Source organism: Cytobacillus sp. FSL R7-0680 (assembly GCF_038009245.1).
Taxonomy (GTDB): domain Bacteria; phylum Bacillota; class Bacilli; order Bacillales; family Cytobacillaceae; genus Cytobacillus; species Cytobacillus kochii.
Genome location: NZ_JBBPAO010000001.1, coordinates 3,804,060 through 3,861,730 on the forward strand (window position 1 = coordinate 3,804,060; position 57,671 = coordinate 3,861,730).

General features: G+C 37.4%; 57 protein-coding genes, 1 pseudogene and 3 riboswitches (1 of these 61 only partly in view). Of the genes and pseudogenes, 40 read left to right on the forward strand and 18 right to left on the reverse strand.

All coding sequences use genetic code 11. The features are described 5' to 3' along the window. Nucleotides 1-971: 971 nt before the first annotated feature. The 14 genes from MKY26_RS19075 (at nt 972) to MKY26_RS19140 (ending at nt 15,562) form a co-directional block, all read left to right on the forward strand. Nucleotides 972-2,150, forward strand: coding sequence for an acyl-CoA dehydrogenase family protein (locus MKY26_RS19075; protein WP_251163015.1), 1,179 nt, complete (start codon nt 972-974; stop codon nt 2,148-2,150). 17 nt (nt 2,151-2,167) lie between these two features. Beyond that, nucleotides 2,168-2,647, forward strand: coding sequence for a flavin reductase family protein (locus MKY26_RS19080; RefSeq protein ID WP_095370951.1), 480 nt, complete (start codon nt 2,168-2,170; stop codon nt 2,645-2,647). Between the two features lie 20 nt (nt 2,648-2,667). After that, nucleotides 2,668-3,456 carry an FAD synthetase family protein gene (locus MKY26_RS19085; protein ID WP_322910277.1) on the forward strand — a complete coding sequence of 263 codons (789 nt, stop codon included), beginning with the start codon at nt 2,668-2,670 and terminating at the stop codon, nt 3,454-3,456. Nucleotides 3,457-3,490: 34 nt separating this feature from the next. After that, on the forward strand, nt 3,491-4,447 hold the full coding sequence (gene hpaD / locus MKY26_RS19090; protein WP_322910278.1) for a 3,4-dihydroxyphenylacetate 2,3-dioxygenase: 957 nt from the start codon (nt 3,491-3,493) through the stop codon (nt 4,445-4,447). Between the two features lie 20 nt (nt 4,448-4,467). Beyond that, on the forward strand, nt 4,468-5,325 hold the full coding sequence (locus tag MKY26_RS19095; protein WP_095370948.1) for an alpha/beta fold hydrolase: 858 nt from the start codon (nt 4,468-4,470) through the stop codon (nt 5,323-5,325). Between the two features lie 60 nt (nt 5,326-5,385). Further along, nucleotides 5,386-6,180 carry a 2-keto-4-pentenoate hydratase gene (locus tag MKY26_RS19100; protein WP_095370947.1) on the forward strand — a complete coding sequence of 265 codons (795 nt, stop codon included), beginning with the start codon at nt 5,386-5,388 and terminating at the stop codon, nt 6,178-6,180. Between the two features lie 65 nt (nt 6,181-6,245). Then, complete coding sequence (locus MKY26_RS19105; protein WP_095370946.1) at nt 6,246-7,535, forward strand: MFS transporter; 1,290 nt, start codon at nt 6,246-6,248, stop codon at nt 7,533-7,535. A 142-nt stretch (nt 7,536-7,677) separates the two neighbouring features. Then, nucleotides 7,678-8,427: an IclR family transcriptional regulator gene (locus tag MKY26_RS19110; RefSeq protein ID WP_322910280.1), complete on the forward strand. Its 750-nt coding sequence runs from the start codon at nt 7,678-7,680 to the stop codon at nt 8,425-8,427. Nucleotides 8,428-8,453: 26 nt separating this feature from the next. Further along, nucleotides 8,454-9,329, forward strand: a complete 876-nt coding sequence (locus MKY26_RS19115) for an acetaldehyde dehydrogenase (acetylating) (protein WP_322910281.1) — start codon at nt 8,454-8,456, stop codon at nt 9,327-9,329. A gap of 16 nt (nt 9,330-9,345) precedes the next feature. Continuing rightward, nucleotides 9,346-10,365 (forward strand): 4-hydroxy-2-oxovalerate aldolase, encoded by a 1,020-nt coding sequence (gene dmpG / locus MKY26_RS19120; RefSeq protein ID WP_307315616.1) that lies wholly within the window; start codon nt 9,346-9,348, stop codon nt 10,363-10,365. A gap of 143 nt (nt 10,366-10,508) precedes the next feature. Continuing rightward, nucleotides 10,509-12,389: a helix-turn-helix domain-containing protein gene (locus tag MKY26_RS19125; protein WP_095370942.1), complete on the forward strand. Its 1,881-nt coding sequence runs from the start codon at nt 10,509-10,511 to the stop codon at nt 12,387-12,389. Between the two features lie 292 nt (nt 12,390-12,681). Next, a complete protein-coding gene (locus MKY26_RS19130) occupies nt 12,682-14,094 on the forward strand; it encodes a catalase (protein ID WP_328198932.1) in 1,413 nt (470 codons plus the stop codon). A 75-nt stretch (nt 14,095-14,169) separates the two neighbouring features. Further along, a complete protein-coding gene (locus MKY26_RS19135; protein ID WP_095370940.1) occupies nt 14,170-14,439 on the forward strand; it encodes a hypothetical protein in 270 nt (89 codons plus the stop codon). 154 nt (nt 14,440-14,593) lie between these two features. Continuing rightward, on the forward strand, nt 14,594-15,562 hold the full coding sequence (locus tag MKY26_RS19140; RefSeq protein ID WP_341098359.1) for an LLM class flavin-dependent oxidoreductase: 969 nt from the start codon (nt 14,594-14,596) through the stop codon (nt 15,560-15,562). Nucleotides 15,563-15,920: 358 nt separating this feature from the next. Here MKY26_RS19140 and MKY26_RS19145 read toward each other — a convergent pair whose 3' ends face one another. Continuing rightward, the gene (locus MKY26_RS19145; protein ID WP_341098361.1) at nt 15,921-16,820 is read right to left on the reverse strand and encodes a 3-hydroxyacyl-CoA dehydrogenase; all 900 of its coding nucleotides are present in this window, start codon (nt 16,818-16,820) and stop codon (nt 15,921-15,923) included. Nucleotides 16,821-17,046: 226 nt separating this feature from the next. Continuing rightward, a riboswitch (cyclic di-AMP (ydaO/yuaA leader) is annotated at nt 17,047-17,198 on the forward strand. Between the two features lie 736 nt (nt 17,199-17,934). Here MKY26_RS19145 and MKY26_RS19150 point away from each other — a divergent pair. Then, entirely contained in the window at nt 17,935-19,257 is a 1,323-nt protein-coding gene (locus MKY26_RS19150; RefSeq protein ID WP_322910287.1) for a TrkH family potassium uptake protein, read from the forward strand. A gap of 11 nt (nt 19,258-19,268) precedes the next feature. Here the strand turns inward: MKY26_RS19150 and MKY26_RS19155 are convergent, their stop codons facing one another. Beyond that, the gene (locus MKY26_RS19155) at nt 19,269-19,982 is read right to left on the reverse strand and encodes a MerR family transcriptional regulator (protein ID WP_307315604.1); all 714 of its coding nucleotides are present in this window, start codon (nt 19,980-19,982) and stop codon (nt 19,269-19,271) included. Between the two features lie 80 nt (nt 19,983-20,062). Between MKY26_RS19155 and MKY26_RS19160 the strand changes: the two genes are divergently transcribed. The 9 genes from MKY26_RS19160 (at nt 20,063) to MKY26_RS19200 (ending at nt 28,202) form a co-directional block, all read left to right on the forward strand. Continuing rightward, complete coding sequence (locus MKY26_RS19160; RefSeq protein ID WP_307315603.1) at nt 20,063-20,758, forward strand: CPBP family intramembrane glutamic endopeptidase; 696 nt, start codon at nt 20,063-20,065, stop codon at nt 20,756-20,758. A 71-nt stretch (nt 20,759-20,829) separates the two neighbouring features. Next, entirely contained in the window at nt 20,830-21,402 is a 573-nt protein-coding gene (locus MKY26_RS19165) for a hypothetical protein (RefSeq protein ID WP_307315601.1), read from the forward strand. 18 nt (nt 21,403-21,420) lie between these two features. Beyond that, on the forward strand, nt 21,421-21,891 hold the full coding sequence (locus MKY26_RS19170) for a nucleoside deaminase (protein ID WP_341098362.1): 471 nt from the start codon (nt 21,421-21,423) through the stop codon (nt 21,889-21,891). A 77-nt stretch (nt 21,892-21,968) separates the two neighbouring features. Continuing rightward, entirely contained in the window at nt 21,969-22,655 is a 687-nt protein-coding gene (locus MKY26_RS19175) for a DsbA family protein (RefSeq protein WP_307315597.1), read from the forward strand. Nucleotides 22,656-22,657: 2 nt separating this feature from the next. Further along, nucleotides 22,658-23,077 (forward strand): disulfide oxidoreductase, encoded by a 420-nt coding sequence (locus MKY26_RS19180; RefSeq protein WP_095370930.1) that lies wholly within the window; start codon nt 22,658-22,660, stop codon nt 23,075-23,077. A 440-nt stretch (nt 23,078-23,517) separates the two neighbouring features. Continuing rightward, nucleotides 23,518-23,820 carry a phasin family protein gene (locus MKY26_RS19185; RefSeq protein ID WP_095370929.1) on the forward strand — a complete coding sequence of 101 codons (303 nt, stop codon included), beginning with the start codon at nt 23,518-23,520 and terminating at the stop codon, nt 23,818-23,820. 29 nt (nt 23,821-23,849) lie between these two features. After that, nucleotides 23,850-25,514, forward strand: coding sequence for an ABC1 kinase family protein (locus MKY26_RS19190; protein ID WP_307315593.1), 1,665 nt, complete (start codon nt 23,850-23,852; stop codon nt 25,512-25,514). Nucleotides 25,515-25,631: 117 nt separating this feature from the next. Further along, entirely contained in the window at nt 25,632-27,167 is a 1,536-nt protein-coding gene (locus MKY26_RS19195) for a glycosyltransferase (RefSeq protein ID WP_322910291.1), read from the forward strand. Nucleotides 27,168-27,252: 85 nt separating this feature from the next. After that, nucleotides 27,253-27,354: riboswitch (TPP riboswitch) on the forward strand. A 92-nt stretch (nt 27,355-27,446) separates the two neighbouring features. After that, the gene (locus MKY26_RS19200; protein ID WP_095370927.1) at nt 27,447-28,202 is read left to right on the forward strand and encodes a 3-oxoacyl-ACP reductase; all 756 of its coding nucleotides are present in this window, start codon (nt 27,447-27,449) and stop codon (nt 28,200-28,202) included. Between the two features lie 223 nt (nt 28,203-28,425). Here MKY26_RS19200 and MKY26_RS19205 read toward each other — a convergent pair whose 3' ends face one another. The 3 genes from MKY26_RS19205 to MKY26_RS19215 form a co-directional block, all read right to left on the reverse strand. Next, a complete protein-coding gene (locus MKY26_RS19205) occupies nt 28,426-29,187 on the reverse strand; it encodes an IclR family transcriptional regulator (protein WP_095370926.1) in 762 nt (253 codons plus the stop codon). Between the two features lie 197 nt (nt 29,188-29,384). Further along, nucleotides 29,385-30,380, reverse strand: coding sequence for a polysaccharide biosynthesis protein (locus tag MKY26_RS19210; RefSeq protein WP_095370925.1), 996 nt, complete (start codon nt 30,378-30,380; stop codon nt 29,385-29,387). Between the two features lie 40 nt (nt 30,381-30,420). Then, nucleotides 30,421-31,020, reverse strand: a complete 600-nt coding sequence (locus tag MKY26_RS19215) for a glycosyltransferase family 2 protein (RefSeq protein WP_095370924.1) — start codon at nt 31,018-31,020, stop codon at nt 30,421-30,423. A 154-nt stretch (nt 31,021-31,174) separates the two neighbouring features. On the opposite strand from MKY26_RS19215, the gene MKY26_RS19220 reads away from it, so the two are divergent. Further along, nucleotides 31,175-31,495, forward strand: coding sequence for a hypothetical protein (locus tag MKY26_RS19220; protein WP_095370923.1), 321 nt, complete (start codon nt 31,175-31,177; stop codon nt 31,493-31,495). 336 nt (nt 31,496-31,831) lie between these two features. Here MKY26_RS19220 and MKY26_RS19225 read toward each other — a convergent pair whose 3' ends face one another. Continuing rightward, on the reverse strand, nt 31,832-32,176 hold the full coding sequence (locus MKY26_RS19225; RefSeq protein ID WP_095370921.1) for a DUF6176 family protein: 345 nt from the start codon (nt 32,174-32,176) through the stop codon (nt 31,832-31,834). Between the two features lie 112 nt (nt 32,177-32,288). Here MKY26_RS19225 and phaZ point away from each other — a divergent pair, with 112 nt between their 5' ends. Next, nucleotides 32,289-33,152 (forward strand): intracellular short-chain-length polyhydroxyalkanoate depolymerase, encoded by an 864-nt coding sequence (gene phaZ / locus MKY26_RS19230; RefSeq protein ID WP_095370920.1) that lies wholly within the window; start codon nt 32,289-32,291, stop codon nt 33,150-33,152. 51 nt (nt 33,153-33,203) lie between these two features. Here the strand turns inward: phaZ and MKY26_RS19235 are convergent, their stop codons facing one another. The 5 genes from MKY26_RS19235 to MKY26_RS19255 form a co-directional block, all read right to left on the reverse strand. After that, nucleotides 33,204-34,556 (reverse strand): MFS transporter, encoded by a 1,353-nt coding sequence (locus MKY26_RS19235; protein ID WP_095370919.1) that lies wholly within the window; start codon nt 34,554-34,556, stop codon nt 33,204-33,206. Nucleotides 34,557-34,674: 118 nt separating this feature from the next. Further along, on the reverse strand, nt 34,675-35,886 hold the full coding sequence (locus tag MKY26_RS19240) for an FAD-dependent monooxygenase (RefSeq protein WP_328198939.1): 1,212 nt from the start codon (nt 35,884-35,886) through the stop codon (nt 34,675-34,677). 123 nt (nt 35,887-36,009) lie between these two features. Next, the gene (locus MKY26_RS19245; protein WP_095370917.1) at nt 36,010-37,119 is read right to left on the reverse strand and encodes a cupin domain-containing protein; all 1,110 of its coding nucleotides are present in this window, start codon (nt 37,117-37,119) and stop codon (nt 36,010-36,012) included. Nucleotides 37,120-37,139: 20 nt separating this feature from the next. Then, a complete protein-coding gene (locus tag MKY26_RS19250; RefSeq protein WP_328198940.1) occupies nt 37,140-37,637 on the reverse strand; it encodes a DinB family protein in 498 nt (165 codons plus the stop codon). Nucleotides 37,638-37,639: 2 nt separating this feature from the next. Beyond that, entirely contained in the window at nt 37,640-38,581 is a 942-nt protein-coding gene (locus MKY26_RS19255; protein WP_095370915.1) for a fumarylacetoacetate hydrolase family protein, read from the reverse strand. Between the two features lie 341 nt (nt 38,582-38,922). Here MKY26_RS19255 and MKY26_RS19260 point away from each other — a divergent pair, with 341 nt between their 5' ends. The 12 genes and pseudogenes from MKY26_RS19260 to MKY26_RS19315 all read left to right on the forward strand — a co-directional run bounded on the left by MKY26_RS19260 (nt 38,923) and on the right by MKY26_RS19315 (nt 48,390). After that, nucleotides 38,923-39,675 (forward strand): IclR family transcriptional regulator, encoded by a 753-nt coding sequence (locus MKY26_RS19260; protein ID WP_095370914.1) that lies wholly within the window; start codon nt 38,923-38,925, stop codon nt 39,673-39,675. Between the two features lie 4 nt (nt 39,676-39,679). Next, nucleotides 39,680-39,805 (forward strand): hypothetical protein, encoded by a 126-nt coding sequence (locus MKY26_RS19265; protein WP_328198942.1) that lies wholly within the window; start codon nt 39,680-39,682, stop codon nt 39,803-39,805. 315 nt (nt 39,806-40,120) lie between these two features. Next, a complete protein-coding gene (locus tag MKY26_RS19270; RefSeq protein ID WP_095370913.1) occupies nt 40,121-40,519 on the forward strand; it encodes a hypothetical protein in 399 nt (132 codons plus the stop codon). 86 nt (nt 40,520-40,605) lie between these two features. Continuing rightward, nucleotides 40,606-40,697: riboswitch (SAM riboswitch) on the forward strand. A 287-nt stretch (nt 40,698-40,984) separates the two neighbouring features. Then, nucleotides 40,985-42,262 carry an O-acetylhomoserine aminocarboxypropyltransferase/cysteine synthase family protein gene (locus MKY26_RS19275; protein ID WP_341098366.1) on the forward strand — a complete coding sequence of 426 codons (1,278 nt, stop codon included), beginning with the start codon at nt 40,985-40,987 and terminating at the stop codon, nt 42,260-42,262. A gap of 334 nt (nt 42,263-42,596) precedes the next feature. Then, nucleotides 42,597-43,091, forward strand: a complete 495-nt coding sequence (locus MKY26_RS19280; RefSeq protein ID WP_341098367.1) for a DUF1648 domain-containing protein — start codon at nt 42,597-42,599, stop codon at nt 43,089-43,091. Nucleotides 43,092-43,249: 158 nt separating this feature from the next. After that, entirely contained in the window at nt 43,250-43,516 is a 267-nt protein-coding gene (locus tag MKY26_RS19285) for a Parvovirus coat protein VP1-like protein (protein WP_095370909.1), read from the forward strand. Between the two features lie 129 nt (nt 43,517-43,645). Continuing rightward, nucleotides 43,646-44,305 (forward strand): DUF3231 family protein, encoded by a 660-nt coding sequence (locus MKY26_RS19290; RefSeq protein ID WP_341098370.1) that lies wholly within the window; start codon nt 43,646-43,648, stop codon nt 44,303-44,305. A gap of 12 nt (nt 44,306-44,317) precedes the next feature. Then, nucleotides 44,318-44,644 (forward strand): annotated as a pseudogene (locus MKY26_RS19295) (DUF3231 family protein); the annotation flags it as partial. 132 nt (nt 44,645-44,776) lie between these two features. Continuing rightward, on the forward strand, nt 44,777-45,982 hold the full coding sequence (locus tag MKY26_RS19300) for an MFS transporter (protein ID WP_341053845.1): 1,206 nt from the start codon (nt 44,777-44,779) through the stop codon (nt 45,980-45,982). A 53-nt stretch (nt 45,983-46,035) separates the two neighbouring features. Then, nucleotides 46,036-46,974 (forward strand): glucosaminidase domain-containing protein, encoded by a 939-nt coding sequence (locus MKY26_RS19305; protein ID WP_341053847.1) that lies wholly within the window; start codon nt 46,036-46,038, stop codon nt 46,972-46,974. Nucleotides 46,975-46,993: 19 nt separating this feature from the next. Further along, nucleotides 46,994-47,677, forward strand: a complete 684-nt coding sequence (locus MKY26_RS19310) for an HAD family hydrolase (protein WP_307315569.1) — start codon at nt 46,994-46,996, stop codon at nt 47,675-47,677. Between the two features lie 152 nt (nt 47,678-47,829). Continuing rightward, complete coding sequence (locus MKY26_RS19315) at nt 47,830-48,390, forward strand: GNAT family N-acetyltransferase (RefSeq protein ID WP_445293130.1); 561 nt, start codon at nt 47,830-47,832, stop codon at nt 48,388-48,390. Between the two features lie 266 nt (nt 48,391-48,656). Here the strand turns inward: MKY26_RS19315 and ade are convergent, their stop codons facing one another. Next, nucleotides 48,657-50,426: an adenine deaminase gene (gene ade / locus MKY26_RS19320; protein ID WP_328198983.1), complete on the reverse strand. Its 1,770-nt coding sequence runs from the start codon at nt 50,424-50,426 to the stop codon at nt 48,657-48,659. Between the two features lie 258 nt (nt 50,427-50,684). Here ade and MKY26_RS19325 point away from each other — a divergent pair, with 258 nt between their 5' ends. Beyond that, the gene (locus tag MKY26_RS19325; RefSeq protein ID WP_322910302.1) at nt 50,685-51,254 is read left to right on the forward strand and encodes a nucleotidyltransferase family protein; all 570 of its coding nucleotides are present in this window, start codon (nt 50,685-50,687) and stop codon (nt 51,252-51,254) included. 35 nt (nt 51,255-51,289) lie between these two features. On the opposite strand, the gene MKY26_RS19330 is transcribed toward MKY26_RS19325, so the two are convergent. The 4 genes from MKY26_RS19330 to MKY26_RS19345 form a co-directional block, all read right to left on the reverse strand. Next, nucleotides 51,290-51,997: an ABC transporter permease gene (locus MKY26_RS19330; protein ID WP_307315563.1), complete on the reverse strand. Its 708-nt coding sequence runs from the start codon at nt 51,995-51,997 to the stop codon at nt 51,290-51,292. Further along, nucleotides 51,994-52,842: an ABC transporter ATP-binding protein gene (locus tag MKY26_RS19335; protein ID WP_341053849.1), complete on the reverse strand. Its 849-nt coding sequence runs from the start codon at nt 52,840-52,842 to the stop codon at nt 51,994-51,996. Before MKY26_RS19335 ends, MKY26_RS19330 begins: the two co-directional genes overlap by 4 nt. 188 nt (nt 52,843-53,030) lie before the next feature. Then, complete coding sequence (locus MKY26_RS19340) at nt 53,031-54,125, reverse strand: LytTR family transcriptional regulator DNA-binding domain-containing protein (RefSeq protein ID WP_341098373.1); 1,095 nt, start codon at nt 54,123-54,125, stop codon at nt 53,031-53,033. 242 nt (nt 54,126-54,367) lie between these two features. Beyond that, on the reverse strand, nt 54,368-55,930 hold the full coding sequence (locus MKY26_RS19345; protein ID WP_341098376.1) for a Vga family ABC-F type ribosomal protection protein: 1,563 nt from the start codon (nt 55,928-55,930) through the stop codon (nt 54,368-54,370). A gap of 498 nt (nt 55,931-56,428) precedes the next feature. On the opposite strand from MKY26_RS19345, the gene MKY26_RS19350 reads away from it, so the two are divergent. Continuing rightward, nucleotides 56,429-56,887, forward strand: a complete 459-nt coding sequence (locus MKY26_RS19350) for a chemotaxis protein CheX (RefSeq protein ID WP_095370897.1) — start codon at nt 56,429-56,431, stop codon at nt 56,885-56,887. Here MKY26_RS19350 and MKY26_RS19355 read toward each other — a convergent pair whose 3' ends face one another. Next, nucleotides 56,888-57,238, reverse strand: a complete 351-nt coding sequence (locus tag MKY26_RS19355; RefSeq protein WP_341098377.1) for a hypothetical protein — start codon at nt 57,236-57,238, stop codon at nt 56,888-56,890. Nucleotides 57,239-57,403: 165 nt separating this feature from the next. Further along, nucleotides 57,404-57,671: the 3' portion of a lactonase family protein gene (locus MKY26_RS19360; protein ID WP_095370895.1), read on the reverse strand. 785 nt of this gene lie beyond the right edge of the window; the window shows 268 of its 1,053 coding nt (coding positions 786-1,053); its start codon lies off the right edge, out of view; its stop codon occupies nt 57,404-57,406.

Consider the following 57,671-nt stretch of genomic DNA (forward strand, 5'->3'; position numbering starts at 1 on the left):
TGAGCAAAAGTCATCCAGAAAATCAAAGATAAGTAGGGTAAAAGGAGGAGTCGCGACTAATCAGAGTGGAAACTGAAAGATTAGTAGAGAAAAAGAGGAAATCGCGACTGATCTGAGCAAAAACTTAAAGATAAGTAGCATAAAAGAGGAAATCGCGACTGATCTGAGCAAAAACACAAAGATAAGTAGAGAAAAAGAGGAAATCGCGACTGATCAGAGCAAAAACACAAAGATAAGTAGCGAAAAAGGAGAAATCGCGACTAATCAGAGCAAAAAAACAAAGATAAGTAGCATAAAAGAGGAAATCGCGACTGATCTGAACAAGAACTAAAAGATAAGTAGAGAGAAAGAGGAAACCGCGACTGATCTGAACAAGAACTAAAAGATAAGTAGTGAAAAAGAGGAGATCGCGACTGATCTGAACAAAAACACAAAGATAAGTAGCATAAAAGGGAAAACCTCGACTGATATGGAGGTAAAAGGTAAAGAACTGCGTGCATGTTGTGTTTACGCGCAAAATGGTACAAGAAAAGCAAGTGAAATTGTGAGTTAAAATTTATTAGCAGATATTTTTTTTGTACATTGATTGCTGCTGCCAGGAAAGGTTCCAGAGTCGAGAGCATCACAAACAAGAATCCTCTACTATGGTGCCCAATGGAAATTAATAGTTGATTTTCACAGCAACTCCTCTCTGTATTATTAGACGATATTTTCATAAAATCACAAAAAAGAAGCGTTCTTCATTTGAACGCTTCTTTTTAATTTTACGCCAGTTATTTTGTAAAAAAGTTTTCCGGCATGAACAAATAAAGACGAAAAAATCAAAAATCATGAACAGTTTTTGTTCTAGTTTGAATTTTCATTTTTCACTACACTAACAGTAGAAACTTAATTAAAAGAAAATTTCGAATCAACAATGTAAGCGATATCAAATTAATTGTTTTTATATTTCATAAACGGGGTGAGTAACAATGAATGTTAATACGGTGGATAATATAACGGAAGAAGCGCTATTACAGGGAGCCGAAAAGATTGGTATGCTCGCTGAAGAAGAAGCACATGAGGCTGATAAGAATGCCACGGTTTCAGCAAATGTTGTGAATTTGATAAAAGAAACACAAATCTCAAGGATGATGTTACCGAGGGAATATGGTGGGCCACAAGCGAGTTTATCTACTTTTGCAAAAGTGATTCAAAAGGTGGCAAATTATAATCTTTCTGCTGCTTGGTTAACCTTCCTTTACCCTTTACACAATTCATTACCATCTTATTTACCGAAAGCAGGAAGAGATGAAGTAGTCAATCAAGGTGGATTGATTGCAGATATCTTTGCAGCATTAGGTACAGCAGAACCTGATGGAGATGGATTAAGAATTAGTGGGAAATGGAATTTTGTCAGTGGCATTCTTCATAGTGATTGGGTTGGCGTAGGGGTGAAAGTTCAATTACCAGGACGTGATAAACCAGTAGTCTGCCTACCCATTTTGAAAACATCTGAGGTTGAAATCGTTAAAAATTGGGATACTTTTGGATTAAGAGGGACGGGAAGTAACCAAATCATTGCAGATAATGTGTACGTACCGAAAGAGCGTATTCTCGATTTAGAAAAAGCGGAATCAACAAGAAGGCCACCAGAAGAAGATTATGATAAAAGTTATCCGTTTTATCATGTGCCATTTTATCCGGCATTTTATATTGGATTCCCAGCGATTGCTATCGGTGGTGCGGAAAGAGTGATTGAAGAGTTTAAAGTGTTAACGGAAAAGCGTGTTCGTTTGATGGATGGGATGAGAGAAAGTGAGTCCCCTCGAAGTCAACGTGTAATAGCAGAAATTTCTACTGATTTGCATGCAGCAAAAGGGTTGATGGCTCAATACATTTCTTTATTAGAAAATTACGAAAAGGATGGCGAAATGACACCGCTCGGGGAGTTTTTTGCCATTAGAACTAAAATTATAAAGCTTTGTACAGATATCGCTGTTCGTGCCATGTTAACACTTGGTGGTGCTGCACTGTATAAAGGTGGAACTTTAGAAATGTTTATCCGTGATATTTTATCCGTGGCTACACATAAAACATCACTTTATGAAGATTCTGTTGCTGCTTACGGGCAAGACTTATTTGGATTTGAGAGTGGCGTCAGAGGTTAATGAAAGGAGAGGTAAAGATGGATGATCGTTTATTTAGAAATGCAATGAGTAAATTTGCCACCGGTGTAACGGTGATTGCAACCGAAACAAATGGGAATGTTCATGGGATGACGGCTAATGCCTTTATGTCGGTATCACTTGATCCTAAATTAGTCGTTATCTCTATTGGGGAGAGAGCGAATATCCTTTCGAAAATTAAAGATAGTGGGATATTCACCGTCAATATTTTGGCTGATGATCAAAAAGAGCTGTCTATGAATTTTGCTGGACAGTTAAAGGAAACAAAGGAAGTGTCATTCGCTAGATTAAATGACATGCCGGTCATTGACGGGGCAGTGGCACAAATGGCATGTGAAGTATCGGCCACACATGTAGAAGGTGACCATACGTTATTTATTGGTCGCGTGAAGGATGTGTATTTAGAAGAAAAAGATCCGTTATTATTCTTTAACGGCAAATACCGTTCAATGATAGCAGTAGAAGAGCCAATTTCTTAACAATAAAGGAGGGAAGTCAGATGAAAACCATCGTCTTAAATGAGGAAGAGCTCCATGGCGTATTAGGTAAAAACATAGAATCATGTGTGATGGCGCTCGGATTTTTCGATGGCCTTCACCTTGGTCATCAAGAAGTCATTCGCCAAGCAAAGGTGGAAGCAAATAAACGCAACCTGCCACTAGCAATCATGAGTTTCTTTCCTCATCCGAAAACGGTGTTAATGAAGCGATCTGACTTTCCTTATTTGATGCCATTAGAGGAAAAGAAAAAGAGAATGAGTTCTCTTGGTGTCGATCTTTTCTATATCGTTCCATTTAATCATGCATTTGCTAGCCTTTCCCCAGAAGCATTTGTTGAGCAATATTTACTCACTCTCGGCGTTAAACATGCAGTTGCTGGTTTCGACTTTCATTATGGTAACAAGGGAGTCGGACATATGGCCAGATTAGCAACTGATTCAGGCTATCAAATAACGACAACATCTGTTTCAAAATTGAGCAGAAATGGGTTGAAAATTAGTTCCTCTTATATCCGCAGCTGTTTACAGCAGGGGGAAGTAGATTTAGCAAATGCGCTTCTTGGTAGGCCGTATCAAGTGAAGTTGCAAAGGAACGGTAGCACGTACTGGGTTAAACCTTTTTATACTCTACCTGCACTTGGTGAATATGAAGTGAATTGCCAAGGGGATATGCATACAGTCAAAGTCCTTAGCAAAGAAGAAGTAGAATGGCAATCGAACAAGACCTTACCAAAAGAATTAAGCATTCATTGGTTGAAAAAAACAGATGCAAAAGAACAAATTAGTTAAATCAATATATTGATAAATAGGAGAGTGAAGAGTAATGATTCTTCGTTTAGGGCAAATCGAGCTGTTTGTAACAGATTTAAATAAGTCTAAAGACTTTTATGTAGATGTACTAGGGTTTATTGAAGTGGAAAGAACAGAGTCAAGTCTATATTTGCGTGCTATTGATGAATTTGATCGTTATTCTTTAATTTTAACGCAAAAGCCAAAAGCAGCTCTTGGTAGTTTTAGTCTACGTGTATCTAGTCCTGAGTATTTAAGAGAGTTAGAGAAGCAACATCAAGAAATGGGAGTTGCCACTCAATATGTCGAGAATAGTATCCACCCAGGAAAAGGGCCGGTACTTAAAGTAGCTGAGCCAAATGGTCATCCGGTTGAATTCTATCATGCAATGGAAGAGATTAATGTAGGGAACAAAAGTGGCGGAGTAGATGCCTTGCCAATGAGGTACTCCCATTTACATCGTGGTATACCGCCAGTAGCAATCGATCATATGAACCTGCGTGTAACAAATGTAGATAAAGCATTAGAATACTGGCAAGCAATTGGCTTTAGCATTTCAGAATATGTTCAAGGAGATGAGGGGAAATTTGCTGCATGGACAAGAGCGAAAACATCTACACATGACGTAGCCCTTGTCCAACATAAAGAAACATCTCTGCATCATATTGCTTATATTGTAGACGGTATTTCTTCCGTTGTGAAAACGGCTGACTTACTTGCAGACGCAGGCTACCGCGCAAATATCGATTATGGACCAGGTCGTCATGGGGTAACAAATGCCTTCTTCTTATATGTAAGAGACCCAGACGGTCATCGTATTGAGATTTATTCTGGTGATTATAAACGTGATACTGATTTACCACCAATTGGCTGGACCAAGGAAGAATATGATACAAAGGGTCGTTTATGGTGGGGACCATCAGTGCCGGATTCTTTCTTTGAAACAACACCAGTGAATGATGAGTGGATGAAAGAGAAAGTGACAAAATAAAGAGAATAGGAGAGGATTATATGTCTATTTGGAACGATTTAGCAGATATCGAATTTAAACTTCATTTTGTCGATGCAGATGGGGTGAAAACGAGAGTACTAGAATCGGGAACAGGAGAGCCTCTTTTACTTTTACATGGTACAGGGGGGCACATCGAGGCTTACGCAAGAAATATCAAAGGATTGGCTGAGCATTTCCGCGTGATATGTATCGATATGTTAGGTCATGGATATACAGAAAAGCCAGACTATCCGTACGGCATTGATAGTTACAGTGACCATTTATTAGCTGTAATCAAAGCGCTTGATTTAGAAAAAGTATATTTATCTGGCGAGTCTCTTGGTGGATGGGTGGCTGCCTGGTTTGCTGCTCACCATCCGTCCTATGTGGAATCCATGGTGCTCAATACTCCTGGTAATGTGAATAACAAACCTGAAGTTATGGCAGGGCTAAAAGCGTCAACATTAAAAGCTGTACTTGAAGCAAACTATGAAAATGTGAAAACGAGATTAGAATGGTTAATGTATGATAAATCACAAGTAACAGATGAGTTAATTGAATCTCGGTACAATATTTATACTCAACCTGCTTATCAGGAAGCTGTCCATCATATTGTCCATTTGCAAAACATCGAAGCAAGAAAACAATTTAGTTGGGACCCATCATGGTGTGGCAAAATCAATGTACCAACATTACTTGCTTGGACTGACCATGATCCAACTTCAACAGTAGAAGAAGCAGAACCGATCAAAGAGATGATTCCAGGGAGTGAACTGACAGTAATCAATGAGGCTGGCCACTGGCCACAATGGGAAAAACCGGAAGAATTCAATCAGGTGACTATTGATTTTTTAAAAAAACAAGTGGTATCTAAATAAATATTTATACACCCGTCTCTTAACAAAGTGGCGGGGTCTTTCCATATAGAAGGAGGTTCAATGATGACACTACAGTTAAATGATCAACTAAAAGAAGCTGCTCAAGCGCTTTTAGAAGCGGAGGAAACAAAGAAATCCCTCCAGCCATTAACAGATGAAATCGAGCAACTATCAGTTGATGAGGCGTATCAGATTCAGATGGAAAATATTGATGTGAAGTTGGCTCAAGGAGAAAAGATAGTTGGGAAGAAAATCGGTTTAACCTCTCTAGCTATGCAAAAGGCCTTAGGGGTTGATCAGCCAGACTATGGCCATTTATTAAGTAGCATGGATGTCACCATGCAAAAATCGGCCATTCCTATGGATAAATTATTTGAGCCGAAAATTGAGGGAGAAATTGCGTTTGTATTGAAGCATGATTTGCGGGGGCCCAACATAACAGAGGCCGATGTTGTAGCAGCCACTGATTATATTATCCCTGCTTTAGAAATTGTGGATAGTCGAATCGAAAATTGGCGAATTAAACTGGAAGATACTATTGCTGACAATGCCTCAAGTGCCCAATTTGTTTTAGGTGAAGAACGATATGCTGTTGATAGTGTGAAGCTAAAAGAAATGGAAATGAAGTTATACAAAAATAACAAATTGATTAATAAAGGCTATGGTGCGGATGTATTAGGTAATCCGATAACTTGTGTTGCTTGGTTAGCTAATAAGCTGTCTGACTATGGTGTTCACTTGAAGGCAGGAGAAGTCATTTTATCAGGTGCATTATCTGCAGCGATTCCTGTGGAGAGAGGCGATTCATTTAAAGCAGAATTTAGTGGACTTGTGAGTGTAGAAGTGAGTTTTTAAAAACATAGCGGAGCATAGTCCTTCGCTTACTTTATCTTAAAAATCTTGAGAGTGAGGTCATCTAAATGGCGAAAAATCCTCGTACGAAAGAAGGTAAAATCTCGCGTCAGGCTATTCTAATTATTATTTTATTATTTTTACTGACAGTGATTAGTAATGCAGATAAAGCGATTATTGGATTTGCATCTGTTCCTCTGATGGAAGAATTAGGGTTGAATGCTGAACAGTGGGGGATCATTGGAAGTGCCTTTTTCTTTTTATATTCTATTTTTGCTATTATCGGGGGAACGTTAGCTGACAGATTCGGTGCAAAAATTGTTATTGCTGGTATGGCAATTGTTTGGGCCACAGTGCAGTTTTCTACCCTATTTGTATCAAGCTTTACCTTTTTATTGATAACACGCATTATACTAGGCGCAGGGGAGGGACCATCTTATTCACTCGCTATGACTGCTGCAACAAAATATCTACCAAAAGAGAAGCTTGGGATAGGTTTAACACTTGTTTCTGTAGGTGGTCCTTTAGGGGTAGCTATGTCGGCACCTATACTTATTTCATTAATCACTCAATTTGGTTGGCGTTCGGCATTTCTAGCAACTTGTATTGTCGGTTTGATTTGGGTTGTATTTTGGCTAATGATTGCAGAAAATGATCGCAAAGAAGCAATAGCAAAATACAAGGCTAATCGCCAACAAGGCCAACAAACAGCAGTAAGTAAATTTGGACCAGTGCTAAGGTCAAAAAACTTTATTCTTATTGCCATTTGTGGTTTTGCAACGTATTGGTCTTTTACCATTGGTTTAAATTGGCTTCCTAATTACTTGGAAAATGTCCGTCAATTGAGTGCAGAAACCTTATCTATAGTAGCAGCACTCCCATGGATAATGATTACCATTTCTCAAATCACCTTCTCTACTGTCTCAGATCGATTATTTAAGAAAACGAAAAGTATCGTGAAGGGTCGAGTGTTTGTACTGGGTCCGGTGATGCTAGCGGGAGCAGTTAGTTACTTTATAGGAACATTACTAAATGCGAATATGTTGGTGATTGCCTTTCTTTCTTTAGGGCTTACTTTCGGTTGTATCACACTTGTGCTTGGTCCGACTATTCTTTCGAGTATGGTCTCAAAAGAGCATATAGGTAAAGTGCAAGGGTGGTTTATGGCGTTTACCTCTTTAGGAGGAATCGTTGGTCCTTATATTACTGGTCTTCTTATTGAAAGATCTGCAACACAAGCAGCGGGCTTTCATATGGCATTTCAATTATGCGGTATAATCCTCCTTATTTGCGGTGGACTTGTCTGGTTATTTGTCCGGCCAAATAAAGATGAGAATATTCAATCAAACGTAGCATAAAGAAAATGAATGCGGTTACAATTAGTTTTTGAAAAAAATAAAAAATCAGAATAATTATATTGACAAACAAAAGGAAAACATCCTACAATTTTAATATGATATTAATGAATACCATTCGATATTATCGAACGTTGGAGGATGTATGACGATACAATCAGTTTTGCGTGCAACAGACATTTTAGAATTATTCCTTAATGGTCAAAAAGAGTTAAGTGTAAAAGAAATAGCGGAAGCCATGGAACTCTCTAAAAGCACGGTACATGGTTTAATAAAAACTTTGGCCTCGAAAGGTTATCTTTATCAAAATGAGGAAAGTGGTAAGTATCGTTTAGGTATGAAGCTTTTTCAACTAGGTCATATTGTTGAGAACCAACTCGATTACGCTGAAGTTTCGAGGCCAATCATCAATAAGCTTGTTACTACTCTAAAAGAAACGGTGCATTTAGTATCTTTTGAGCAAGGTGAAGCGATTTACATTGAAAAGAAGGAAGGTACTCATTCTTTACGAATCTATTCGCAGATTGGTAGGAGGGCACCCTTTCACTGTACGGGAGTAGGGAAAGCGATATTGGCTTTTTTACCAAAAAAAGAACAAGAAGAAATCATCGAAACCCTTACTTTAGAGTCGTTCACTGAGAATACCATTGTTACTAAGCAAGCATTAGTAAAGGAATTAGCTGTAGTGAAAGAGCAGGGATTCGCTGTTGATAACGAGGAGATTGAAATCGGTCTTATATGTACAGCAAGCCCGATCTTTAATTATCAAGGAAGGGTAGTTGGTTCCATTAGTTGTGCGGTACCAACAGTACGATTAAATGAGGGACATCAACAAGAGGTTATTACTGGAATTAAAACTGCTGCCAATGAAATTTCAACTACACTTGGATATTAGAAGGAAATTAAGGAGGGAACTGAGGTTTGAGTAAAGTAAAAGTAGCGATTTTAGGATCAGGTAATATTGGAACAGATTTGATGATTAAATTAGGTCGATCAGACATTTTAGAACTTACAACGGTGATAGGTATTGATGCAAATTCTGATGGCTTAAGACGTGCGAAGGAATTAGGGTATGTCGCCATTGATACTGGGATTGATGGGTTTTTAGAACAGCCGGAACTTGCAGATATTGTTTTTGATGCGACATCAGCAAAAGCGCATATTCGTCATGCAAAAGCTTTAAAAGCAGCAGGTAAGAAGGTCATTGATATGACACCAGCAGCTGTAGGTAAGTTGATTGTTCCCCCGGTTAATTCAAAGGAACATTTAGATGCTGCGAATATCAATTTAATTACATGTGGCGGTCAGGCAACTATACCAATGGTACATGCGGTGAACCGAGTGAGTCCAGTTGCCTATGCTGAAATCGTTGCGACAATCTCAAGTAAAAGTGCCGGACCTGGTACGAGGGCTAATATCGACGAATTTACTGAAACAACTTCAAGGGCGATTCAAGAAGTGGGTGGAGCGAAAAAAGGGAAAGCTATTATTATATTAAACCCAGCAGAACCGCCAATACTCATGAGAGACACCGTCTACACGTTAGTGGAAGAGGGGACGATGAAGGAAGAAGAGATTAAGGCATCAATTGCTGATATGGAAAAAACTGTGCAGAGCTATGTGCCAGGCTACCGATTACGGACGGAGCCAATTATTGACGGTAATCAAGTAACTATCTTTATAGAAGTGGAAGGAGCCGGCGATTATTTACCTAAATATTCAGGAAATCTAGATATTATGACAGCAGCTGGCGTAAAGGTAGCTGAAGAGTTTGCAAAGAATTTAATTACACAGTAAAAGGAGAGAGATTCATATGACCGAACGTCAAAAGGTATTATTAACGGAAGTGGCATTGCGAGATGGGAGTCATGCGCTTTCACATCAATATACTGTTCAGCAAGTAGAGAAGATTGCCAAAGGATTGAATGAGGCTAAGGTGCCTTATATTGAAGTAGCTCATGGAGACGGCCTAGCGGGATCTTCTTTGCAATATGGCAGGTCAAAAACAAATGAGTTTGAATTAATAGAAGCAGCTGTTGCTGTAACTGACTTTTCAAAGGTTGCTGTGTTGTTAATTCCTGGTATAGGGACAGTTAAAGAATTGAAACAAGCCCAGCAACTAGGGGCGAAGATGGCGCGTATCGCTACACATGTGACAGAAGCAGATGTGTCTGCCCAACATATTTACGCTGCCAAAGAGCTTGGAATGGAAACGGTTGGATTCTTAATGATGTCTCATATGGCAGAACCGGAGAAAATCGTGGAACAAGCAAAACTAATGGAAAGTTACGGTGCCGATATTGTTTATGTCGTTGATTCAGCTGGAGCTTTATTACCAAATCAAGTAACAACAAGAATCAAAGCAATGAAAGAAACCATTGGTGTGGAAATTGGTTTCCATGCTCATAATAATCTTTCATTAGCAATGGCAAATACGTTAGCTGCCATTGAAGCAGGCGCAACAAGAATCGATGGAAGTGTACGTTGTCTCGGAGCAGGTGCGGGTAATACACAAACAGAAGTGTTAGTAGGTGTATTAGATCGGATGGGCATTGAAACAGGTGTGGACTTTTATAAAATGATGGATCTAGCAGAAGATGTTGTGGCACCGATCTTACCTGTTCCTCAAGAAATTACTAAAAATAGTTTAGTTCTTGGATATGCAGGCGTTTATTCTAGTTTTGCTTTACATGCCCAGCGTGCAGCAGAAAAGTTCAATTTAGATGCACGAGATATTTTAATTGAACTAGGTAACCGAAAAGTTGTCGGCGGGCAAGAAGATATGATTGTTGATGTGGCGGCAGAATTAGCAAAAGTAAAAACATTCGTCTAAAGTTCAAAGCAGCGAACCTTCGTTTCAAAACTCGCGAATGTTTCAATTTTCTAATAAAATAGACTGGAAGGGGCGAAATTCCCCCTTTTTTTATAAAAATAGAAATGTTTGCGCTTTCAATCTTGCGCTTTAGGAGGTTATCAATGCATATTGTTGTTGATGAAGTTTCAATCAATCCTATTACAAAAGGACATGAAAGAGTTGTTTCGACACCATCGGCATCACTAGGTATTTTGCGTCATCAACTCGTTAAGCATATAGGTTTTGAACGCCTAAAAAGTTTCTTATTTTCTTTTGGATGGGAGAATGGTGTGAAGGATGCTAAAAAGGCAATGAAAGAGCATACTTCGGTTCCTTATTTAATCAAGCACGGCCCCCTGTATCATAAGGAAAATGGACAAATTACAGGTGTGAAGCATATATGCCATTTAACAATGTGTGAAGACAATCAGCATGTGAAATCTCTCTATTCGGAGGGTATTTGGTATGGTTCTTATGAGGCTGAAGAACATATACGACTACATGGTTATAGTGATACACCTCAATGTCATACATTAGTAGGTTATGCAAGCGGCTATATGACTACTATCACAGGTGTGTCGTTGCTAGTAAAAGAAACGTGTTGTGTGGCGAAGGGTGATGCTGAATGCAAATGGACAATCCAATCGCAAGAACAATGGGAGATGGAGGGTGAAGATGCTCATTCTCCATATGAAGAAACCCCCATCGTTAAAGAGTTAGCTTATACATATGAACAATTATTAGATCAACGTAATTTTGTAACAAAACTGGCTGAATTTCAAAGTAAATTAACTGAAGAGATTTCTGGGGGCAGTAGTTTAGAAGAAATTACTGAACTTGTCTACGATCATATGAAAATACCAATTGTGATAGAGTCTATTGATTTTTATCAAATGTCTAGTGCAGGCTTATCTCCAGATGAATGCGGTGAACTGACGGATGATATGAAGCAATATTTTTCATTTCCTATGAATGATAAGGAAGAAAAGCCCCCTACCTATCCATTGTTTTTTCAAAAGAGAATCGTCCATACTGAAAAGCAAACAAGGCTGATGGCTCCAATTTTAGTGCAAAAGAAAATTCAAGGGTACTGCTCATTTGTTTATGAACCAATGATAGATAACAGTCATGAATCTGACTATTTATTACTGGAACGATTTGCTAATGCTGCTTCCCTTATATTATTAAATGAAAAAACTCGATTTGAATCGTTAGAAAGAATGAAGGGTAGTTTCCTTGAACGTATATTAGAAGGAGAAACGTCTAAAGCAGAGATTATTAAAAGGGGTAAATATACGGGTATCGATTTAACACAGTCCTATTTCTTAGTCATGATCGATTTTAGTATTGGTACAGAATCCTTTGAAGAAGAATTTCAGTTGCAGGAAGATATATATGAATGGATGATTCAATACTTTAGTGAAAAAAAGAAAAGTGTATTAATTAATATGCGTGATCATCATCTAATCATTCTGATCCCTGATGCGGCACTTTCATATGAGCATCATGAAACATTCTTCCGCCCATTAATGAAGACCTTACGTGCGGACTTTCCTAATGGTGAATTTACAATTGGTCTTAGCAATCAAGGAAATGAGATTACAAGTGCCCATCAACACTATGAAGAAGCCCTTGTTTCTTTAAGACTATCTTCAAAGGAAAATATGATGTCCTTTAAACAATTAGGAATCGTTGGTGTTCTGATTAATTCTAAAAATACAGCTGGGGTGAAAACAATTGCCAAGCAGGAATTAGGCTCACTATATGATTTATCGGATAGCAAGATGGTGGACTTATTGCAAACCTTATATGTGTTTTTACTAAACGGAGGAAAATTGGAACAAACGACAGCAGATCTGAATTTATCTATGAGCGGTCTTCGCCATCGCATTCGAAAGATTGAACATACATTAGATAAGGATTTGCGTAATCCTCAAGAAACACATCAACTATTCTTGATTATGCAATCTTTAATTGCTTTAGGAGAATTGAAAATGAACTAAGTAGATGATTATATTACCCCACCAGAGTTGGTTCTGGTGGTTGTTTAATGTAATTGAACGCCTGGTATTTCCATTAAACGGATAATATTAAGGGTCAAACTTTTAATAAGTCATATTGAAGGCACTCCCTCCACTTTTTAATAAAGTACTCCTATCTATTTAATGTTCGTTGTAATGATCAGCTTGTATGCTTCGATAGAATTCTAAGAAAGTTGTTATAGAAAGTAACATAAAACGAAGTTGTCCTTCATATTAAATTAACAGGAAGACATAGAAGAATATGGAGGGAATTATGGACGAAAACAACGAAAAACACGAGCGACAAGCAAAGATTCATTTCAATAGTCGAGGAAGTCAAGCGCAAGAAAAAGTGGAAGAGAGGGATATAAATAAATGGAAAGGGGACGAACCTGCAAAGCTTCATTCACAAACTGTTGGCAAAAGAGGACCTATCTTAAAACAGGATAGTGTAGAACATGAAACACTGCAAGAATTTATCCATGAGAAAATCATTGAACGACCTGTTCATGTCAAAGGATTCGGTGCTTTTGGCTATTTTCAAACGGTGCATTCAATGAAAGAACATACACAGCTTAGTTTCCTACAGCGTCCTGGTCAACAAGTACCTGTAATGGTGCGGTTTTCATTAGCAGTGAGTACGAAAGGAACACCTGATACATCAAGGAATGTAAGAGGGTTTGCAACTAAGTTTTATACAGAAGAGGGGATATTTGATTTAATTTGTAATCATATTCCTGTTTTCTCTGTGCGTGATACGATTCGTTTCCCTGAGGCGATTAAAGCGTTTTTACCATCTCCAGTCAATAATTTAATTGATCCCAATCGCTTCTGGAGCTTTGTAGCACGAGCACCAGAGTCGTTAAATTTTGTTGTCCATCTATATTCAGATGCTGGAACAGTGAAAAGTTTGCGTCATATCCCAGGACATAGTGTGAATACATATGTCTGGCGTAATGCGAAGGGAGAAAGGAAATATGTGAAATATCATTGGTATCCGTTTGCAGGTATTGAATATATTACGAGGCAGGAAGCGGGCAAACTAGCCGGTGAGAATCCAGATTATGCTGGGAAAGATCTTTTTGATACCATTGCATCTGGCAAAACAGTAGAGTACGGATTATACGTTCAATTAATGGATCCCATGGATGAGGGGAAATTATCGTATGATCCGCTTGATGATACGAAAGTGTGGGATGAAAGACAGTATCCATTGGTACCAGTTGGTCGAATGGTTTTAAATAGAAACCCCAAAAATTATATGGAAGAAGTAGAGAAGGTCTCTTTTTCACCTGTTAACCTGTTAGAGGGAGCGGAGTTATCCGATGATAAGATGCTTCAAGGTCGAGCGAATATTTATAGCGATTCACAAAGAAGAAGAATCGGACCTGGGTTTAGGAAGTTGCCAGTAAATGGCCAAGCAGATTGGACACCTGCCAACCAGGTGACAAGTGGAGATGGCCGATTTGTTGAAGGGAAATTACAAAGAAGTGATTTAATAAAACAAAATGATTATGCGCAGGCTGGAGAATTTTATCACGCTTTAAGTCCACAAGAGAAAGAACATTTAGTCGATAATATTGCTGCAGATTTAAAAGGGATTGATCAAGATATAAAAGAAGTGGTATTGTCATATTTTCACCGAGCTTCTTCAGAACTTGGGGAAGCGATTGCCAAGCATGTCTAAAATTCTCAGCATAACCTCCGTTTAAAATAATCTGTTACGAGGTAATTAATACGTAAGAGATGGAGGCGATATAAAATGGCAGAATTAACAGCTGTGAAAGTCGTATTACAGGATGAGATGGAAGAATATTTTACAGACGATAATGATCAGAAGGAAGCAGCAGACGCTTTATTAAGAGTCGATACCGTTTTGTTTTACGGGAAAAATATGGAGCTTCTAAATGATTATGAGCCAGCGAAAGAATGGGACCACTTTTATGATTTTGAATTCAATTCAGCTGATGATATTAAGAAAGAAATTGCTGAGAGGTTAGAAATCAGTCCTGATATAGTGGAAGTCGAATAAACCAGCTATCAGCTGGTTTTTTTTATGGATTGGAAAAGATTAGATAGATGCATGCCTATTTGGAGTCGATTATTCAAGCAACTCCGTTTGAAGTTGGTCAACAGGCTGGTATACTTTTCTTTATTAAAACGATCGTTTAGAAAGGGTATGAAGCATGCATTTAGGAATTCTTGATCAAATGCCGAGACCACGTCACTTGTCAGTTGAGGAAACGGTAGAAGAAACAATCCATAAAGTACAGATGGCAGAAGAATGGGGATATGAGCGTTATTGGTTTGCTGAGCACCACGGGACAAAAGGGATGACTTCTAGTGCACCTGAAATCCTAATGGCAACAGCAGCGGCAAAAACAAAGACCATTCATGTAGGCAGTGGCGGGATTTTATTGTCTCAGTATAGTCCGTATAAAGTGGCTACACAAATGCTACAACTTCAATCAATTTTTCCAGGTAGGATTGAGGCTGGTGTAGGACGTTCACCAGGGGGACCGGAACGAATTCGTAAAGCCTTAGCTAATGGTGTGAAGAATGAAACGGGCATTTATCCTGAAAAGATAAAACAAATGCTGCATTATTTCGCAGGGGATCAGTCGGTGCAAGCGACACCTAGGCCGAGGGTATCGCCGCAGCTTTATAGTCTGGGTCTTGGGGAGAATAGTGCCCAGCTAGCAGCAGAGCTTGGAATTGGTTATGTCTTTGGTCACTTTATTCAATCTGGAAGAGGCGTGCAGGCCCACAAACAATATCGGGAGTATTTTCAGCCGGGCTTTTTAGTAAATCCGAAAGCGATTACTGCTGTATTTGTCATTTGTGGTGCGACAGATGAAGACGCAGAGGAAATGGCCATTACACAAGATATATGGTTATTAAGGACGGAAAAAGGAATTGATAGTCGGATTCCGACACTTGAGGAAGCAAAAGCAATGCGGTTAACAACAGAAGATAAAAAAAGAATCGCATTGAATAGAAAAAGAATGATTATCGGTGGGCCAGCAAAAGTAAAAGAAGAGCTCTGCAAATGGAGCGAACTTTATGAATGTGACCACTGGTTATTATTAAATAACACCTATCATTTTGCTGATCAACGCCAATCTTATGAACGCATTGCAGAAATGTTTTTCTGAAGATGTGGTTAACTCTCAAGTAGTACACGCATTAATAGAATTTAACTAACAAAAAATGTGTTGGCAAGTGTAAAGGTGGAGAAGAAGAGGAAGGGTTTTTCCACAAACCCGAACCAACTCAACTGGGATTAATAGTGACGAGTTTGTGCCTGCAAATAGTAAATACGAATACAAGCAGGATGAAAAGCGAGAAGAAGTGTTGGTAAAGCGGAAATGCGACCACAAGTTCCACCAAATATACAAAGTGGGCAAAACATTTACAATAGTAAGGGCATCCAGAAAGTCTCATTGCCGACTTTTTAGACGCCCTAAAATATACTAAGGTTCTAAGGATATCAATTTTTCAATTGCGCCCTCGTTACCTTTTTAAAAACTCAGGATCAGCAAAACTTGGATTCGGATAGTTATAGAAGCCTTCTCCTGTTTCTCGTCCGAGTTTACCTTTATCTATATACTCCGTTTTTAATAGGTGAGCTAATTTTTTAAAGGCTTCATTGCCGGTTGCATCGGCTTTTGCTTGTGAGATATTGTAAGCTGTGCGGATTCCAACGACATCAAGTATAGCGAACGGGCCTAGTGGAGCACCAGTGCCAATCATCCATGTTTTATCAATGGTTTCTGGGTCAGCTACTTCATTCACTAATAACATTTGTCCTGCCTCTAATAATGGAACGAGTAAGGAATTTAAGATATACCCTGGTTGTTCTTTATGCAATTGTAGAGGGACCATCCCTATTTCTCTTGCAAATTCAACGATTTGGTTAAAAACATTCATGTCTGTACCGGGGTGTTTCATTACTTCAGCCGTATTGTTTTTCCAAATTTCATTTGCAAAATGCAATGCTAGAAATTGTGACGGTCTCCCTGTGAAAGCTACAAATTGGCTAGGAAGTAATGTGGATGAATTCGTTGCAAAGATTGTTTCTTTCGGTGCGACTGCACTTAATTTTGTATAAAAGTCTTCTTTAATGCTAACCACTTCTGGAACAGCTTCAATCACTAAATCAGCTTGCTCGACAGCTTTAGATAAATCAGTATAAAAAGACATCCGTTCGAATGCCGCATCGACTTGTTCATCGGTTGCCTGTAAATCATTTTTATAGCTTTCCTTCAGCTTCAATACTCTACCTTTTGCTGTTGCTAGTGCTTCCTCAGAAATGTCATACACACTTACTTGAAATCCACTATACGCTGTTTGGTAAGCAATCTGACTGCCAAGTACCCCACTACCTGCAACTGTGATATGTTTGAATCCCATTGTAATCCCCTCTTTATAAAAAGTTATTTTCACATTTTCATTATGGCATAGTCTTACCTTCTATGACTTTCGACTTATAGAAGGATTGTTAAGTAAAACTGAAACATCTTTATTCGTTAACATGGCTCTTCATTTAATGTAGGTAAATGGATGGTTTGGTAAACATTTTTTATTTTATCTTTACAGATAACAAAAAGGGGAGTAATATAACTTCATCAATTAAATATCATCTCAATCGCTGAATCCTTAATTGGAGCGGAGGAACCACTTTTGTAGAGGTAATCTACTTGGGGTGAATCCTTTAAAGAATGTAAAAAGGAAGGGTTATTCTTGACCCTAATCCGACAGCTAACTTCGTAAGCGTTAAGAAAAGATGGTAACTTGTGATCAAATAACGTGACCACGGGGGATCCCTCTGTGGTCTTTTTGCTGTTCCTTTTTTCTCATTGAAGTACTCACAAATCGATAGTAAGGATGGGATAGCCTATAAAGAAAACCTTTGCTTTGTCTGGTTTGGGGCATTTTGAGCAACGATGCTACAAGAACTGAAAGAGATGAATGTTGAAGTTTTAGCAGTAGATAAGGATGAAATGAAAGTAATTAAACATCGCGACCTCTCTACAAATGTTGCTGTTTACATTCACTAGATGAGCACACGTTAAGGTAAGAAGGGGTGAATCATGTTTTTATTTCGTTTGGAGAAGATGTGCAATGAAGTATTTTAACAGCCTTTCTTCTGAAGGGTATGGGGGTCAAAGCGCATAACAATTTTCATGAGAAAGTGTTAGAAAGGATAGGTGTTGACCGAGTGATTCATTAAGAGAGATATGACTATAAGAGCAGGAAATATTGTCACACTTTCAATGGTTGATTTTTTTGAATTTGCTCATGATTACACCATCGCTGAAATGCTTTAGGAAAGAAATTTTGGGGGCGTAAATTAAAAGATTTACGAATTGCTAAGCGGTTTAATTGTCATATTGTCGGTATTCAGGCGAGAACAGAACTTTACCGTTTCTCCAAGTGAAGAAGGACTAATTCAGATGAATGATATTTTAATAGTAGTGGGTAAAAAAAGAGTCATTATACTTTGAAAAAGAAGGAGCATAGAAAGATGAACAACGCAATCGTTCGGTTAAATCCATCTCAGTTGTTATTGTTAGTGTTCTTGTTTTTCATTATATTAGGGACGATTTTTTTAAAACTTCCATTTGCAACGACAACACAGGTTACTTGGACAGATGCATTATTTACAGCAACTTCATCCATGACGGTAACAGGGTTAGCTGTTGTAGATACTGGTACGGTCTATACACTATTTGGGCAATTAGTCATCCTTGCGTTAATACAAATTGGTGGATTAGGGATCATGTCATTTGCAGTGTTAATTTTTATGCTCCTTGGTAAAAGGATAGGGTTTAGGGAGCGGTTATTAGTTCAACAGTCATTAAACCATACATCTATTGGTGGAATCATTAAATTAGTAAAAAGTTTATTCATTTATTCCTTCACGATTGAATTAATTGCTATGTGTTTTTTAGCCATTACTTGGGTCCCTGAATTTGGTTGGGGAAGGGGTATGTACCTCAGCTTCTTTCACTCCATTTCCGCTTTCAATAATGCTGGCTTATCGCTGTTTCCTGATAATTTAATGGGATATGTGGGGGACCCTATTATTAATATTGTTATTTCATCTTTGTTCATTCTTGGCGGTATTGGTTTCACTGTTTTAGCGGATATTTGGTATAAACGTAAATTTAAGAAACTGAGCTTACATTCAAAACTGATGATTGTCGGCACTGTAGTTATCAATGCTTTTGCGATGTTAGTTATATTCGTGATGGAGTTCCATAATCCACATACATTAGGCGCTATGTCTGAAATGAGTGATAAACTTTGGGCAGCTTACTTTCAAGCGACATCACCGAGGACGGCAGGGTTCAATACAATCGATATAGGTAATATGCATGAAGCAACCATTACTTTCATGCTACTTCTCATGTTTGTTGGTGCGGGTAGCGGCTCTACTGGTGGTGGAATTAAGTTAACAACTTTTTTAGTCATCGTATTATCAGTTATCAGTTTTTTAAAGCAAAAGCAGCAAATTACCATTGCTAATAGAGCAATTAAAGAAACCATCATATTTAGATCATTGGCCATTTCTATGATTAGTTTCTTATTTATCTTCTTAGCTGTGTTTATTCTCAATATTACAGAACCAGAGCCGTTTTTAAAATTATTATTTGAAACGGTCTCAGCTTTTGGGACTGTTGGGCTTTCTATGGGGATTACGGCTGATCTATCTAACATTGGTAAGATTATTATAGTATTTATTATGTTTCTCGGAAAAATTGGGCCTTTAACATTTGCCTTTTCTCTAGCCAAACCAAGACAAGAGAAGATAAGATATCCGAGTGAAGATATCATGACAGGTTAAATATAATTGAGTCAGCTTTTATTGTTCATATAGGTAAGGGCTGACTCGAGAAACTCGATAACTTCTTGCTTAATAGGATATAAGTTTAATGATTTTGATTGCTCTTTTGATCTTCGTGCTTCCCAAAATTGTTCAGAGAGTGCTTGATTACCGTTGAACATTTCCATTGAGTAAATTTCCACATCACTCGCAATTAATTGGGCAACGTCAGAAGAAGGCGCTTCTCCATTTTTTAAACAAAGTTCTATGCGCTTAATAATATTCATCCATTTCTTAATTTGACCATCATCATTCTCTAATTTGGGAAGTGATGTCTCCCATTCCTTTGTTAGCGGTGTATGATCCTCACTCTCTTTTAACGTTAAGGGAAGAAGTTGTTCCCAACCAATCTCTCCTTCTAAATCTACACTGTTCCTTAAAGTTTGTGTATATTTTTGTGCTTGTACGATATCGTCAATTGACGATTTCAATGTTTGAAGGTGGATATCTAGCACTGATGATACAGTCGTCTCGTCAATGAGCTTTTGTATATCTTCTAACGACATATTCGCTTTCTTTAATAGCAATACTTTTTGCAGACGAAGTAAGTCTAGTTGTGTATAGAAACGTTTGCCATAATCATCTTTATAAGTAGGGGTGACTAATTGAATTTCATCATAATATCGTAAAGTTCTAACAGAAATGGACCAATCTTTAGCAATTTTACCCGTCGAAAAATAATCCATCTTTTCTCTCCTTTGAACTTGAAGATGACGTAACGTAACCAGGTACTCTTAATATATCAAATAAATTGGGGGTAAATGGAGTGAATACCTTATTTTCAAAAGAATCACGCTGGTCAATACAAACGTTTTTACTTATTCTGATGTTTGTCTTCATCATAGTGCCGATATTCATTGAAAATTGGGCACAAGACCTATTGCAGCGGTTATTTCAAAATGATTTATATGCGGGGACTTTGACAGGGTTAATCATGGCAATTGCCTTTACAGTGGCTCTTTATTATATTACGATTAAATCATATGGATTGAATTGGCAGTCGCTTGGCTTGAAGTCGTTTGCTAAGAGCTATTGGCTACCGATTATCGGATGGACTTTTTTTCTAATAGTGGGCAGTGGATTGCTTGTTATTCTTATGGATTTATTTGGTGTTGGCGTAGAAAATAAGAAAACCGCTTCATTAACAGCAGAACTGAATGGTTTTACGATTCTCATTGCATTTATATCTGCGGCCATTGTGTCACCCATTTATGAAGAAATTTTGTATCGTGGCTTTATTTACAAATGGTTTAGGACTAAATGTAATATTGGACTGAGTATGCTCATTAGTTCTACGATTTTTACGGTGGTACATTTACCGACTTATAACACATTACCAGTTAATTTTTTCAGTGGACTTATCTTCGCTTGGACTTATGAGAAAACAGGCTCCATCTATCCTGCGATGATTATCCATAGCGTTTTTAACGGACTGGCGATTCTATTAACTGCCTTTACTTAATTATCTTAATTTTTAGTTTTCACAAAAACGTTTGAAGCGAATAATCGTAAACAATAGAGGGGGTGAATAGAATGAAATGGTTATTTGCTATTTTACTGCTTATGTTATTACTTTTTTATTATTATCGCTTATTTAATGTTTTCTTTAAGATTAAGAAAAATAAGGTATTCCCATTGCCAGATGAAGTATTAGAGGACATTCGTATTGAGCCGCAAAGGCCGATAGCAGAGCCAAAGGTAGCTAGTCAGAAGGGCAGTATCTTTACTTATATTTTTATCACATGTATGGTGTTTATCGCGATCATGTTTATTGTTTTTTCCGATCAGTTAGATGTTTCGAATTATCTGCTGTTACTTGTACCTCTTTTTCAAATGGAGTTTCTGTTTAACCAATTAGTTTTTCTTCAAAAAGGGATTGTTAAAGGGCTAAAGTATATCCCTTGGCATAAAATTGATTCTTATGAAGTTCAGTCTATTGATATTAATAACCGTCATTTTGGTTTTGATAAAAAAGTAAATGATGGTTTTGAGATGAAGCTTCATTCAGGTCGTTCGAGTCAGGTTAGTTTACTAGTTACTTCAACAGAGGCTTATGAACAGTTGCAAATCCTGTTAGAATCTCATGGTATTAAACAAAAAGCCTAAATAAATGGGAGGGACGAGATGAGTAATCATGAACAATTTTTAACAGAGGCAGTACATCTAGCAGTAGGAAACGTAGGAAATGCAGGAGGACCTTTCGGAGCAGTCATTGTAAAGGACGGGAAGGTGATTGCCAAAGGTGTGAATAGGGTAACAGCTCTTCATGACCCAACGGCGCATGCGGAAGTAATGGCTATTAGGGAAGCATGTACGAAGTTACAATCTTTCACATTAACAGGCTGTACTCTTTATACAAGCTGTGAGCCTTGTCCCATGTGTTTAGGTGCGATTTACTGGGCGCGTTTGGAAAATGTGTATTACGCAGCCGATCGGAAAGATGCAGCAAAAGCGCTTTTTGATGATGATTTTATTTACCAAGAGATTGGCATAGACCCGAAAGATAGAGGTCTTCCGTTTGTACAATTGACACTAAATCAATCACAGCTCCCTTTTGATGCTTGGAGTAAGCAAGTCAATCGAACTTCATATTGACTTCACGGAAATTCCTTACTTTCTGCATAAGGATATATTATTCTTAAAAGTGATACATCTACATAAAGGAGAGCAGTATGGGCACAAATAAAAATCAATTCCAACCGATGAAGTTATTATTTTTTATTACGATTATTGTCGTTATCGCAGTTGTTATCATGGTGTTCATAAACAATCAAGGAAATGAAAAGGATGAGTATACATCTTTTGAAAATGCACCCCCTATTGAAGGACAGCCTGTTTTAGGCAAGGCGGAATCACCTGTACAAATCGTAGAATTTGGCGACTTTAAATGTCCAGCGTGTAAACAATGGGGTGAGACTATTTATCCGCAATTAGTGGAAGATTATGTAGACACGAATCAAGTGAATTTCTCTTATATCAATGTGCTCTTCCATGGCGATGAGTCTAAATTAGGTTCAGTTGCAGCCGAAGCTGTTCATCTATTGGAACCTGATGCATACTGGGCATTCCATAAAGGTTTGTTTGATAAGCAGCCAGAGAGTGGGCAACATGATTCTGTCTGGTTAACAACGGAAGTGCTAGAGGAAGTCGTTGCAGAAACGACGTCAATTCCACTAGAAGATCTATTGGCAGAAATGAAAAAAAGCGCAACAATAGAGGCGGTTAATCATGACACTTCACTCGTAGGTGAATATGAAGTCCAGCTCACACCGACGATTATGATTAACGATAAAATGGTGACAGATCCATTTAATTATGATTCAATCAAACGTTTGATTGAAGAAGAGTTAGAGGGATAAGAATGAAGAAAAATCAAATCATGTTGTATTTTTCTTGGGTGGTTGCACTCATAGCAACATTAGGTAGTCTATACTTTAGTGAAATTAAGCAGTTTATTCCTTGTGAGCTCTGTTGGTATCAAAGAATATTCATGTATCCACTCGTTTTAATCTTGGGGATCGGTACGTTCTATCAAGATATTTCTGTGCGAAGATTTGCGCTACCAATGGCGTTTATTGGCTGGTGTATTTCTCTCTATCATTATCTTGTACAAAAAGTGCCTGGACTCGCTGAGGTCACCCCATGTTCAAGCGGTGTACCATGTAGTGGCCAATATATCAATTGGCTCGGGTTTATCACCATTCCTTTCTTGGCATTAACGGCTTTCACGCTTATTATCTTCTTTTGCCTGATGATAAAAAAAGACAATCAAGCATCATAAACATTCCTCGTACATATGATTGTACGGGGTTTTTGTTTTGTTCGTAATAGAGTAGAAATCGGTTGTGAATTTGTAAATGGAAGACGGGGAAGCTGCTTGACATGAGACAAGCGTAAAATCTCATTATATGCACACAATTCATTTGAAAATCACGAATAGAATTGTATGTAAATCGGACATCGCCATTCATCCGCAAATTCCGTGACCACTTCCGCTTTAATCCGACTTGCCCACTCTTCATCTACTTTCTAGGGTTGGACATGAGCGTAAAAATGAAGGTCTGTGAGGCATTGCATTTTCTTCGATTAATTTTCTAACTATCTCTGAATTTCCCATCTGTTAGAACAACTTGTGATATATGTTTTTTCATGCTTAATCTACTTGAAAATGGGTAAAATAATGTTAGTGAAAATCTGCCATTTATTAAAGGAGGAAATGAGATGAAAAACCCAATAAAACAAGGGATGATGTTAGGGTTAGGTTTAGCAGCAGCAGGGAAAGACCGTGCACAAGAAATGATGGATGAGTTAGTGAAAAGAGGAGAGTTAACAAAACAGGAAGCGAAGGATTTTATGCAGGAGGTAAGGGCGAAAGGCCAAGAGAAGCAAACGCAGATAGACGACAAAGCCCATCAACGAATGACTAGTTTATTGCATGATTTGAATATCGCTACAAAGGATGATGTCTTAAGATTAGAGGAACGGATTCTAGCACTTGAGGCAAACAATCGAGAAGAGAATTAAGGGAGGTTTTTGCCATTTTCAAACCAAAGATGAGTCATATTCATCGCTATCGTGAAATTGCCGTAGCCTTCTCTCATTACGGTTTTGGTTATCTCTTAAAAGAATTAGGCTTGCATGAAGTATTGTCCCTACCTAAACGTATGTTCATGCGAAAGCAAGAGGAAATTCATGAAAAGACGACAGGTGAACGTGTTCGTCTGTTTTTAGAAGAGCTTGGACCGACGTTTATTAAAGTTGGTCAGATTGCGAGTACAAGGTCAGATATTTTTCCGGAATCAATTATTAGGGAATTGGAAAAATTGCAGGAACATGCCCCGTCATTTTCATTTGCAGAGGTAAAAAAAATTGTTGAAACCGAACTAGGGGAAGAACTACATGACCTCTTTACAGAATTTCAAGAGGAGCCATTAGGATCGGCATCTATCGGTCAAGTCCATTATGGTGTCCTCCATTCTGGTGAAAAAGTAGCTGTTAAGGTACAACGGCCTGATATTGAGAAGACCATGAGAACAGATTTAGAAATTTTGATAGAAATTGCTAAAATCGCAGAAAAACGGCTACATTGGGCATCGCAATATCAGTTAGTGGAAATGATGAAAGAATTTTCTAAAGCATTGTTAAATGAGTTGAATTATTTACTTGAAGGTCGTAATGCAGATAAAATTGCCAATCAATTTGAAGACAATAATCATTATAAAATCCCAAAAACATACTGGAAATATACGACGAAAAAAGTGTTAACTATGGAATATATTGAAGGGTGCGGCATCCTTGAAAATAAAAGTTTGGCGGAACAAGGGTTTAATAAACAACTGATCGCCGAAAGAATCGTTGAAGGCATCCTCCAGCAAATATTAGAGGAAGGTGTATTCCATGCAGATCCTCATCCAGGTAACATTTGTGTATTACCAGGAAATGTAATTGTTTTCATGGATTTTGGTATGGTTGGACGTTTAACTGAGGATATGAAAGAAAATTTAGCATCATTAATTATTGCCATGTTGCGGCAAAGTACCGATGGAGTCATTAAAGCCATCACTAAAATGGGTATTGTCCAAGATGATGTCGATGTTGAACTTTTAAAAATTGATGTTGATTTACTAAGAGAGAGATATTATGATATTCCGTTTAGTGAAATATCAATTGGCGAGGCAGTTAATGATTTGTTTTCCGTTGCCAATCAACATCATATACATATCCCAACAAACTTAACATTAGTGGGAAAAACATTGTTAACAATGGAAGGTATTGTTGAAAAACTTGACCCTAATATAAGCATATTAAAAATTGCTGAGCCTTTTGGTAGACGATTAATTATTAATAAATATCGACCTGATCATTTGGCGAAAGATTCGCTAGCTCATATCGGGGAGTATTTTGATATTCTAAAGGAAGCGCCGTATAATTTGAAAGATTTGATTGCCCTTATCAAAAAGGGAAAAATCCCGCTCGAACTGAATTTGCCAAACAGTGAAAAATTTCTAACGAGAATTGATCGTATCAGCAACCGGCTAGCATTTAGTATCGTGTTGCTAGCATTTTGCATTATAATGGTGGGTTTAATTATCGGTTCCGCCCTTGGCAGGCAATCATCTCTCCTATGGAATATACCAGCAGTAGAAATCGGCTTCGTCATTGCGATATTAATGTTCTTATTTCTTATATACACCATCATTAGAGCAGGGAGATTCTGACGACTCTCTGCTTTTTGTTTTGGGTAGAATTTTTCTGATTTCACTACACAAGCAATTCATGGTGAGAATATAGTGTAGAGAGGTGAACGGTTTTGTCAATAAACGTTAATGTTGCTTATGGTTAATACAAAAATTCTCATTGGCAGTCCAATTAATCAAGAACCCGATATTTTAAAAGAGTTTCTGCTATCCTTAGCCAATTTAAAAACGGATACAATGGAGATTCATTATCTTTTCATAGATGATAATCAGAATGAAGAATCAAGTAGACTACTACGTCATTTTGCCAAATGGAAGAAAGATGTTGCGATTTTATCCGCAAAAGAAGATAGTATCTATATTCGTACCGACTTTACCCATTTCTGGAATGATGCTCTCATCTGGAAGGTTGCTCGCTTCAAAGATATGCTTATTGAGCAGGCGAAATTTGAAGAATTTGATTATTTGTTTTTAATTGACTCTGATTTGCTTTTACACCCGAATACCCTTCATACACTTATTTCCACGAAAAAAGAAATTGTTTCAGAGGTATTTTGGACGGCTTGGCAAGAGGGGACAATTCCTTATCCGCAGGTGTGGTTAACAGATGAATATACCCACTGGAGACAGGCGGATGAAGGTGCCATAACAGACGAAGAAAAGGCCGTTCAAACCGAGGCCTTTATTCAACAGTTACAAACTCCAGGTGTTTATGAAGTAGGAGGATTAGGTGCGTGCACGCTAATTAGCAGGAAAGCTTTGTTAGCAGGTATTCATTTTAGTAAAATTAAAAATCTCAGTTTTTGGGGAGAAGATCGACATTTTTGTGTGAGAGCTGTGGCATTAGGACTGGATCTACATGTAGACACACATCTGCCAGCTTATCATATTTATCGTTCTTCTGACCTTACAGGCATACCCGCATTTAAAGAAAAATGTCAGTATGCTTATAGCGAACTACCTATTTATCCAGAAAAAGCAGAAAGCCATCAAATTCGCTTATCGATGATTGTGAAGAATGAAGAAGGTCGTTATTTACAAACGATGTTAAAGAAAGTAAAGCCATTTATCGATGAAGCTGTGATTATAGATGATGCTAGTACTGATCAGACTATATCGATTTTCTTGCAAGAACTAAAAGGTATGCCAATTAAATTGGTCAAGAATGCAAGCTCCCAGTTTGCCAATGAAGTGGAACTAAGAAAACAACAGTGGTTAGAAGCAACGAATGGTTTTTTAGGTTGGGTATTAAATCTTGACGCAGATGAATGGTTTGAGGAGAGTTTTATTGATTATATTGATGACTTTGTTAAACAGGATACTATCGACCTGTACTGTTTTAGACTGTATGATATGTGGGATGAAGACCATTATCGTGAAGATGAATACTGGCAAGCACATTTCTTATACCGTCCATTTCTAGCAAGAGTTAGATCAACCTTTCAGCCTGTCTGGAAAGAAACACCACAGCATTGTGGGAGATTTCCAGAAAACATCTTCCAACTTACCCACAGTTTATCCACAATACGAGTCAAGCATTTAGGCTGGGCAAAAGAAAAAGATCGATTAGAAAAATATGAGAGATATAAGCTGCTTGACCCGAATAGCCTCTACGGTAATGAGAAACAATATGAATCGATTCTAGATAAGAATCCCCGTTTAAAACAATGGTGAGAAACATAAAGCAAATGGTCAGTTTCGAAATGAACTTCGATTCATAGCTAGGAAACTATTTGTATGCTAAACTAAAAATAATTAAAAATTGTTGCAGGGGGACTCAGAAAATGAGTTGAGAAGGTTAAAACCTGACCCTTAGAACCTGTTCGTTAAGACGATCGTAGGGAGCATCTTCCAACTATATGCATATGTATGGTAGGCTCTCCATTTTCGGGGAGCCTTTTGTTTTGTTTCCCTGAACATTTTTAATTACATCTATTGAAAAGAGGGAATAGCGTGAGAGAAGAAGTCGTGTTAGTAACAGGAGCAAGTCGTGGATTAGGAGCTGCAATTGCTGAAAAGTTTGGTAAGGAGGGCTACAAAGTAGTCGTTAATTATTTTAATAATAAAGAAAAAGCAGATGCAGTAGTTGAAAAAATCGGACAAGATCGTGCATTGGCTATCCAAGCTGATGTAAGAGATCATCAAGCAGTAAAAGCAATGGTAGCAGACACAATTGCTCATTTTGGTCGCTTGGATATCGTTGTAAATAATGCATTAGTTCAATTTAAATTTGATCCTGTGGCACAGGCGAAAGTAGAGGAATTATCTTGGGCTAGCTATCAAACCCAGTTTGAAGGCGCGATAAAAGCAAGCTTAAATGTTGTTCAATCTGCTCTTCCGGCTCTAAAGGATTCACAGCAAGCCCGTGTGATTGGTATTGGCACGAATCTTTACCAGAACCCAGTCGTTGCCTACCATGAATATACAACAGCCAAAGCGGCATTAATTGGCTTTACACGCAATATGGCCAAAGAGCTCGGACAGTATGATATTAATGTGAATATGGTTTCCGGTGGATTATTAGAAACAACGGATGCAAGTGCTGTTACTACCCCTGAGGTATTTGCGATTGTGGCTGATAACTCTGCTATCCGCCGTGTGACAAAACCAGAAGACGTAGCAGAAGCCGTTGTTTTCTTAGCCTCTCCAGGCGCTAGAGCGATTACGGGACAAAATCTAGTCGTTGATCATGGATTGACGATGAACTAAGATAAAAAAGGTCGTCATCTTTGTTTATGGCGGCCTTTTTCAATAAAATGGACTTATTTTGTAGGTTGATAAATCAGTAAAGAGCTTATATCAGCAAATGTGAGACTAAGTCGAAGCTAAACTCCAATTTATTCGCAGAAAAGGATATTTTTAAAATAACAACTTAATTTTCTCACTAGTATTTTATTCTACTAGATGTTAAAACGGTCGATTGAACGTTCAATCAGTATTGTTCAATTTTTCCTTGTTTATATCGATAGCCAAACATAGAAGATGCTTGTAGGTGAAACTTCAGCAGTTGCTTGCTCATCGGATCCGATGCTTCCTTAGGCATCTTATCGTTAAATCCAACAACTGTCACTGCACCGAGTAATTGATTCTGGTAGTCTAGCAAAGGGACGGAAGCCGAAGAAATCGATGGAATTAAAGGTTCGGTAGCGAAGGAGATTTTCGATTGTTGAATCATTTGCCATTCTGCGTTATCGATCGCTTCCCCGTCTCCTAGCCAATCTTTTGTCAGTACTGGGTTTAAGAAACTTAAGAAAATCTTCCCTGCGGCAGATGTTGGTGGTAAGCTTCCGCCTAGTTGTGTACCAATATGAAGTGGTTCATTCGAATGACAAATCTTTGTCGTAATAGGTCCGTTGTTTGTCCATAATGAAAACGAAACGGTGCAGGAAGTAAGCGAAGAAAGTTCCTGCATATACGGAGTGATTGCATCGGCAATATCACGACTACCAAAGGCGGCTGTACCATATTGAATCAATTTGCTTCCAAGATAATACAGGTTTGTCCCTTTTTCACGATAGAGCATGTTCAATTGCGTAAGTGTATTTAAATATTTATATAAATTACTTTTCGTAATACCGGTTTCTTCTTGAATGGTTGAGAATTTCATTGGGGTATCTTTTTGATAGATTAATTCGATGATAGAAATGCCTATTTGCAAGGATTGTATCATCGTACTACTTTTTTGTATTTCCATGTATGTAACTCCTCAATATGCTAGTCATGTTGAATCCTAATTTATCAGAAACTACATCAAACAACAACCTTCCTTTAGAGGGTTGGTAGGATATCCCTATAAATTCAGTATATATAAGAATAGTAAGTGAGTTGGCGATTATTAACTTGGTCAATGAAGGTGCTCAACTCACGAAAAATAGGGAGCGGTCAAATATATTAATTTAACCTTTTCCATTTTTTTAGCTCTTTCTGAACATAGGATAATGATTGTAGTTTTTCTTTTAGTTCAGCTACAGAGAGACGATAAGTATTATTGGAGTGATATTCTTCTACAGAGTTTGTATCAGTTTCTATTCTGGTATCTCGAGGAATGCGATAGAAGCCTTCAAGATCAATAGCTTTCGCTGCTTCTTCTTTTGTTAGTAAAACTTCATAGAGCTTTTCTCCCGGCCGTGTGCCAATTAATTCTAAAGGAAGGCTAACGTGAAAAAGTTCTTTAATCGCTTGTGCTAAATCTGTAATATAGGCAGCAGGCGATTTTTGTACCATAATATCCCCATTACAAGCATTCTCAAAAGCGTACAATACGAGTTCGACAGCCTCATCTAAACTCATCATAAAACGGGTCATTAAAGGATGCGTAACAGTTAGCGGCTTTCCTTCCTTTACTTGTTCTATGAGTAGCGGAATGATGGACCCCCTTGATGCCATGACATTTCCGTATCTTGTGCCACATATAATGGTACCACGAGCGTTAGCTTGTCTCGATTTAGCGATAAATGTCTTTTCCATTAAAGCTTTAGACATTCCCATTGCATTAATTGGATAGGCTGCTTTGTCCGTTGATAGGCAGACAATTTTCTTTACCCCTGCTTGTATGCCTGCACTTAATACATGATCGGTGCCAAGAATATTCGTTTTCACCGCCTCTAGCGGATGTGACTCACATGAGGGTACTTGTTTTAAGGCTGCTGCATGAAAAATGTAATCAACCCCGTCCACAGCTGGTAATAAAGTACTCATATCCCGAACATCGCCGAGGATATAAGAGATTCTTCCATCTGCATACTGTTTTTGCATGTCATCTTGTTTTTTTTCATCACGAGAAAAGATGCGTATTTCTTTTATTTCACTATGCAAAAAACGTTCTAACACCACATGCCCAAACGAGCCGGTTCCACCTGTAATTAATAGCGTTTTATTTTTAAACATAAGTATGGAACGCACCTTTCTGTCATTTCCCACAATGGGCTTACTTTAATCCAAAATAGTATAAATAATATTCGGAATTTATTCGTGGATAGTTATACCAGTAAGCGATAATTCCTGTTATGTGCACTGAAGGGTTTTGTTCTAAGAGCGCTTGATGAAAATCACAGTCCCCCGCCATATCCGGTCTTTCAGAAAATCTCGCTTCTCCCACACAGCTTCTCTTAATGATCCTAAATTGCCCACACCATTCACGATAATTTTCTTCCGTTGCTTGAAAGAGCTGGCCATCCTTTGTCACCATGCTGTAATAATAAATGTCGTACTCACCATCTATTTTAGCGAGTACTTCACGAATGGTTGGTAAATAAATATCATCGCTATCAATAATGGCAATATAATCTCCAGTTGCGGCTTCGATACAACGATTATACGAATAGCTAGCGCCACGATTTTCCCCATTTTCTAAGATTTTTAGTTGAGGGTACTGTTGTTGATATTCTTTTAACATCAATAATGTTTGATCGGTTGATCCGTCATCACAAACAATGATTTCATCGGCATATTCTTTAGGAATGCTATCAAGCATCGAGCGAACCCATTGTTCACTATTATAAACCGGGGATAAAAAGCTGAATCTCATGACTTTTCCTCACTTTATTATGCATGATTTTGGGGCAGGTGTTATATCGTTTAGTGTATGCGCCTAATTAAAAGTGGTGAATTTAGGACATAAAAAGAAATTATTTACAATAAATTTCTTTTAGTGTAATATTACACTAAAGAGGGGTGAGGGAATGTTTATGGTGAGTTTACCGTTATGGTTTTGGCTATTGTATTATCTCTTTTTGTTTATTTCATTTATGATGGCGTTAAGAATGTTATGGAGGAAACAAATTAGAAAAACAGCATTATTTGTCATCTTTTTTGTTCTAACAATCCCTTTTATTTCTATATTCAATGCTATTGGTCGCGGTGAAGAAATGAATGAAGGGGAGTTTTTCCTTCATGAGCTTTTTGATGGTGCACTATGGGCGTTGTATAGTGTTTTCGGTTATCTTGTTTTATTGTGGTTTTGGTGGAAGGCTATAATATTGTCTATAAAAAGAAGGGGATGAACACTGACATGAAGATGTTTTTTCGAGTTTTATTTCCCTCTATATGTATTTTTATATTTACGTGGATATGTTCATTTTTTCCGTTTAGCAAAATCTTATTATTAGGGATTTATGTCCTTTTTCCGCTAGCTTTTATTATCCAAGGTATTATTTGCGCGCGCTTAATAAAGCAGATGATCATAGGCTTTATCTGTTCATCCGCTGCGATAATAATTCCAGTTTCGTATTGGTTTGAGGTAGGTAGTATGGTGAATGCTGTTATATTATATACCGTATTAGGACTCATTTCGTTCTTCTTATATGGACGGAAGGTGAAAAGTGCTTAGCCTATTTAAGCTAAGTCATATTTGCTCTGATTTTCTCTGGGATCATAACGACTTCGGTAGTTAAATTAACTGGTTTGTAGGTTTCATCTATACAATCTTGCCAATATTGGAGATGTTTTTTATCTACCCAGTGTGTGGATTCAGTCACTTCAATCCCATCCCTACCTTGTACAGAATACCAGTAAAGATATTCATCTTCGTTTTGTACTTCGCGAAAAATCGTTTCAATATACATTTTTTCTCCTTCAAGTGTGAGGAGTACTTCTTTCATATGATGATTAAGGAATTGTAGCCATTCGTCTACAGCTTTTGTTTTTCCTTTTTTAACCTTAAAACGTGTGAGTTCAACGTTCATACAATCTCTCCTTTTATTAGAATGTTTATGTAATATTTTAACATAAAAAGGAATAAAGATAGCTTTAATCGAATAGTATGAGAGGTTTGAAGGAGAAAGTAGAGGTGTTTAAATGGAATGCAGGTTAAGTAACGGTGAAGTGTATGATTATCTGAAAAAGGATGGGGGAGAGAAGGTTCTACTTCTCGTTCATGGCAATTATGCCTCAGCGAATCATTGGGACGTATTTTTGGAGAAAATACCTTCAAAGTATACGGTCTATGCCCCGGATTTAAGAGGTTATGGCCGATCTACTTACAATCAGCCAATAGAGGATTTTAAGACATTCGCTTATGATTTGAAATTATTTTGTGATCATTTTTCTTTAAATAAAATAACAATCATTGGTTGGTCAAATGGAGGTGGTATTGCGTTGCAATTTGCAGCAATGTATCCAAACCTTGTTGAAAAAATGGTTTTGCTCGCCTCCATGCCAGCCGGTGGATATCCAGCCTATGATGAAAACAATAAGCGCTATCAAACAAGAGAAGCAATAGAAAAAGATCCAATGTTAAATAGGTTAGTAGAAGCACAGAAGATGAAAGAGTTTGCTTTTTTTACCGAAGCGATAGAACAGTTGATGTTTGTTAAAGGCAGGCAGGCATTAGGAGAACGGTTTGAAGGATATATAGAAGCAGCAATACAACAAAGGAATATGATGGATGTTGCACATGCAGCTAATGTGTTTAATATAACTGATATTGATAATGATGCAGCTGAGGGAACAGGAGAAATAAACAATATTCAAGCAGAGACTTTTCTTTTGTGGGGAAATAAGGATGTCTTAACTACAAGGGAAATGACGACTACATTACTAGAGGATTTAAAGAGAGCTGGCGTTAATGTCATTTTTAGAGAATTAGATGCAGGCCATGCGTTCGTTATAGAAGAAGTTGATGAAGTGATAAGGGAATTAGAAAACTTTTTCCAAAGATAAGTAGGCAAAAGAAAAGAGCCAAAATATATGGCTCTTTTCTTTACATCCTCGTTAATTAGCAACTTTTATCGTTTCATTCTCTTTTACCACAGTAGCTTCAGGCTTATAGGCCCGTTTAATTGGGACGAGAGCTAAGGCAATGGCAGCAATCAACCCTGGAATTGCAAATGCGATAAAGTTCATATGAATAGGGAGAGCGGCCGTTAATAAGAATCCGCCGAGAAGTGGCCCGAGCATGCCTCCAAATCTCCCTATTCCTGAAGCCATTCCTAATGCTGTGGATCGAATATTAGGAGGATAATATTGAGAGACATAGGCTTGTACAAGGTTTTGGGCACCGATTGTACTAGCACCAGCTATAGCAACGAGTAAATAAATGAATAATTCACTGCCACCAAATCCAAGTAATGTTAAGCTCACTGCACCAAGTGCATATAAGGGCACGAGCATTTTCTTTGAACCGTATTTATCACAGAGCCAGCCAATAATGAGTGTCCCAACAATGGCTCCACCTTGTAGCGTAATAAGGAACGCTAGGCTTGAATTTAAGGCATAACCCGCTTCAATCATTAAGTTCGGTAACCAAGTATTTAGGCCGTAAACCATTAATAAGCACATGAAAAACGCAATCCAGAACATGACGGTACTTAGGCCGCGATTGTTTTTGAATAGTCCGACAACAGGAACTTTGTTTTCCTCTTGGACTTGTAGGAAGAACTCTGTTTTTTCATCCATCTTTTGTGCAGGGTTTACTTTACGTAGCACAGATAATAGCTCTTGTTTCTTATTTTTCTTAATTAAATGGGCTGAAGATTCAGGTAAAAATTTATATATGACAGGCAACAGTAATAATGGTAGACCTGCAAACCAGAAAATTGATTCCCAACCGAGTGTAGGCATAACGAAGATTCCTAGAATCGGTGCAAGCATCCCACCAAAAGAGTATCCACATAATACAATGGAAACAGCCATACTTTTCATTTTCGTTGGCGCGTAATCTGTCAATAAGGCAATAACGTTAGGCATAATTCCACCTAAACCTAAACCGGCAATAAATCGATAAATAGAGAAGGTTGTAGGTGAAGAGGCAAATCCACAAAGGAACGTAAATAAGCTAAAAAGAATCAGTGAAAGTGCAATCACATTTTTTCTTCCCATTTTATCAGCAAGAATACCAAAAAAGATGGCACCAAACATCATCCCTAATAATCCATAACTACTCATGGCTCCAGCTTGGACCGAACTTAACCCCCATTCTTCAATTAAAACTGGTACGGCGGTACCATAAACAACTAAATCATAGCCATCAAAGAGAATAATAAGGAAGCTCCAGGCAAGTAAGCCGAAATGAAACCGATTAAACTTACTATTATTAATCACTTCCGCTGCGTTTATTTTGTTCATTTGTTTCCCCCATCAATTAGAGATTGCAATCGCTTACACATATATGAAAAGAGAGAAGAAAGGATTAAGCCTTTCTTCTCCAGATGAAACCATTAATGACGACTTTGTGGAGAACGGTTTAAGCTTCAACTAGTTTTGCATTTTTATTATAGCCATGGAATTGATCGACAAATTCAAAGTCATTTGATTGTCTTTTTCCTAGGATAATGTTTCTAAGTAAAATACCTTCGTTTGTTGTATTGTGAATAATTTCACCCCATGTACGTGCAGAACCTTGGACATAGGCTGTTCTCGGTTGTCTTTCTTTTTGGAACGCTGTAAATGCTGCAGGGATATCTTCACCATGTGCACTGAGCATATCTGACATGTATGCAGCATCTTCAAGTGCTTGACAAGCACCTTGAGCAAGATATTGTAGCATTGGGTGAGCAGCATCACCAGTGAGCGTAATGTGACCTTGCGTCCAGTTTTCGATTGGTAAGCGATCGAACATTGGCCAACGTTTTTGACGTGAGATAAATGCAATCGCATTTTGCACTAATTCACATGACCCAGCGAACACAGCGTCCATTTCTTCCGGAGTGCCCCAATCTTCAGTCTTTTCAATTTCGGGACGGTAGTTTTTACTTTTGAATACAACGACTTGGTTATAAAGCTCACCACGACGAACTGGATATTGTACTAAGTGAAGGTCTGGTCCAATCCACATATATACGTCATCCATATCCCCAATAGAGGTCTTCACTTCTTCAATCGGGATTGCCCCACGGTAAGCAACATATCCGGAACAAATAGGTTGGTCATCAGAGAACATTTTACGTACATTAGACCATAGACCATCTGCACCAATTACTGCGATTCCCTTATGAACATCACCGTTTTCTGCTTTAACTGTTACACCTTGATCGTTTTCTTCTGTTGTCGTAATTTTTTGGTTTGTTGCTAGTTCAATATATGGGTTTTCCTGACAAGCTTCAAGAAGCACACGATGTAGATCAGAGCGGTGTAATACAATATAAGGAGCACCGTATCTCTCTCTGTAAACCTCTCCTAAATCAAGTGCTGATAATTCTTTACCAGAGAATGCATCCATAAGTACAAGACGTTTAGGGAATACAGCGATTTCATTGATTTTATCCATTACGCCTAATCGTTGCAAAACATTTGTCGCATTTGCTGCAAGTTGGATACCAGCTCCAACTTCACCGAATTCAGGTGCTTGTTCAAGCACTTTTACATATTGGTTATTTTCTGCGACGCCTAATGCAGTAGCTAAACCGCCGATTCCTCCACCGATTACAATAAATGGATTCTGTGCTGTGTTTGTCATTATGTTTATCCTCCTTTTGTTTTACAAAAATAAATATTCTGTTTTATAAGCGTTTTCATTTACTGTTATATTTCGAATCTTTTAAGAACAACCGAGGAACTGTGCCCGGTTGTTCTTGTGCAATTAACGGAAAGCTTTAAATTCGCCTATGATTTTTTGTTCTCCGTTGTTTTCTTCAAGGTTTTGAGATTTTTCTAAGTCAAATCGCTCCATAATTGGAAGGTCATTTACTGAGAAAAGGTAGCTATCTTCAGCAGGTACATGTTCGTGCCATGCCCAGTTTGGAATACAGAAGTAATCTCCTTTTTTCCAATCGAATCGTTCACCGTTTATTACTGTATAACCAGAACCTTGATGTACTTGGTAAATGGTAGAATGTGTGTGACGATGTGCCTTTGTACGGAAGCCTTTTGGTAATAATTGCATCCAAGCTCCCATTGTTGGATTAGCTGTTTGTCCGTTTGATGGATTGATATATTCAACAGCGTAGCCATCATATGGATCTGGCTCAAATCTAGTTAATCCTTTAATCGCATCTTCTGTACGTTTCCACTTGTAATTTGCGAGTGGTGCCACGCTTGAATAGCGGTCATTAATTGGTCTTACCATTCCGCCACTGTATCTTTGTTCAGAGAAGTTATCTGGGCGAGTTGGCGTTTCAATCTTATTAGGAAATGGTTCAAAGAATGTTCCACCGATTGAATAGATGGTAGGTATATCAAGTGCATCCATCCAAATCATTGGTTTATCGCCTACATGGCCATGTCCATGCCAGAGGTTCTTCGGTGTAATAAGGAAGTCACCTTCTTGCATGAAGATACGTTCACCTTCAACAATTGTGTAAGCTCCTTCTCCATCAGTGATAAAGCGCAGAGCACTTTGAGAGTGACGGTGTGAAGGTGCTACTTCACCAGGAAGCAGTAACTGCACAGCAGCATACAATGTTTGAGTGGTTGAAGCCCATCCCCATGGTTGTCTATAAGTCAACCCAGGGTTTTGAAAGTAAATCGCGCGTCTTTCTCCACCACGGTCAGGTGTGAAGATTTCAGCAGCTTCGGATAATTTTTTCTTTAAAAGCTCATCTGACCATAAATATGGCACAGCATGTGGTTTTGGTGTATGGTTCATCAGTGCTGGGATGGCTTCCCATAATGGACCGAGATGATATTCTTGGATTTCTTTCGTAAAGTCCTTTACGTCTTGATCCTCCATATATGCATGTTTTTCAGCCATAATATTTCGCCACCTTAATATTATTTTGCTAGCTTAGACAAGTTACGTTGAATTTGGTTGTAATGACCAGCGGCATGTTCATCGATAAAGTGATCGGCAATAAAGAATACAGATTTATTACCGAATTTTGCAAAGTTACGATGAGGTGATTCCTGAGCCAATGTGTCAGCAGATAAAACAGATAATTTTGTTTGAACATCTTGTTTTATTTGCGATAATTTTTTCAATTCGTCTTCAACTGATTGGTGTTCAGTATTTTCGACTGCTGCAAGGCGAGCAGGGTCCTGTAAGCCTCGTCCCCATTGGGAACCCGGGGCTTTTACAACTGTATCTATTTCACCTAGCCAATAAGGTAGGGCCTCGTTTAAATGAGTAATAACCTGCATAATGGACCATTCTTCTTTTGATGGGTTCCAACGTATGGTTTCTTCAGATAATCCTGAAACGGTTTCAATGATTTGATCTAATGATGTTTGAATAGACTCAATAGATTGCTGAATCGTTTTCGTTTCGCTCATAATTATTTTTCCACCTTTGAAACTTTATTTTCGAGAACGCCGACTTTATCTACTTCAATGCGAACGACATCGCCATCTTTCAAGAATACTTGAGGATCACGAGCAAATCCTACGCCTCCAGGTGTCCCTGTTAATACGATATCACCAGGTTCTAAAGTCATTAAGTTAGATAAGAATTCAACAAGCGTTGGAACATCAAAGACAAAGTTGGCTGTATTCGTTTTTTGTCTTTCTTCCCCATTAACAGTTAAAAGAACACCTAAACCAGATGGATCTTGTAATTCATCAGAAGTGATTAACCAAGGACCCATTGGTGCACTACCTTCAACTGTTTTACCTTGCAACCATTGAAGTGTGCGACGTTGGATATCGCGGTAAGTGACGTCATTAGCGATTGTATATCCTGCTACATAATTGAGTGCGTCTTCTTTTGCTACGTTTCTAGCTTTTTTACCTACAACAAAAGCAAATTCAGCTTCGTAATCTAATTGTTCAGAAATTGGATAGAATGGAATATCATCTTGTGGTCCAATCACTGTGTTGGCAAATTTAGCAAATACTACTGGGTGAGGCGGTAATTCTCTTCCCATTTCTGCAATATGTTCACGGTAGTTATGACCTACACAAATAATTTTTCCGGGTTTTGTTACAGGTGCTTCGATTTTTACATCTTCAAATGCATGTACAAGTGGATGTTTGAACGATTCACGATTATTTAATGCATAATCAACCATTTCCTTTGCGATGGAAAGGCTTTCATTTCCCCCTTGTAGGAAACCTTCCATTTGTGCTGGAATGTACGCTTCAGCAATTAATTCAGAACGTAGTTTACCTTCTGCTTCAAGGAAAGCTTGGTAAGCAAAGTTTAAGTCTACTACTTCATTTCCTTCTGTAACTGCTCCGATACGTGTGTTGTTATTGTGAGTGAAAGTAACTAATTTCATATTCAAACTCCTTTATGAAAAGTTTTTTTTGTCTAGGAATTGCGTGATCAAAGAGTAAAACGCTTTGTGTGGAAGTGTTAGGCATAAAACCTTTATTAATGAGCGTTTATTAGACTCTTTCTTCATTGGTTGTTTAATATTCCATTAATAGTGAACATTGTTATCTATTAATGATAAATTTATAGTATCCTAATTTTCAGATAAACTCAAGTGAATTTGTTGTGGTTTTTTAAACTTTTTGAAAAATAACTCCTTTCAAAAGGATGCAAAACATGGCTGAAATCAGAAAACATAGTGTTTTTCTGATATACTAAAAAAAATATAAAATAGGGGTTTTTTACATGAAAAATCAAAAACAAGCTACGATCCAATCGATCCAAGTTGGTATGAGAATTATTGACCTATTAGTTGCTAGCGGAGAACCATTGAGGTTATCTGATATACAGGAAAAAACAGGAATTACAAAAAGTAATCTTTATAAATACTTGAACACTTTTACGGAATTAGACATTCTATACAAGGACAAACATAATGGACAATATCAACTTGGAAGTAAATTAATTGAATATGGGGTGGCAGCTATAGGGCAGGAAGATGTGATTTCACGTGTTCTACCCTATTTGAAGGATTTAAGTCATCAACTAGACAATACATGCCTATTAACTACGTGGACATATAATGGTCCAATTATCTCGAAAATATGGAACCCGGGACATGCCTATAATATTGGTGCACAGCTCGGTTCACTTTTACCACCGCTTTCATCGACTGGGAAAATATTCGAGAGCTTCCTTGATTCAGCAACAACTAAAGATTGGATTAAGGTTATGGGGAAAGAAGGAAAAGGGAATGCGGTAGAAGAAATCAACCGCGTAAGGCAGGAACGGATTGCCTTTGCTAAGGAGCCTTTGATTCCTACTGTATCTTCTGTGTCTATACCAATCTTTAATTACAATCAAGAATTATTAAGTGCGATAACAGTAGTTGGTTTCTCAGAGTCGATTCCAAAAGACCCCTCTGCAGATAAAAGTCAATCTATTATAAAAGTAGGAAAAGAAATCTCTGCACAATTTGGCTATCGAGCGAGGGGATGAATGATTGAATCCTACTATATATGAGGCGGTTGCATCGAAGGGAAAGTTATTTGCCATAGCTAAAAGAGATTTAGTTATGGTCCATGTAAAAGAGCAAAACGAAGCTAAAAAGAAGCAAATCGAAGTATGAGCCATGTAAAAGAGAGAAACGAAGCTAACAAAGAATCAAATTGAAGTATGAGCCGGGTAAAAGGGCAAAACAAAGCTTACATAAATAGCTGGATATGCATCTAGTAGTGGAAGGGTGATTTCAACTTTCATTCGAATGCGTAAGAAAAATTAGAAATTATTGTATCCCCCTTATATCCCAGCTACTTGGTTTAATTTAGACTAAAACTACACACCACCCGACTCCTTAATTGAAAATAGTTTCATGTGATTTTATTGAATATTTAAAAGAGAAGGTCTATAATTTTATATAAATAGTAAAGGTGGTGCTCTAATAGTGAACAGCAAGGATATGTCCAATCATGTATTTTTTGATATATTAGCAGAGAAAATTAAAAGAGATAGTCATGAAGAGTACAATCAATTTGTTAATTATGTAAACGTATTAGCTGAGGATAAAGGGTGGAAGGAATTACAAGAAGAGGTTGTTCATTTACAAGCTTTTCTTTCATATTTAGATGATAAGTTAGCTATCATCGATGATTATGAAGATATTATGAATATGAAAGCAACTTTGCTTGATATGATTGTTAACGATTTAAATGATACGTCTGTTTATCTTTTAGTGGAGGCTCTTATGTATAATAAAGAGCTGAATTATTTGCAATCCTTTGTATCTCCAGTTGAATATTGGGTGTCAGTAATAAAGGCAAAAGAAAGACTTTGTGCTGCATAAAAGATTTATTATAAAAAGCTGTTGACAGCGCCGGATGATAAGGTTATTCTGATTAATAATTAATGACTCTAAAATTTAAAAAAATCAATTTATCAAGAGAGGTGGAGGGACTGGCCCTTTGAAGCCTCAGCAACCGACCAAAACCAGGTAACGGTGCTAATTCCAAGATAGATAAGTTGAGGATATGGCGATATATCGTGAGCCCCTCTTCTTTAGCAAGAGGGGCTTTATCTATGCCGATTAGACGACTAAAGGCGGCTTTCGATGGAAGAGTACAATCTCTTTTTATTGAAAGTGGTCTTTTTTCTGCTCTTGAAAAAAGGTGTTGGACATAAAAAATTGATGTTTCAAATTCAATTTATGAAAAAACAACCATTGTGCTGGCATATTCAAAAGCTCATCACTGAAAGATGGTTCCGAGTCGAGTTTGTTTATTATAAGTGAAATGTGAGAGGAGAATGAAAAATGAATCATCACCAGTTTGATACAATAGCGCTTCATGGGGGGCAAGTGCCAGATCCTGTTACAAAGTCGAGAGCCGTACCAATATACATGACTTCATCCTATGTGTTTGAAGATACCGATCATGCAGCAAGCTTATTTCAGATGCAAGAGCCTGGCTTTATTTATTCAAGGAATGCAAATCCAACCAATGCAGTGTTTGAGGAGAGAATGGCACAGTTAGAAGGTGGCGTAGCCTCATTTGCTGTTTCATCTGGGCAAGCAGCGATTTCCATTGCCCTTTTAACACTTGCAAGAGCAGGCGATGAGATAGTTTCTACACAGGCTCTTTATGGTGGTACCTACCATTTATTTGCAGAAACGTTTAGTAAATTCGGTATCAATGTTCATTTTGTTGATGGGACGGACTTTACATCTTTAGAAGGAAAAATTAATAAAAGGACAAAGGCGATTTTCACAGAGACAATTGGCAACCCGAATATGGAGGTAGCACATTTAGAAAAGTTAAGTGAGATAGCGAAACGTCACGGCCTACCATTAGTAGTAGATAATACATTTACTACGCCATTTTTACTAAAACCACTTGCATTTGGCGCGGATATAGTCGTTCATTCAGCAACTAAATTTATTGGTGGACATGGTACGGCAATCGGTGGGGTGATTGTAGATGGAGGAAGATTCGAATGGAGTAACGAAAGATTTCCTTCCTTTAATGAGAAAAAGCCTGCTATTGGTAATCGCAGCTATGTTGAAATTTCTAGGGAAAAAGCTTTTATTCTTAAAGCAAGATTTGAACTTGGCCATGACTTAGGGGCAACGCTGTCTGCCTTCAATAGCTGGTTATTTATTCAAGGTCTGGAGTCATTAAGTGTCAGAGTAGAAAAGCAAGTCGCTAATGCACAAGTTTTGGCTAAACGGTTAGGAGAGTTACCTCATATTTCTTGGGTGAACTACCCTGGGTTAGAAAGCCATCCACAATATCATCTCGGGAAAAAGTATTTTCCGAGTGGGGCAGGTGCAATCTTTACATTTGGCATCAAAGGGGGAATCAGTATAGCTAAAAGGTTTATCAACTCACTAAAGCTGGTATCACATTTAGCAAATGTTGGTGACGCGAAAACGCTCATTATTCATCCAGCGAGTACAACACATGCTCGTCTTTCACCTGGACAACAAGCGGAGGCGGGTGTGAGTCCCGAAATGATCCGCCTTTCTGTTGGCTTAGAGGATCCTGTAGATGTGATGGCTGATATCACGCAAGCGTTAAAACAATGTACGTAGGTTTATTACGATTTGCATTATAAAGGGTGAAAAGTGTGAAGTTAAACTGCTTATCAAAGAACCATTCTTTATTCCTTTACCATATACTTTGTTGATCGCATGTCTCAGGCGATTCACCTCATACAGTATGAATGACAATATTTTTCTCAAACAGAGCCATCAACACTGATATCTTACCATTACGACGCGCCTGTTTCCTTTCATGAAAAGGGGGATAGAGCCATCGCGTAATTCCCTGTATGAACTAGTTGCCTTTGATTATCTAATGGATGAAACCTTTTTATCTTTCCTTCGTATGTATTAAAAAGACGAACGGAAAGAGGAGGAATGGGGTATGGATAGACCAGTACTTAAATTGCCTCGTACTAAATGGGAATGGGGATGCGACATACTTGGTCTTATTGTATTCATTGGGTCGATTGTATTCTTAGTTGTTTCTTGGTCAGCTATACCTGAACAAGTACCGGGTCATTACAATGCTTCAGGGGAAGTTGATCGGTGGGGTTCTAAATATGAATTATTTATCTTACCAATTATCGGCGTGTTTCTATGGTTCATGATGGGGATATTTGAACGGTTTCCTCATATTCATAATTACCCTGCACGCATCAATGAATCAAATGCAGCCGCATTTTACTTAACGAGTAGAAAAATGCTAAATGTCATAAAGAATATTTGCCTCGCATTATTCGGCTTTATACTTATACAATCCATTAGAGTAGCATTAGGATGGGCGGGCTCTTTAGGCATTTGGTTTCTGCCAGTGTTTTTACTTGCCACGATAGTTCCAATTATATTTACTTTGATTAAGTTTAGTCGAATTCAATAGTTGCCAACTTATCCTTTTTGGATAGGTTGGCTTTTTTATGTTATTTGACCAATAAGCACTGAAATAAATTGATAAAAATATTCCCCTATTAGGTAAGGTCACAGGCGAAATGGACTTACTGTTTGTAATATATATAAAAGGATAAGAAGGTGAAAATAGTGAACAGGTTTAATAAAAAAGGTTTTTGTTTGCCTGGAGGTTATCGGTATTGTGGCCCGGGTTGTAGCGGTCCAGGCAAGCCCATCAATTATGTGGATTCTTGTTGTCAGAAACATGATGCCTGCATTGATCGATATGGCCATTGTTATCAATGTGATCAAATGTTAATTGATTGTGTCAATCGAAAGAAGTATGCATCCAGGCATGAAGGAGCGACAGCTAGAGTAATTGATGCAGCTATGCGTTTTCGTATGCTTTGGGGATAATTTAGAAAGCTGGAGGTAAGGGAACGACTATCCCTGTCCTCTAGCTTTTTTGATATAAAGGGAATATTTAGTAGGAGAATAGCAAAACTTAGTCACAAGAATGGTTATTTTATAAAAGTAGGTGACAGAATGGTCAATCGAAGTAAAATGACATCTACAGAAATTGGTGCACTGTGGATTACTTATCAGAAGAAAACAATGATATTAAGGGTTTTAGAACATTTTATAGAAGTGTCCGAGGATAAAAAAGCGAAAAAGCTTATGCAAGGTTTATGGTCTGAGTTAGAGCCAAATGTCCACCGTATTGAACAGATATTTAATGATGAGGGTGCTGTTATACCTCAAGGCTTCACTAATGCCGATGTGAACTTGAAAGCTCCTAAAATTTTTGGAGAGGGATTTGATATTCTTTTGTGTATGGTGTTAAAGGAAATTAGCATGGGACTATACACCCTTCATATAGCAACGTCCTACCGAAATGATATTATTGATTTATATCGTGAGATGACAAATGTAACGCAGAAATATTATCAAAAGTTCTTAAATTATGCGGTTGACGAGGGGTATTACCCATTACCTAATTTGATTAATGTCCCTACAACGGTCGACTTCGTCTCAGATATAAATTATACAAAAGGTTATCGCCTGTTTGGTGACAAAAGAGATATTAATACGATTGAGTTTAGTTATTTAAACCAGTCTATTCAAACGAATACAGTTGGCATGATGCTTATGACAGGATTTGCTCAAACGGCAGTTCATACAGAAGTGAAGGACTATTTTATTTAAGGGAAAGAGCTCAGCAAGGATATTTTGGAGGGAACATATGACATCCTAATTAAGGATGATATTAGGGTGCCGACAATTCATGGGTTATCGCTTACTAAGTCTAACATTCCACCATTTTCTGATAAATTAATGATGTATCTAACCTTTTTGTTAAGTAATTTCGGTCTCGGTAGTCAAGGATTTGGTGCAGGCTTTAGCTTAAGAGATGACATCAACATCAAATTAGGTTTATTTGTAAAAGATATCATGTTGTTTATTAGAGAAAATATAAGAATTATGATCGATAATGGATGGTTAGAGGAGCCCCCAAGAATGAGTGTAAATAATTTGAGAGAATAAAAATTGATTGGAAAGTTTGTTTCGTAACGAAGCACTTTCCTTTTTTTTTTTTGAAATAAAGATTGCGATTATTCATATATTAGATTAACATCAAATTAGATGATTATCTAATTATATGAGGAGGGGACGAGAATGATCTCCATATTAAAAGAAGAGAAAGACTATGCGCGCTTATTCTTTGCGGGTGTTCTCAATGGAATAGGTGATCGATTTAGTCAAGTTGCGTTGTTAGCACTGTTATTGCAAGTAACAGGGTCTGGCCTTGCTGTTGGTCTTGCTTTAGCGATAAGAGTCATTCCGTTTCTGTTATTTGGCCCATTAGGAGGATTGATGGCAGACCGTTTTTCACGGAGGAAAATATTAGTCTGCACAGATTTAGGACGTATCCTGTTTGCTTTGTCGTTTGTGTTTGTAAATGATGTTTCATCTGTCTGGATCGTTTATTTGTCGAGTTTTTTCTTAGCAGCAGGTGAAGCCATTTATGCACCAACAAGAAAATCTGCCATTCCGTTGATGGTGAAGGAAAAAAATATGATAAAAGTTAATAGCCTTGAACAAGTAATGGTGGGAGTTGTTCTTATTGGAGGGTCGTTTTCAGGTGGAGTGGTCACTTCTTTATTCGGTGCTAATTTTACCTTTTTCGTAAATGGTGCTTCCTTTTTAATTGCTGCTGTTTTGTTAGCTAAATTGCGCGTTCTTGATAGAGAAAGAACTGAGGAATCAATGTCCAAAAATAAGAAGAAAGGTTCATTCATCATCGTTAAAGATGTTATTTTTCATTCGAGTTTATTATTAATCATTTTTCTATCAGAACTGTTAATTCCTCTATTTAATGGCATTGATAATGTGTTATTAAGTGTGTATGCAGTTCAAGAATTTCATTTAGGAGATGTTGGTGTCGGCATATTCTATGGTTCATTAGGAATTGGTTTAATGCTAAGCTTTCCTGTAGCAGAGAAATTGCAAAATCATCTAATGAGAATCGCCTTAATTGCACTGATGTTCGAAGGATTTTGTATTATCTTATTAAGCCAGTCACAACAATTTTGGATGGCCATTGTTTTTTTAATAACGGCCGCGTTTTTCTCTGGATTATGTAACACCTGTTTTGATACGATGCTAATGAGAGAGACACCTAAAGATAAGAGTGGACTTATATTTGGTCTATTTACAACGATTTCTAATACAATGATAGGTATCTCTATGTTTTTAGCTGGGCTTGCCACTGTATGGATGCCTAATCGCTTGCTTGGATTATTAGGTGGGACTGGGTTTGTTATTTCTAGTATTTTCTTATTTTCTTTGTATTATTTTTTAAAATACAAGAAACAGAAATAAAGCCCTAGCAAAGCATCTTGTTAGGAATAGAGTGTGAAAAAGAGGTGTTTATTTTGAACTTTATTGAAGCGATCGTTCCGTTAGCAAAGAAAATAGCTAAACAATATCACATACTGCCTTCACTAGTGATTGCACAAGCTATGCATGAATCTAATCATGGGAAGAGTAAATTGGCAATAGAAGGTAATAATTTGTTCGGTATAAAGGGTGAGTATAACGGACAGTCGGTAAAGATGTTGACGAAAGAATTTATAGATGGGCAAATGGTTACAACGGCAGCGGCATTTAGAAAGTACCCTTCATGGGAGGAGTCAATTGAGGACTTAGCAAAGCTTTATAAGAATGGTGTATCTTGGGATCGAAACAAATACCTTGCTATTTTAGAAGAAAAAGATTACAAAAAAGCTGCTGAGCAGGTGCAGTTATCAGGTTATGCGACAGATCCTGATTATAGCAAAAAAATCATTCGTATCATTGAGACTTATCAATTACTACAATATGATACTAATCCTAAATATCATTTATCAAGGGACAAAAAAGGTTATGTAACGGTTGAAGATGCAAAGAAAGAGATACGAGAAAAGTCCCTGTACAAGGCAGGGAGTTATTATATTTTTAAAAAGGTAGGAGAAATATTTAATCTATCAAAAGTGGAAGGTATGCCAGGATCTTGGGTGAACCTAAATCAATTAGAGGAGGTAGAGTTTAGCTATACAGTCAAATCTGGCGATACGCTTTCAAAAATAGCAGCTGTGCACGATACAAGTGTCAGTAGCTTGCAAAAAATCAATCATATTCATAATCCTCACTTGATTACTGTCGGACAAATAATCAAGACAGGGGAAAAACACTACTATTACACCGTTCACCAAGGTGATACAGTCACAACTATCATAAAGAGATTTAAACTAACGGCGCAAAAGTTACAAGAATGGAACCATTTGAAAGATATCAATGTGATTACAGTTGGGCAAAAGTTACGAGTGAAATAATTGGAGGTGTAATCAAGTAATGGTAAGAGCAGTGATGTTTGATTTAGACGGAACCCTTCATAATCGAAAGGCAGCTATTTTGTCGTTTATTGAGAATCAGCAAGAGAGACTCTTTCCACATTTAGATAAGAAAATATATGCAGAAAGGTTCATTAATTTAGATCAAGGCGGCTATGTTTGGAAAGATAAAGTGTATCAACAGATGGTAGGAGAGTTTTCTTTAATAAACTTTTCTTGGCAAGAATTACTGCAGGATTATTTATCTCATTTTCCTTTACATGCCGAACTGTATCCTCAGGCAATTACATTGCTTAAAAGGTTGAAAAAGAAGGGCTTAAGGACGGCGATCATCTCGAACGGGTACAGTAAATTTCAGCGAGAAGTAATTAAGTCATTGCAGATAGAAGCATTGTTTGATGAAATTGTTATTTCAGAAGAGGTTGGTGTAAAGAAACCCCATCCTTATATCTTTGAACATACTCTTTCAAGACTTGGCGTATCTCCAGATGAGACAGTATATGTAGGTGACCATCTCAAAAATGATATAGTCGGTGCGGGTGGAGTGGGGATATATACAATATGGAAACAGCCTCGCCCTGCATTTACAACAAAAGGGGATGAGCATGTTTCTGATTTATCGGAAGTATTTGCAGCTATTATGAAAAAAGTAAATACTGAATTTTGTAAGGACCAAATCTTGTAGGATGGATGAGGTCTTTTTATTTTATTCATATTGGTATCGAATAACTTACATTTAGAGATCCTTACATGCGTTTTTCTTGTGAAGAGAAGGAGAATAGCGAAAAAAATTGAATGAGAGTAGTATCAAAATTTATCTTAAAAGAGGGGTACCTAGTGATATATCATCATAACGAAAATAAAATCGAAACGAACCAATTAATGCTTCGCTTGTTTAATGAGGCCGATGTACCAGAAGTTGTTAAACTATGTAACAATTATAATCTTTATAAAAGTACTTTAAATCTTCCCTATCCTTATTTAACTGAACATGCTCTTATTTGGATGGAAAATCATCTTAGTGATTTCAATCATAATAAGCGGTTTGAGTTGGCAATAACTGATAAAATCACTGGCAAGTTATACGGTGCAATTGCGCTCTCGCATCATCAAACGTTCAATCATGGAGAGCTTGCTTATTGGATTGGTGAGGAATATTGGGGGAATGGCTATGCTACAGAGGCTGCTAAAGCGTTAATTGAATTTGCCTTTAGCGCAAAAAATTACAATAAAGTGTTTGCACGCTCATTCGATTCGAACCCAGCTTCAATGAGGGTAATTGAAAAGACCGGTATGAAGAAAGAAGGCCTGTTGAAAAAATATGTAAGAAAAGATGGAAAATATATAGACCTCGTATGTTATGGCATTCTTAAACCAGAAGCTGATGTTTTGGGTTAAATAGGGACATGTATTAGTTACGAGTTCATATGAGAGTGAAGTTGAAACAGCTAGGGACATAGGTGGGGAAGTACCTTGCTGTTGCTTTATTTAAAACTAATGGAGGACTCTCTAAGAGAGGGTAAGCTGTTTACTGTAATATACAAAAAAATTGTCAGTTTGGCATAGATAGAAAAATTGGATAACACACAAGAAGGAGTTCTCAAGAGAGAAACATAATATAAAAAGTAACCCGAAACGAGTTCGGGTCATTCTCATTTATTAGGTTATTTCTCTACAGATACAGAGATATGGTTAAAGGTATTGACATCAAAGAGCCCAAGGTCTGTTAGTTTTAGTGATGGAATAACAGGTAGCGCAAGGAAGCTTAATGTTAAGAATGGATTAAATGTATGGTTAGCTCCGATTTTATCCAATGCCTGATTGATTTCCACTAGCCTCTTATTCACTTTCTCATATGGTTCATGTGACATGAGACCCGCGATTGGCAAGTTTAATTGAGCAAGCACCTTTCCTTTATCGACAACTACAAGTCCACCTTGCATGTCGCGGATTGCATTGGCAGCAACAGCCATATCTTTATCAGTTGTACCCGCAAGAATTAAATTATGAGAATCATGGGCTACCGTTGTTGCGATGGCGCCAGATTGTAGTCCGAGCCCTTTTAAGACACCGAGTCCAATGTTGCCAGTATGATGATGACGCTCCATGACAGCAATTTTCAAATGATCTTTCTCGATAGAAGCGATGAAACGATCGCGTTCGTCTTTCTGAACGGTTTCAATAACATGGTCGGTTACTATGCTGTTCGGAATCACTTCAATAATATGGGCTTTTTCTCCGACAATGTCTAAGTGAAACGATTGTTCATTAATGACAGGAAGATGGACGGTATTAGTGAGATGGGAAAATTCCTTTTGCTCTAATTCTTTAGGGAAATCAGTTAATTCTCCTTCACTAAAAACACATTGTCCATTTTTATAAACAGATTGAATCTCAATTTGCTCAAGATCGTCTAATAAAACGAAATCAGCTTTATATCCTGGAGCGATGGCACCTTGTTCCTTAAGCCCGAAGCACTCAGCTGTATTGAGAGACCCCATTTGAATCGCTGTAATCGGATCAATCCCCTTCTTAATCGCTTTCCGAATCATATAGTCGATACTACCTTCGCTAATAATATCATCAAGATGGCGGTCATCTGTAACAAATAGAAATCTACGTGCATTTTTCTCATTAACAATTGGTAGGATTCGACATAATTCTTTTGCTGCTGTACCTTCGCGAATCATGACGTACATTCCTTTTTGCAATCGTTCTTTTGCTTCTTTTGCAGTAGTTGCTTCATGATCGGTTCGGATACCAGCTGTCATATACACATCTAGTTGTTTTCCTTTTAGCCCCGCCGCATGGCCATCCACTTTTTTTCCTCTTTCATGCGCTTCGTGAATTTTACTCAATAAGTCGTGATCGCCTTTCATCACACCGGGATAATTCATGACTTCGGCTAAACCAATCACCCTCTCATATTCATAAAAAGGAGATAAGTCGTTTGCTGTTAATGTAGCACCGGCATTTTCAAAAGGTGTGGCTGGCACACAAGATGGTAGCATGAAATAAGCATCAAATGGAATATCATCAGATGCGTGAAGCATAAACTCAATACCTCTTTCACCAACGACATTAGCAATCTCATGAGGATCACAAATGACAGCAGTTATCCCATGCTGCAGGAGGATTTTTGAAAACTCGACAGGGGTTACCATGGAGGATTCAATATGTACATGTCCATCAATAAAAGAAGGAGCTAAAAAACGGTTATGAGCGTCAACTGTTTCTATTCCTTTATAGTCACCAATTCCAACAATATATCCATCTGTGATGGCTACGTCTCCAGAAATAATTTCACTTGAAAACACATCAACAATTTGCGCATTTTTGATGACAAGGTCTGCAGGTGATTTACCTGAAGCTACTTCAATTCGTTTCTTCATCTTTTCCATTAAAGGTCCTCCTCCAAAAGTGGTTCCGTCAATTTCGATTTTTTGAACTTTATTGTACCATTAAGTAGTTGGTTCATTTATGACATTGTTATTGTTTCTTCCAATCATAAGTAAGAAGGCTTAAACTGTTTAGGTCATTATACTAGTGTTCTTAAACTAAGGAAAATAAAAGAGAATTTTGACTTCTCCCTAAAAATTATAATCAAGTGTGAAACCAAATAATGTAAATGTACTCTTATATAAGATATGATGTTAGTTGCTTTTTAATCAATAAAGGTGGTAGATACTACGATGATTAATTATGAAAAACAGTTAAAGGAAATGTTAGAACAAAATGAGGAAATCATTCATTTATTAAGTTGTTTATCGGATTTGGACTTACCCTTTGATTATTATGTAGCTGCGGGATGTGTGGCAAATACCGTGTGGAATCAATTATCTGGCAACGCAATCGACTATGGTATATCAGATATTGACCTTGTCTACTATGACAAGGGAAACCAATTGAGCGAAAGGGAGTTTCAGCAAATATTAAGTAGTATGCTCAAGTCGTTTCCATATCAATTAGATATAAAGAATCAAGCGAATGTCCATTTCTGGTATGAAGAAAAATTTGGTTTTGCGATTCCTGCTTATACAAGCATCAATGAGGCAATCGCGAGCTGGCCAACAACAGCTACTGCGGTAGGGGTAAAAATGGAGAAAAATGACAAGATGACTATGTATGCGCCTTATCATTTAGATGATCTGTTTAACATGAGGATAGTACCGAATAAAGTAATCGTCACGAAGGAGATATATGAGTATAAGGCAAGGAAATGGAAAGCGAAATGGCCCAATCTTGTTGTATATGATTGGTGAGGTCGGAGAGAGGGAACCTATCCGACCTCGATACCTTAATCAAATCTACGTTTCTTATATATTACGATGGTGAGTATGAATGAAACGGCTACCCACAAGAATAAAATGAACAAATTCATGAGGATTTCAGCTGCCCCCTTACCGTCACTTAAACCAAACCAAATCTGATTTAATTGTTCATTAGGCAACAACTCAATTATATTGATCAAGGTTGCATTTTCAACCATTGGTTTAAACATGGAGCTCATGCCGAATATAATTAATACAGGCATACCGATAATACTTGTCTCCATTACTGTCCGTGAAAGCAGTCCAAGAATCGTTCCTGTTGCAAGGTAAAAGACTAAGCCTAGTAAAGTGCTAAGAGAAAATAGTGGAAGGGATGGGACTGTGTATCCTGAGAAAATAATTGATCCGATAATAACAAGTATGGTCATCAGTCCAGACAATGCGCTTTTTCCAATCAATATTTCTAGTGTACTGGCAGGTGATAATAACAAGCCCCTCAAAGTATTTTTCTCTTTTTCTTCTGCAACCATCGCAGCTTGAATAAAAGCACCTGCAATAATTAGTGCGAGATTAATTGGATAAGTAGAAAGGACGTCTGTTGCTGCATTCATGCGACCTAACATCGCTGCAAAAACTAATGGGATGGCTAAAGTAAAAAGAATATATGAATTTCTCTGCAAATCTTTCCAATCTTTAATAAATATAGCGTTGACACGTTTTAATGAAAAGATCATGATAATTTCCTCCCCGTTAATTTTACAAATACATCTCCAAGTGTCGGCTCATCTGAATGAATGGTTACGATTTCTCCGTCTTTTATATAGTTATATATTTCTTTTGCACCTGCTTCGTCTTTTTGCACAACCACTTTACGATTGTTTCGCAATAATAGGGAGATGGATGAAGAACTTTGTTGTGTTTTAATATTCTCTGGTGTATCAATTAAGCTGATTTCACCATTATGTAAGAATGCCACTCGATCACAAATTGTCTCGGCTTCTTGCATATCATGAGTAGTTAAAAATATTGTTGTTCCTTCTTCGTTTAGCTTTTTAAGCCCTTGGTGGATATGCATCGTGTTTACAGGATCCAAGGCGGAAGTCGGCTCATCTAAAAAGAGTAAATCCGGTTTATGAAGCATGGCTCTAGCTAATGTCACTCGTTGCTTCATTCCTTTGGACAGTTTTTGCACGATTTTCTTACTTTCTCCTATTAAATTTACCGTTGTGAGCACTTCATTGATTCTTTTTTTATCTACTTCATATAAATCACAATATAATGCGAGATTATCGTATATACTAAGCCTTTCGTATAAGCCACTATTATCAGTTAATATACCAATTCTCTTCATATAAATGGGATCTTTTAGTTTCGCAATTGGTTCACCAAACACTTTCACTTCTCCGGCAGTTGCATGAAGTTGAGCGGTTAGGATTTTGATTGTTGTTGTTTTACCTGAACCACTCGGTCCTAAGAAACCAATTGTTTCCCCTTTTCTTACTTGAAAACTTACTTTCTTTAAAGCTAGTTGGTTTTGAAAAGACTTTTCAAGGTCTCTTACTTCAATGACATTTTCCATTTAATTGGCCCCTTTTCACGTTTTGCATTTCTTGTCTTCAATATTAACTGTGAAATGGGATGAATACAGTAATATCAAGGTGAAAAGCGTCTATATTTAGATGAATGGAAGCAATTAAGCGGTGAATGGAGCAAGGAAAGTAGGTGAAAATAGGGTGTCATTCGTTGTTAAAGTCAAGATGAAACAACTTATATGCCCATAATCTCTTTCAACTCATTTAATTTTCCTTTTGATAATGGGATTGAACTCTTTTTCGTATCATCGAGAATAAGGCTATAACTATTTCTTGTCCAAGTAATGACTTCTCTCACCTTCTGCAAATTAACAATATATGAACGATGACAGCGAAAGAATCCAAATGGATGCAGTCTCTCAAATAATGTATTTAGCGTAAGAGCACAAGGGAAACTTTCACCATTTACATGTAAATGGGAAATGCCATCATTACTCTCAACATATACAATTTCAGTCGGATCAAAAAGGATGATTTTGTCCTCCACTTTTGCAGGGATTTTTTCAAGACGCAATGGATTGTTCATGTTCTGAATCTTTTCTGAAGAAGCTGGACCGATTTCTTCGCTAGGCAACATATCTTGTTGCGGCTGTGCTTCTTCATCTTCGATATCCTGGTGACTACTCTCTTCATCCATGATCTCGATTTTTTTTAGACCGTGCTCATTTAAACGATACACTGTATCCGTCATTGATAGTGCACTTTCGTAATTATTAGTAATGATAAGGGCGACTCTTCCTTGTTGTTTATGGTCTTCTAATACTTTCTGTAGTGTAATTTTACTTTCGATATCGATGTTTTGGTCGGGTTCTTCTAATATAAGCAAATCTGGTTGATGGAGGATTGCCCTTCCTAAGTGTAGCCTTTTCTTTTCAGAAAACGTAAGTCTGCTAATCTTTGTATTTACTTTGTCTATTAAATTTATTTTTTGTATTAAAGCTTCTATTTCTATATTGACTTCATGCAGGTTCTTATAAAAAGTTAAAAATTCTCTGGGAGTTAACCGGTCGTAGAGAGCGTCGTCTAGTAGAGATAGCCCAATTCTATTAGATAGACTTTTAAAATGCTTATTTAACTCTGTATCTTCAAATAATACATTTCCATTTGAAATACTGTTCTTTCCAATCATCATCATGATGAGATGTTTGCCAACTTCGTTATTGCATTGGAGTGCAACAATTTCATTTCTATATAAAGTTAAATCGAATTTAGGGAAGATAATTGTATTTCCGATTGTTTTTTCAAGTTGATTCATCTGCAATAGCTTCATGTCGACACCTCAGGGTAGATTAATATGGTTTACATTGACTATAAGATTTTCGTTTAAACAAAGGATAAATGATTGAAGAGGAAGAGGACGAATGTCGTAATTCTATGTAGTTAAATATACCTTAATTGGATTTTACAGGATTTTAAAGCTGATTAAAAGTGGAAATAATTAAAATGTTGAGGCTTTATATGAAGAAAAAAGAGGGACCCGAATGTCATACAAGTAGGGTCCCTTTGTAGAACTTATTGCCATTTCTTTTTCTGTTGTAGTAGTTTCTGGAATTCCTTTTCCAGCTCCTCTGTTGGCTCGATACTCAATCGTGAAAGGACTTCTGTTATTTTTGTTTCGATGAGTAAACGTTCTTCCTCATGATCATTCCTCTTCACCTCGGGCTCATAGGATTCGTAAGCTTCGTGATTGCCTCTGAATACTTCAATCTGTTTATTTTTAATAATCAATAACCTGTTTGCTACCTTATTAGTAAGACGGCGATCATGAGAGACGAAGAGAATAGTTCCCTTATATTGCATTAATAGTTCTTCTAATGCTTCTACAGCTTCAATATCGAGAAAATTTGTCGGCTCATCTAGCACTAATGTATTCACTTCACTCACAAGTATTTTGGCTAATGCGACTTTCACTCGTTCTCCGCCGCTAAGAAGTGAGACTTTTTTATATACATCTTCTCGAAAAAAGCGTAGTCTGGCTAGTATTGTACGAATAATCGTTTCTTCCTGAATAGAGGTTTCTTTAACATTTTCAATAATCGTTTTATCCTTGTGTAGAATATCTAAATTTTGACTAAAATAGCCAATTTTTAAAGATGGAGAGACAGTCAATTCTTGCCTCTGTAAAATTTTTTTAATCAAGGTTGTCTTTCCAGAGCCATTGGGACCAATAATCGCCCATTTTTCTCCTCCGCGAATTTGAAAGGAGGCGGGTTCAAAAAGCAGGTGATCAGCTATTTTTCCTTTAAGGTTTTCCGCTCTAATAATAATTCGGTTCTTCGTATTTTTTTCATTAGGTAAGGTCATTTGTAAGGACGGGAGGTCCTTAATTTTTGCAACCTTTTCAAGCTTTTCCAATCTTGTTTCAATTGATTTAGCCGTTTGTTGCAGCTTTTTTTGTTTTTTAGCAAAGTAAGGCTTTGATCCTGTGATCCGTGCTTCAGAAGAACTTAGATTTTTTGGCTTTTTAGTTGCTCTCTCTGCCTTCTTAGCCTTCAAGGTGAGGGCATTTTCTAATTGTGCTTTTTTCTGTTCATACTGTTCGTAAGCTTGCTGCTTCTCTGCTAATGCTAATTCTTTCTGCTGTTTATATTGCGAGTAATTACCAGAATATATCTTTACTTTCTCCTCATCAATTTCCCAAATTTTTGTACACACACGGTCAAGAAAAGTTCTGTCATGCGAGACAAGAATGAGGGCACCTTGCCAATGCTTAAGAATCTTTTCTAACCATTCAATATGGGAGGTGTCCAGATGGGTCGTTGGTTCATCTGCAAGTAATATTTCCGGGTTTTTAGCTAGTGCTTCTTTAATATATTGTTGCGTTGTTTCTCCACCACTTTTGTATTGATCATCATGTTTTAATTGTGGTAATAACTCCATTGTGCCATTGCGGATGATTTGTCCCTCTTCGGCAGTTATTTTTCCTACAAGTGTATCTAAAATTGTCGTCTTTCCTGTCCCGTTCCGGCCAACTAAACCAATACGATCGTTTTGTTGTACAGTTATTCTTTCTGCAGTAGCTAATAGTCGGTCACCTATAGTAATTTTCAAATCAGTGGCTTCTAATAATAGCATATTAATCATCTCCTCTCGTTTTGGGAGACAAATTCTCGAAAAAAATGCCTCCTATTTCTTCAGAATAGGAGGCATAAAGGTACACTAAAAAAGTTGGGAGAATTCCAACGGGTAACCTTATGAAGTGCAATCCTATTCTGAAAACATTGTTTGAAAGCATAGCAAAATAAAGCGTTCCTTTACTCATTACCTTCAATTGTTTGTTTTCGATAAATAGGATTCTTACTTCATTGACTTAGAGTCACCCTTTCGCATTTAATAATATTATCATACTTAAATGGATAGAAATTGTCAAAGTTATGTGTTTTAATGTTTGTTGAAAAGGGAATAAGAGAAGTTAGCGCTCTATAAAACCATTCGTGTCTGAATTTTAAAATAGTTATTTTTGCTCATTTATTTTCAGTTTTATCATGTATTTTTTTAATGAAAAATATAGCAAAAGAACCAGGTATAATATACTATGATACTATCAACTATTTTGATGTGGGGTGACCGGCAATGGAAAAGGTCTTACAGGATAAAGAAAAAATGAACCTTTTATTAAAAGGTGTCCAAACTTCAATTGGACAGCTAATTCCCATGAATCATGAATTAGTGGGTAGGACTGAGCTAGAAGGTTCATTCCTTGTTCGATATGGGGTATTCATCGGTTTCTCAGGGGACATAGCTGGTAAATTGTTCATTGGTGGTGATCGTTCACTTTTTTCATTGCTGGGGAAATCTATGTTCGGGATGGACTTAGAAGGTGAAATGTTAACATCTTTTAGTGGGGAACTAGGGAATATGATTGCTGGTGGTTCAGTATCAGCCATCGAAGGGAAGGGAATGGAAGTAGATATTACCTCCCCGACAATATTGGATGGTCATAGTTTTATATCAGGGTATACAAAAGGGTATATTCTTACTTATAATTTGCCAGATAATATAGAACTTCTTGTCCATGTTTTGATTGACTAACTATTGTTGATACGATAAGTATTCATATTCATCCAATGGAATAGCTTTAATGACTTCCTGCTCGTCATTTCTATAAACCTCGAATTGTTGATATTTTTCAACAATGACATCATCTTTGTAAACTGTGTCCACTAGTTGAAGCTCTAAAGTAGGAGCTAAACCTTCAAGGTCAGTTTCATCAACGGTTTGACTTACTTCTTCGCTGTCATTATTCTCATTAATTACTGGAAAATAGGGATATTTACTTTCTCTTTCGTTCTCATGGTGGAGGATTGAATTAGGGGATTCAGCTAATGAAACAAAGCAAATAATGATGGCTACTCCAACTAGATAAACAACTTTATTCATCATTTCTCCTCCTTAAATAGTCTCCTATTTTAGTTTATGCATGTCCTATTAGTGATAGAACGTTAATAAAGTCATCGCCTATCAATAGAGGGGATACAAAAAAGGGCTATTCATTAGCAGAACACCCCTTTTTTATTATTAGTTATGAAATTAAATTTATTTTTGTACTTATAGTTGTTGAGGTAAAAACTTCACACAAACTGGTTCAGGTACAGGAACATTTTGTTGCAATAGTTGAAGTAACCCTGATTCAGCCTCTCGTTTAAATAAAGTTAAATTATTTGACCGTTCATTGGCTGCGATTAAGTATTCTTCAGTTGGATCTAATACAAAGTCACGTGGCCAATCTCCATATGTCGATGTATGAGCAACAAAGGTTATATGCAATCGATCTTCGGCGACTGCAAATATCGCAATTGAATTATGACCTCTATTG

Bases quoted from the DNA above. Each gene is read 5' to 3' on its own strand.
- MKY26_RS19075 (WP_251163015.1), top strand. From the start codon at position 972: ATGAATGTTAATACGGTGGATAATATAACGGAAGAAGCGCTATTACAG.
- MKY26_RS19080 (WP_095370951.1), top strand. From the start codon at position 2,168: ATGGATGATCGTTTATTTAGAAATGCAATGAGTAAATTTGCCACCGGT.
- MKY26_RS19085 (WP_322910277.1), top strand. From the start codon at position 2,668: ATGAAAACCATCGTCTTAAATGAGGAAGAGCTCCATGGCGTATTAGGT.
- hpaD (WP_322910278.1), top strand. From the start codon at position 3,491: ATGATTCTTCGTTTAGGGCAAATCGAGCTGTTTGTAACAGATTTAAAT.
- MKY26_RS19095 (WP_095370948.1), top strand. From the start codon at position 4,468: ATGTCTATTTGGAACGATTTAGCAGATATCGAATTTAAACTTCATTTT.
- MKY26_RS19100 (WP_095370947.1), top strand. From the start codon at position 5,386: ATGATGACACTACAGTTAAATGATCAACTAAAAGAAGCTGCTCAAGCG.
- MKY26_RS19105 (WP_095370946.1), top strand. From the start codon at position 6,246: ATGGCGAAAAATCCTCGTACGAAAGAAGGTAAAATCTCGCGTCAGGCT.
- MKY26_RS19110 (WP_322910280.1), top strand. From the start codon at position 7,678: ATGACGATACAATCAGTTTTGCGTGCAACAGACATTTTAGAATTATTC.
- dmpG (WP_307315616.1), top strand. From the start codon at position 9,346: ATGACCGAACGTCAAAAGGTATTATTAACGGAAGTGGCATTGCGAGAT.
- MKY26_RS19125 (WP_095370942.1), top strand. From the start codon at position 10,509: ATGCATATTGTTGTTGATGAAGTTTCAATCAATCCTATTACAAAAGGA.
- MKY26_RS19130 (WP_328198932.1), top strand. From the start codon at position 12,682: ATGGACGAAAACAACGAAAAACACGAGCGACAAGCAAAGATTCATTTC.
- MKY26_RS19135 (WP_095370940.1), top strand. From the start codon at position 14,170: ATGGCAGAATTAACAGCTGTGAAAGTCGTATTACAGGATGAGATGGAA.
- MKY26_RS19140 (WP_341098359.1), top strand. From the start codon at position 14,594: ATGCATTTAGGAATTCTTGATCAAATGCCGAGACCACGTCACTTGTCA.
- MKY26_RS19145 (WP_341098361.1), bottom strand. From the start codon at position 16,820: ATGGGATTCAAACATATCACAGTTGCAGGTAGTGGGGTACTTGGCAGT.
- MKY26_RS19150 (WP_322910287.1), top strand. From the start codon at position 17,935: ATGAACAACGCAATCGTTCGGTTAAATCCATCTCAGTTGTTATTGTTA.
- MKY26_RS19155 (WP_307315604.1), bottom strand. From the start codon at position 19,982: ATGGATTATTTTTCGACGGGTAAAATTGCTAAAGATTGGTCCATTTCT.
- MKY26_RS19165 (WP_307315601.1), top strand. From the start codon at position 20,830: ATGAAATGGTTATTTGCTATTTTACTGCTTATGTTATTACTTTTTTAT.
- MKY26_RS19170 (WP_341098362.1), top strand. From the start codon at position 21,421: ATGAGTAATCATGAACAATTTTTAACAGAGGCAGTACATCTAGCAGTA.
- MKY26_RS19175 (WP_307315597.1), top strand. From the start codon at position 21,969: ATGGGCACAAATAAAAATCAATTCCAACCGATGAAGTTATTATTTTTT.
- MKY26_RS19180 (WP_095370930.1), top strand. From the start codon at position 22,658: ATGAAGAAAAATCAAATCATGTTGTATTTTTCTTGGGTGGTTGCACTC.
- MKY26_RS19185 (WP_095370929.1), top strand. From the start codon at position 23,518: ATGAAAAACCCAATAAAACAAGGGATGATGTTAGGGTTAGGTTTAGCA.
- MKY26_RS19190 (WP_307315593.1), top strand. From the start codon at position 23,850: ATGAGTCATATTCATCGCTATCGTGAAATTGCCGTAGCCTTCTCTCAT.
- MKY26_RS19195 (WP_322910291.1), top strand. From the start codon at position 25,632: ATGGTTAATACAAAAATTCTCATTGGCAGTCCAATTAATCAAGAACCC.
- MKY26_RS19205 (WP_095370926.1), bottom strand. From the start codon at position 29,187: ATGGAAATACAAAAAAGTAGTACGATGATACAATCCTTGCAAATAGGC.
- MKY26_RS19210 (WP_095370925.1), bottom strand. From the start codon at position 30,380: ATGTTTAAAAATAAAACGCTATTAATTACAGGTGGAACCGGCTCGTTT.
- MKY26_RS19215 (WP_095370924.1), bottom strand. From the start codon at position 31,020: ATGAGATTCAGCTTTTTATCCCCGGTTTATAATAGTGAACAATGGGTT.
- MKY26_RS19220 (WP_095370923.1), top strand. From the start codon at position 31,175: ATGTTTATGGTGAGTTTACCGTTATGGTTTTGGCTATTGTATTATCTC.
- MKY26_RS19225 (WP_095370921.1), bottom strand. From the start codon at position 32,176: ATGAACGTTGAACTCACACGTTTTAAGGTTAAAAAAGGAAAAACAAAA.
- phaZ (WP_095370920.1), top strand. From the start codon at position 32,289: ATGGAATGCAGGTTAAGTAACGGTGAAGTGTATGATTATCTGAAAAAG.
- MKY26_RS19235 (WP_095370919.1), bottom strand. From the start codon at position 34,556: ATGAACAAAATAAACGCAGCGGAAGTGATTAATAATAGTAAGTTTAAT.
- MKY26_RS19240 (WP_328198939.1), bottom strand. From the start codon at position 35,886: ATGACAAACACAGCACAGAATCCATTTATTGTAATCGGTGGAGGAATC.
- MKY26_RS19245 (WP_095370917.1), bottom strand. From the start codon at position 37,119: ATGGCTGAAAAACATGCATATATGGAGGATCAAGACGTAAAGGACTTT.
- MKY26_RS19250 (WP_328198940.1), bottom strand. From the start codon at position 37,637: ATGAGCGAAACGAAAACGATTCAGCAATCTATTGAGTCTATTCAAACA.
- MKY26_RS19255 (WP_095370915.1), bottom strand. From the start codon at position 38,581: ATGAAATTAGTTACTTTCACTCACAATAACAACACACGTATCGGAGCA.
- MKY26_RS19260 (WP_095370914.1), top strand. From the start codon at position 38,923: ATGAAAAATCAAAAACAAGCTACGATCCAATCGATCCAAGTTGGTATG.
- MKY26_RS19275 (WP_341098366.1), top strand. From the start codon at position 40,985: ATGAATCATCACCAGTTTGATACAATAGCGCTTCATGGGGGGCAAGTG.
- MKY26_RS19280 (WP_341098367.1), top strand. From the start codon at position 42,597: ATGGATAGACCAGTACTTAAATTGCCTCGTACTAAATGGGAATGGGGA.
- MKY26_RS19290 (WP_341098370.1), top strand. From the start codon at position 43,646: ATGGTCAATCGAAGTAAAATGACATCTACAGAAATTGGTGCACTGTGG.
- MKY26_RS19300 (WP_341053845.1), top strand. From the start codon at position 44,777: ATGATCTCCATATTAAAAGAAGAGAAAGACTATGCGCGCTTATTCTTT.
- MKY26_RS19310 (WP_307315569.1), top strand. From the start codon at position 46,994: ATGGTAAGAGCAGTGATGTTTGATTTAGACGGAACCCTTCATAATCGA.
- MKY26_RS19325 (WP_322910302.1), top strand. From the start codon at position 50,685: ATGATTAATTATGAAAAACAGTTAAAGGAAATGTTAGAACAAAATGAG.
- MKY26_RS19330 (WP_307315563.1), bottom strand. From the start codon at position 51,997: ATGATCTTTTCATTAAAACGTGTCAACGCTATATTTATTAAAGATTGG.
- MKY26_RS19335 (WP_341053849.1), bottom strand. From the start codon at position 52,842: ATGGAAAATGTCATTGAAGTAAGAGACCTTGAAAAGTCTTTTCAAAAC.
- MKY26_RS19340 (WP_341098373.1), bottom strand. From the start codon at position 54,125: ATGAAGCTATTGCAGATGAATCAACTTGAAAAAACAATCGGAAATACA.
- MKY26_RS19345 (WP_341098376.1), bottom strand. From the start codon at position 55,930: ATGCTATTATTAGAAGCCACTGATTTGAAAATTACTATAGGTGACCGA.
- MKY26_RS19350 (WP_095370897.1), top strand. From the start codon at position 56,429: ATGGAAAAGGTCTTACAGGATAAAGAAAAAATGAACCTTTTATTAAAA.
- MKY26_RS19355 (WP_341098377.1), bottom strand. From the start codon at position 57,238: ATGATGAATAAAGTTGTTTATCTAGTTGGAGTAGCCATCATTATTTGC.